This window comes from Curvibacter delicatus NBRC 14919 (assembly GCF_001592265.1).
GTDB classification, from domain to species: domain Bacteria; phylum Pseudomonadota; class Gammaproteobacteria; order Burkholderiales; family Burkholderiaceae_C; genus Hylemonella; species Hylemonella delicata.
Genome location: NZ_BCWP01000006.1, coordinates 1 through 57,671, shown reverse-complemented (window position 1 = coordinate 57,671; position 57,671 = coordinate 1). Strand labels below are relative to the sequence as shown.

Annotated in this window: 46 protein-coding genes (1 of these 46 running past the window's edge); 40 read left to right on the top strand and 6 right to left on the bottom strand. The window is 62.2% G+C overall.

The window, feature by feature from the left end; genetic code table 11:
* The 3 genes in view from folD to CDE01S_RS04610 are tightly spaced (at most 3 nt apart) and all read right to left on the bottom strand, a layout consistent with a single transcriptional unit that may run on beyond the window.
* Positions 1-601, bottom strand: partial view of a bifunctional methylenetetrahydrofolate dehydrogenase/methenyltetrahydrofolate cyclohydrolase FolD gene (gene folD / locus CDE01S_RS04620; protein ID WP_066704440.1) — the 5' portion only. The gene continues 263 nt to the left of window position 1, outside the view; 601 of the gene's 864 nt are visible here — the first part of the coding sequence; its start codon is at positions 599-601; its stop codon lies beyond the left edge, outside the window.
* Positions 598-1,305, bottom strand: a complete 708-nt coding sequence (locus CDE01S_RS04615) for a response regulator transcription factor (protein WP_245636107.1) — start codon at positions 1,303-1,305, stop codon at positions 598-600. The genes folD and CDE01S_RS04615 overlap by 4 nt, the downstream gene beginning before the upstream one ends.
* 3 nt (positions 1,306-1,308) lie before the next feature.
* Entirely contained in the window at positions 1,309-3,849 is a 2,541-nt protein-coding gene (locus tag CDE01S_RS04610; protein WP_066704439.1) for a PAS domain-containing sensor histidine kinase, read from the bottom strand.
* Between the two features lie 175 nt (positions 3,850-4,024).
* Between CDE01S_RS04610 and aceE the strand changes: the two genes are divergently transcribed.
* The 8 genes from aceE to CDE01S_RS04570 all read left to right on the top strand — a co-directional run bounded on the left by aceE (position 4,025) and on the right by CDE01S_RS04570 (position 20,050).
* Entirely contained in the window at positions 4,025-6,742 is a 2,718-nt protein-coding gene (aceE, locus tag CDE01S_RS04605; protein WP_066704438.1) for a pyruvate dehydrogenase (acetyl-transferring), homodimeric type, read from the top strand.
* A gap of 86 nt (positions 6,743-6,828) precedes the next feature.
* The gene (aceF, locus tag CDE01S_RS04600) at positions 6,829-8,169 is read left to right on the top strand and encodes a dihydrolipoyllysine-residue acetyltransferase (protein ID WP_066704436.1); all 1,341 of its coding nucleotides are present in this window, start codon (positions 6,829-6,831) and stop codon (positions 8,167-8,169) included.
* A gap of 17 nt (positions 8,170-8,186) precedes the next feature.
* The gene (gene lpdA / locus CDE01S_RS04595) at positions 8,187-10,004 is read left to right on the top strand and encodes a dihydrolipoyl dehydrogenase (RefSeq protein ID WP_066704434.1); all 1,818 of its coding nucleotides are present in this window, start codon (positions 8,187-8,189) and stop codon (positions 10,002-10,004) included.
* Positions 10,005-10,158: 154 nt separating this feature from the next.
* A complete protein-coding gene (locus tag CDE01S_RS04590) occupies positions 10,159-10,533 on the top strand; it encodes an NHLP leader peptide family RiPP precursor (RefSeq protein ID WP_218016501.1) in 375 nt (124 codons plus the stop codon).
* A 154-nt stretch (positions 10,534-10,687) separates the two neighbouring features.
* Positions 10,688-11,056 (top strand): NHLP leader peptide family RiPP precursor, encoded by a 369-nt coding sequence (locus tag CDE01S_RS04585; RefSeq protein ID WP_218016500.1) that lies wholly within the window; start codon positions 10,688-10,690, stop codon positions 11,054-11,056.
* Between the two features lie 96 nt (positions 11,057-11,152).
* On the top strand, positions 11,153-12,187 hold the full coding sequence (locus CDE01S_RS04580) for a GNAT family N-acetyltransferase (protein WP_084382726.1): 1,035 nt from the start codon (positions 11,153-11,155) through the stop codon (positions 12,185-12,187).
* A gap of 256 nt (positions 12,188-12,443) precedes the next feature.
* Positions 12,444-14,186, top strand: a complete 1,743-nt coding sequence (locus CDE01S_RS04575) for a ShlB/FhaC/HecB family hemolysin secretion/activation protein (protein ID WP_066704426.1) — start codon at positions 12,444-12,446, stop codon at positions 14,184-14,186.
* A gap of 179 nt (positions 14,187-14,365) precedes the next feature.
* Complete coding sequence (locus CDE01S_RS04570; protein WP_169802238.1) at positions 14,366-20,050, top strand: two-partner secretion domain-containing protein; 5,685 nt, start codon at positions 14,366-14,368, stop codon at positions 20,048-20,050.
* A 224-nt stretch (positions 20,051-20,274) separates the two neighbouring features.
* On the opposite strand, the gene CDE01S_RS04565 is transcribed toward CDE01S_RS04570, so the two are convergent.
* A complete protein-coding gene (locus CDE01S_RS04565) occupies positions 20,275-20,820 on the bottom strand; it encodes a C40 family peptidase (RefSeq protein WP_066704421.1) in 546 nt (181 codons plus the stop codon).
* Positions 20,821-20,921: 101 nt separating this feature from the next.
* On the opposite strand from CDE01S_RS04565, the gene acuI reads away from it, so the two are divergent.
* The 10 genes from acuI (at position 20,922) to CDE01S_RS04515 (ending at position 33,727) form a co-directional block, all read left to right on the top strand.
* A complete protein-coding gene (acuI, locus tag CDE01S_RS04560; RefSeq protein WP_066704419.1) occupies positions 20,922-21,902 on the top strand; it encodes an acrylyl-CoA reductase (NADPH) in 981 nt (326 codons plus the stop codon).
* 48 nt (positions 21,903-21,950) lie between these two features.
* A complete protein-coding gene (locus tag CDE01S_RS04555; protein WP_066704417.1) occupies positions 21,951-22,565 on the top strand; it encodes an isochorismatase family protein in 615 nt (204 codons plus the stop codon).
* 231 nt (positions 22,566-22,796) lie between these two features.
* A complete protein-coding gene (locus tag CDE01S_RS04550) occupies positions 22,797-23,336 on the top strand; it encodes a DUF1697 domain-containing protein (RefSeq protein WP_084382725.1) in 540 nt (179 codons plus the stop codon).
* A gap of 90 nt (positions 23,337-23,426) precedes the next feature.
* Positions 23,427-24,011: a phosphatase PAP2 family protein gene (locus tag CDE01S_RS04545; RefSeq protein WP_066704415.1), complete on the top strand. Its 585-nt coding sequence runs from the start codon at positions 23,427-23,429 to the stop codon at positions 24,009-24,011.
* Positions 24,012-24,098: 87 nt separating this feature from the next.
* Positions 24,099-26,006 (top strand): propionate--CoA ligase, encoded by a 1,908-nt coding sequence (locus tag CDE01S_RS04540; RefSeq protein WP_066704413.1) that lies wholly within the window; start codon positions 24,099-24,101, stop codon positions 26,004-26,006.
* A gap of 175 nt (positions 26,007-26,181) precedes the next feature.
* The gene (locus CDE01S_RS04535) at positions 26,182-29,070 is read left to right on the top strand and encodes a 2-oxoglutarate dehydrogenase E1 component (protein ID WP_066704412.1); all 2,889 of its coding nucleotides are present in this window, start codon (positions 26,182-26,184) and stop codon (positions 29,068-29,070) included.
* Positions 29,071-29,149: 79 nt separating this feature from the next.
* Positions 29,150-30,397, top strand: coding sequence for a 2-oxoglutarate dehydrogenase complex dihydrolipoyllysine-residue succinyltransferase (odhB, locus tag CDE01S_RS04530; RefSeq protein ID WP_066704410.1), 1,248 nt, complete (start codon positions 29,150-29,152; stop codon positions 30,395-30,397).
* 150 nt (positions 30,398-30,547) lie between these two features.
* Positions 30,548-31,975: a dihydrolipoyl dehydrogenase gene (lpdA, locus tag CDE01S_RS04525; protein ID WP_066704404.1), complete on the top strand. Its 1,428-nt coding sequence runs from the start codon at positions 30,548-30,550 to the stop codon at positions 31,973-31,975.
* Positions 31,976-31,991: 16 nt separating this feature from the next.
* On the top strand, positions 31,992-33,092 hold the full coding sequence (gene zapE, locus CDE01S_RS04520) for a cell division protein ZapE (RefSeq protein ID WP_066704402.1): 1,101 nt from the start codon (positions 31,992-31,994) through the stop codon (positions 33,090-33,092).
* On the top strand, positions 33,089-33,727 hold the full coding sequence (locus CDE01S_RS04515) for a hypothetical protein (RefSeq protein ID WP_066704400.1): 639 nt from the start codon (positions 33,089-33,091) through the stop codon (positions 33,725-33,727). The genes zapE and CDE01S_RS04515 overlap by 4 nt, the downstream gene beginning before the upstream one ends.
* Before the next feature lie 7 nt (positions 33,728-33,734).
* On the opposite strand, the gene CDE01S_RS04510 is transcribed toward CDE01S_RS04515, so the two are convergent.
* Positions 33,735-34,493, bottom strand: a complete 759-nt coding sequence (locus CDE01S_RS04510) for a PP2C family protein-serine/threonine phosphatase (protein ID WP_066704398.1) — start codon at positions 34,491-34,493, stop codon at positions 33,735-33,737.
* A 114-nt stretch (positions 34,494-34,607) separates the two neighbouring features.
* Between CDE01S_RS04510 and CDE01S_RS04505 the strand changes: the two genes are divergently transcribed.
* Positions 34,608-34,811 (top strand): YdcH family protein, encoded by a 204-nt coding sequence (locus CDE01S_RS04505; protein ID WP_066704553.1) that lies wholly within the window; start codon positions 34,608-34,610, stop codon positions 34,809-34,811.
* A 3-nt stretch (positions 34,812-34,814) separates the two neighbouring features.
* Positions 34,815-36,827, top strand: a complete 2,013-nt coding sequence (gene yoaA / locus CDE01S_RS04500) for a DNA repair helicase YoaA (protein ID WP_066704397.1) — start codon at positions 34,815-34,817, stop codon at positions 36,825-36,827.
* Here the strand turns inward: yoaA and CDE01S_RS04495 are convergent.
* Entirely contained in the window at positions 36,790-37,596 is an 807-nt protein-coding gene (locus CDE01S_RS04495) for an outer membrane protein assembly factor BamD (RefSeq protein ID WP_066704396.1), read from the bottom strand. The two genes, yoaA and CDE01S_RS04495, sit on opposite strands and share 38 nt — an antisense overlap.
* Before the next feature lie 30 nt (positions 37,597-37,626).
* Here CDE01S_RS04495 and CDE01S_RS04490 point away from each other — a divergent pair, with 30 nt between their 5' ends.
* The 20 genes from CDE01S_RS04490 (at position 37,627) to CDE01S_RS04395 (ending at position 57,445) form a co-directional block, all read left to right on the top strand.
* Positions 37,627-38,634, top strand: a complete 1,008-nt coding sequence (locus CDE01S_RS04490; RefSeq protein ID WP_439648664.1) for an RluA family pseudouridine synthase — start codon at positions 37,627-37,629, stop codon at positions 38,632-38,634.
* A 130-nt stretch (positions 38,635-38,764) separates the two neighbouring features.
* Positions 38,765-39,421, top strand: a complete 657-nt coding sequence (gene scpB / locus CDE01S_RS04485; RefSeq protein ID WP_066704391.1) for an SMC-Scp complex subunit ScpB — start codon at positions 38,765-38,767, stop codon at positions 39,419-39,421.
* Positions 39,418-40,767: a pseudouridine synthase gene (locus tag CDE01S_RS04480; RefSeq protein WP_157077040.1), complete on the top strand. Its 1,350-nt coding sequence runs from the start codon at positions 39,418-39,420 to the stop codon at positions 40,765-40,767. The genes scpB and CDE01S_RS04480 overlap by 4 nt, the downstream gene beginning before the upstream one ends.
* Positions 40,768-40,908: 141 nt before the next feature.
* Positions 40,909-41,334, top strand: a complete 426-nt coding sequence (gene ndk / locus CDE01S_RS04475; RefSeq protein WP_066704390.1) for a nucleoside-diphosphate kinase — start codon at positions 40,909-40,911, stop codon at positions 41,332-41,334.
* Between the two features lie 7 nt (positions 41,335-41,341).
* Complete coding sequence (gene rlmN / locus CDE01S_RS04470) at positions 41,342-42,490, top strand: dual-specificity RNA methyltransferase RlmN (RefSeq protein WP_066704388.1); 1,149 nt, start codon at positions 41,342-41,344, stop codon at positions 42,488-42,490.
* A 3-nt stretch (positions 42,491-42,493) separates the two neighbouring features.
* Positions 42,494-43,327, top strand: a complete 834-nt coding sequence (pilW, locus tag CDE01S_RS04465) for a type IV pilus biogenesis/stability protein PilW (protein WP_066704387.1) — start codon at positions 42,494-42,496, stop codon at positions 43,325-43,327.
* On the top strand, positions 43,320-44,270 hold the full coding sequence (locus CDE01S_RS04460; protein ID WP_066704386.1) for a helix-turn-helix domain-containing protein: 951 nt from the start codon (positions 43,320-43,322) through the stop codon (positions 44,268-44,270). Before pilW ends, CDE01S_RS04460 begins: the two co-directional genes overlap by 8 nt.
* 1 nt (position 44,271) lies before the next feature.
* The gene (gene ispG / locus CDE01S_RS04455) at positions 44,272-45,546 is read left to right on the top strand and encodes a flavodoxin-dependent (E)-4-hydroxy-3-methylbut-2-enyl-diphosphate synthase (RefSeq protein ID WP_066704383.1); all 1,275 of its coding nucleotides are present in this window, start codon (positions 44,272-44,274) and stop codon (positions 45,544-45,546) included.
* Positions 45,547-45,569: 23 nt separating this feature from the next.
* Positions 45,570-46,868: a histidine--tRNA ligase gene (gene hisS / locus CDE01S_RS04450; RefSeq protein WP_066704551.1), complete on the top strand. Its 1,299-nt coding sequence runs from the start codon at positions 45,570-45,572 to the stop codon at positions 46,866-46,868.
* A gap of 14 nt (positions 46,869-46,882) precedes the next feature.
* Positions 46,883-47,551, top strand: a complete 669-nt coding sequence (locus tag CDE01S_RS04445) for a YfgM family protein (RefSeq protein WP_066704381.1) — start codon at positions 46,883-46,885, stop codon at positions 47,549-47,551.
* Positions 47,548-48,690, top strand: coding sequence for an outer membrane protein assembly factor BamB (gene bamB, locus CDE01S_RS04440; RefSeq protein ID WP_066704377.1), 1,143 nt, complete (start codon positions 47,548-47,550; stop codon positions 48,688-48,690). Before CDE01S_RS04445 ends, bamB begins: the two co-directional genes overlap by 4 nt.
* A gap of 15 nt (positions 48,691-48,705) precedes the next feature.
* Complete coding sequence (gene der, locus CDE01S_RS04435) at positions 48,706-50,049, top strand: ribosome biogenesis GTPase Der (protein ID WP_066704375.1); 1,344 nt, start codon at positions 48,706-48,708, stop codon at positions 50,047-50,049.
* A gap of 84 nt (positions 50,050-50,133) precedes the next feature.
* Complete coding sequence (gene hfq, locus CDE01S_RS04430; RefSeq protein ID WP_084382718.1) at positions 50,134-50,406, top strand: RNA chaperone Hfq; 273 nt, start codon at positions 50,134-50,136, stop codon at positions 50,404-50,406.
* A gap of 65 nt (positions 50,407-50,471) precedes the next feature.
* Positions 50,472-51,650, top strand: coding sequence for a GTPase HflX (gene hflX, locus CDE01S_RS04425; protein ID WP_066704369.1), 1,179 nt, complete (start codon positions 50,472-50,474; stop codon positions 51,648-51,650).
* Positions 51,651-51,690: 40 nt separating this feature from the next.
* Positions 51,691-53,067 (top strand): FtsH protease activity modulator HflK, encoded by a 1,377-nt coding sequence (gene hflK, locus CDE01S_RS04420; RefSeq protein ID WP_066704366.1) that lies wholly within the window; start codon positions 51,691-51,693, stop codon positions 53,065-53,067.
* 9 nt (positions 53,068-53,076) lie between these two features.
* Complete coding sequence (gene hflC / locus CDE01S_RS04415; RefSeq protein ID WP_066704361.1) at positions 53,077-53,976, top strand: protease modulator HflC; 900 nt, start codon at positions 53,077-53,079, stop codon at positions 53,974-53,976.
* Between the two features lie 3 nt (positions 53,977-53,979).
* On the top strand, positions 53,980-54,171 hold the full coding sequence (locus tag CDE01S_RS04410; protein ID WP_066704357.1) for a DUF2065 domain-containing protein: 192 nt from the start codon (positions 53,980-53,982) through the stop codon (positions 54,169-54,171).
* A 79-nt stretch (positions 54,172-54,250) separates the two neighbouring features.
* Positions 54,251-55,399: an ATP phosphoribosyltransferase regulatory subunit gene (locus CDE01S_RS04405; RefSeq protein WP_066704355.1), complete on the top strand. Its 1,149-nt coding sequence runs from the start codon at positions 54,251-54,253 to the stop codon at positions 55,397-55,399.
* Positions 55,400-55,471: 72 nt separating this feature from the next.
* Positions 55,472-56,848, top strand: a complete 1,377-nt coding sequence (locus CDE01S_RS04400) for an adenylosuccinate synthase (protein ID WP_066704354.1) — start codon at positions 55,472-55,474, stop codon at positions 56,846-56,848.
* A gap of 72 nt (positions 56,849-56,920) precedes the next feature.
* Positions 56,921-57,445, top strand: a complete 525-nt coding sequence (locus CDE01S_RS04395) for a phosphoribosyltransferase (RefSeq protein WP_066704352.1) — start codon at positions 56,921-56,923, stop codon at positions 57,443-57,445.
* The last annotated feature ends 226 nt before the right edge of the window (positions 57,446-57,671 follow it).

Below are 57,671 nucleotides of genomic sequence, written 5' to 3'. Positions count from 1 at the left end.
TGGCTTTCAGGTCCTTGGTGGCACTGTGGCAGACGGTGACGGTGGCGTTCTGGCCCAGCAGCATCAGCGCCATCGGCTTGCCCACGATATTGGAGCGGCCGATCACCACGGCATGTTTGCCCTTCAGGTCGTAATTGATCGATTCCAGCATCTTCATGCAGCCGTAGGGCGTGCAGGGCCAGAAACCGGGCTGGCCGACCATCAGCGCGCCGGCACTGGCAACGTGGAAACCGTCCACGTCCTTGGCCGGGGAGATGGCCTCGATCACCTTGTGCGCATCGATGTGCGCCGGCAGCGGCAGCTGCACCAGGATGCCATGGATGGCCGGGTCGTTGTTGAGTGCCTCGATGCGGGCCAGCAGCTGGGCTTCGGTCATGCTGGCTTCGTACTTTTCCAGCACCGAGTGCAGGCCGCTGTCTTCGCAGGCCTTGACCTTGTTGCGCACATAAACCTGCGAGGCCGGGTTGTCACCCACCAGAATGACGGCCAGCCCGGGCGTGATGCCACGCGCCTTGAGGGCGGCGGCGCGCTGCGCCACTTCGGCGCGCAGTTGTTTGGAGAGGGCGTTGCCGTCGATCAGGCGTCCGGTGGTCTGTGTCATGGTGTTTTCCAGTTTTGTAAGTAAAAACGCCCGCTAGGTCTTATGCAGCGGGCGTGAGGTGCTATTGAAAAAGTAGTGTCAGGTTTTGGGGCGGCCTGCCCGAGGGCGATCTTGAGCAGGTCGGCCACGGTGTTGGCACTGAGTTTTTCCATGATGTTGGCGCGGTGCGCCTCCACCGTCTTGATGCTGATACCCAGGTCGTCGGCAATCTGCTTGTTCAAGCGGCCGGCCACGATGCGTTCCAGCACCTGGCTTTCGCGCAGGGTGAGCTTGGAGAGCAGGGCGTCGCGGCTGGCGGCCTGCTGGTGCACGCTGAAGGACTCGCGGGCGGTTTCCAGCATGCGCTCGACCAGACTGACCAGCTGGTCTTCCTTGAAGGGTTTCTGGATGAAATCCATCGCACCTTTTTTCATGGTGTCCACCGCCATCGGGACGTCGCCGTGGCCGGTGATGAAGACGATGGGCAGCGGGGAGCGGCTCTCGATCAGGCGGTTCTGCAGTTCCAGCCCGGTCATGCCGCCCATACGGATGTCGACGATCAGGCAGGCGACTTCGCGCGGGTCGTAGCGGCTGAGGAAGGATTCGGCCGAGTCGAAGCAGCGCACCCGGTAGTCCTTGCCTTCGAGAAGCCACTGCAGCGAATCGCGCACGGCCTCGTCGTCATCCACCACATAAACCGTGCCCTTTTTCGGAATCAAACTCATGCTTTAACCTGAGACTTTCTCTGCTGGGGGTTGAAGTGCGGCCATGTCAGGCGCCGCGTCGGCCAGAGGGAGCCAGAAGGAGAACCGGCACCCTGTCACCTCGGAGCCATTGTAGATGTTCTCGGCCTTCATCCGGCCCTGATGCGACTCGACGATGGAGCGGCACAGCCCGAGGCCGATGCCCATGCCCTCGGCCTTGGTGGTGTAGAAGGCCTCGTACAGGCGCTCCATCACTTCGGGTTCGATGCCTTTGCCGGTGTCCGTCACGGAAAAATCCACCACCGGTTTGCCTTCGGCCTCCGAACGCGTCACGCGCAACTCGATGCGGCGCCGATCGGCGGGCCGGTGCGCCTGCGCCACCGATTCGGCGGCGTTCTTGAGCAGGTTGACCAGCACCTGCTCGATCAGGATCGGGTCCACCAGCAGCTTGGGCAGGCGTTCGGCCACGTGGTGCGTCAGGCGCACGTTGAAGCGGCGCAGGCCGATTTCCGTCAACTCCACGGCCTCGTCCACCATGGGGCCGATGTCGGAGAGCGTGCGGTTCGGTTCGCTGCGCTTCACGAAGGCGCGGATGCGCTGGATGATCTGGCCGGCGCGCTGCGCCTGCCGGGCGGTTTTCTCCAGCGCGCTCAGCAGGTCTTCTTCGGAAATCTGGTGCGCCTTGATGCGCGAGACCATGCCGTTGCAGTAGTTGTTGATGGCGGTCAGCGGCTGGTTGAGTTCGTGCGCCACGCTGGAGGCCATCTCGCCCATGGTGATCAGGCGGCTGGCGGTCTGCGCCCGTTCAGTCTGGGCGGCCGCCTGCTCTTCGGCCAGGCGGCGTGCCGTGATGTCAGTGGCAATCACCATCTGCGCCAGTCGGCCATCCACCCAGGTCAGGTAGCGCGTGCGCACCTCCAGCCACTTGCCGAGTTCTTCCACGTAAAGTTCGGCGCTCTCGGTTTCCACGTCCGGCAGGTTGCTGGTGGGCATGCCGACCAGGGTGTCCACGCTGTCGCGTGCGTCGCCGCCCGACAACTGGATGGGTTGGCTGGTGTGCCCGGCCAGGCGGACATGGCCGCTGCTCTGGTCATGGAACCAGAGCCGGTACATCTTGTTGGCAAACAGCAGTTCGTCGGTGCCCAGCGGCGCCACCGAGACCGAGGCGTCGAGGGCTTCCAGCACGGTGGTGAAACGCTCATACGACGCGTAAAGCTGTTCACGCACCCGGTTCGGCTCGGTGATGTCGGTCATCGAGGTCATCCAGCCGGTCTGCTGGCCGCGTGCGTCGATCAGGGGCGAGACGTGGATGCGTGCGTCGAACACCGTGCCATTCTTGCGTTTGACGCGGATCTGAAAGCCGGTGCTGCTGACACGGCCCTGCAGCTCGTCATCGAGCCGCGCCCGCAGCAGTTCCTGGTCTTCTTCCGGCCAGTAGGGGAAGGGGGCGGTCTGGCCCACCAGTTCGTCCTCGCGCCAGCCGGTCATCTGGCAGAAGGCGGCATTGACGTAGGTGATGCGCCCCTGCAGGTCGAGCGCGCGCATGCCGGTCGGCATGGAGTTCTCCATGGCGCGGCGGAAGTTGGTTTCCAGCAGCAGTGCCTGCTGCGCCTGCATGCGCCGGCGGGTGTGGCGCCAGTTGGCAATCAGCATCCAGGCCGTCATGGCGCTCAGCGTGCAGACCAGCCAGAACAGGCCGCTGCCGATCACGCCCAGCGAGGTGCGGTAGGCGCGCGCCTTCAGCACCAAGCCATTGCCCACCGGTGACACCGGCACCTCGTACTCGTTGGCCGGGTTGGCCCAGGGCAGCAGGCGGGTGGCCGGGTTGCGTTTGGGCAGGCTGGTACCCGCGAGCAGTTCGCCCTTGGCGTCATGCAGCGAGAAGGCATAACGCGCCGTGACCTCGGCCGGCACGCCGAAGCGGTACAGGCCGTCCACCGAATACTCGACCAGCATGACGCCGGCAAACTTGTTGCGCCACGACAGCGGGATGTGCAGCTCCAGCAGGGAGAGGCTGTCCGGGCTGGGGCTGCGCTGCGAGTAGACCGGTTGCTGCACCTCGCGCGCCAGGTTGTAGGTGTTTTCTGTTTCCCCGGTGGTCAGCGTCTCGCCGGCCAACCTGAAATGCGAGGCCGACAGATTGCTGTAGCTGGCCTTGATGCGGCGGCGTTCGTCGATCCAGCTCATGCTGTTGAGCTCGGGGTACTGGTTGATCAGCGATTCGGCCCGACCCTTGAACTCCTCGGCGTCCATTTCACGGTTACCCAGTTCGCGCGCCACGCGCATGAGCTGCTCCTGGCGCTCCAGGAGGCGCAGCCGCAGCTGCTGCTGGGCGTATTCAAGATCGTGGCGCAGCGCCTCCTGCTCACGGTCAATTTCTTCCATCCGCAAGTAGGCGAACACGACCACGATGACTGCCAGGAACAAAAGCACGGCGACCAGCGGCGCCAGCATGGCGTAACGGTCTTGGCGGTGGGGAGACTGGCGGCGCCACCACTGGCGGATCGGGCCGTTGGTGGGCAGGTTGCGCAGGAAGGGCAGCGCGGGGGGCAAACGCAGGGACATAGGGGCAAGTGTAGTGGCGCGGCTGTGAGTATTGTTTTGCCTGGATTCAATCTAATTCCACATTAAGAAATCAAAAAGCATGATTTGAAATGTGGCCAAAAATATGAGAAACTCCGCGCCACCAATCAAGACACCGTACTAAATTACGTTTAAACAAGGAAAGAAGGAGACACGCATGTCAGCCCTACCTGAAAACCTGTTGGGTGCCGCCAATGACGAGGACCGGCAGGAAACCCGCGAATGGATCGAAGCGCTGCAGGCAGTGATTGCCAGCGGCAGCACCACCGCCGAGGGGCGTGCCCGGGCCCACTTCCTGCTGGAACAGTTGCTGGAGCAGGCGCGGCAGGAAGGCATCGACATGCCGTTTTCGGCCACGACTGGCTATGTGAACACCATCGAGACGGACCAGGAGGTGCGTTGCCCCGGTAATCTTCAGATTGAAGGCCGTCTGCGTGCCTACATGCGCTGGAACGCCATGGCCATGGTGGTCAAGGCCAACCGCCACCACCCGCCCGAGGGCGGCGACCTGGGCGGCCATATCGGTTCGTTCGCTTCGCTGGCCAACATGTTCGCGGCCGGCTTCAACCATTTCTGGCATGCCGAGAGCGAGAACCACGGCGGCGACTGCATCTACATCCAGGGCCACGTGGCCCCCGGCATCTATGCGCGCGCTTTCCTGGAAGGCCGCATCACCGAAGAGCAGCTGCTGAACTTCCGCCAGGAAGTGGACGGCAAGGGCCTGTCCAGCTACCCGCACCCCAAACTCATGCCCGAGTTCTGGCAGTTCCCGACCGTCTCCATGGGCCTGGGCCCGCTGATGGCGATCTATCAGGCGCGTTTCCTCAAGTACCTGCACGCGCGCGGCATTGCCAACACCGAAAACCGCAAGGTCTGGGTGTTCTGCGGCGACGGCGAGATGGACGAGGTGGAAAGCCTGGGCGCGATCGGCCTGGCCGCACGTGAAAAACTCGACAACCTGATCTTCGTGATCAACTGCAACCTGCAGCGCCTGGACGGCCCGGTGCGCGGCAACGGCAAGATCATCCAGGAACTCGAAGGCGAGTTCCGCGGCGCGGGCTGGAACGTGATCAAGCTGATCTGGGGCAAGGGCTGGGACGACCTGCTGGCGCGCGACAAGGACGGCGCGCTGCGCAAGATCATGATGGAGTGCAACGACGGCGACTACCAGGCCTTCAAGGCCAATGATGGCGCCTACGTGCGCAAGCATTTCTTCGGTCGTGACCCGCGCACGCTGGAGATGGTCGCCCACATGAGCGACGACGAGATCTGGAACCTGCGCCGCGGCGGCCACGATTCAGAGAAGGTCTATGCTGCCTTCCATGCGGCCAATGAGCACAAGGGCGAACCCACGGTGCTGCTGGTCAAGACCGTCAAGGGCTTCGGCATGGGCAAGATCGGTGAAGGCAAGAACACCGTGCACCAGACCAAGAAGCTGTCGGACGAAGACGTCAAGGCCTTCCGTGACCGCTTCAACATCCCGATCCCGGACAGCCAGATTGCCGACCTGCCGTTCTACAAGCCGGCCGACGACACACCCGAGATGAAGTACCTGCACGAGCGCCGCAAGGCCCTCGGTGGCTACCTGCCGCATCGCCGCGTCAAGGCCGACGAGCAGTTCACCGTGCCCTCGCTCGACACCTTCAAGGCCATCCTGGAGGCGTCGCCCGAAGGCCGCGAGATTTCCACCACCCAGGCCTATGTGCGTTTCCTGACGCAGTTGCTGCGTGACCAGGCACTGGGCCCGCGTGTGGTGCCGATCCTGGTGGACGAGGCGCGCACCTTCGGCATGGAAGGCCTGTTCCGCCAGGTTGGCATCTACAACCCGGCAGGCCAGCAGTACACCCCGGTCGACAAGGACCAGGTGATGTACTACAAGGAAGACAAGGCCGGCCAGATCCTGCAGGAAGGCATCAACGAGGCGGGCGGCATGGCCAGCTGGATTGCCGCCGCGACCAGCTACAGCACGAGCAACCGGATCATGATCCCGTTCTACGTGTACTACTCGATGTTCGGCTTCCAGCGCATCGGCGACCTGGCCTGGGCAGCGGGCGACATGCAGGCACGCGGTTTCCTGCTGGGCGGCACCTCCGGGCGTACCACGCTCAACGGCGAGGGCCTGCAGCACGAAGACGGCCACAGCCACATCCTGGCCGGCACCATCCCCAACTGTGTCAGCTACGACCCGACCTTCGCGCACGAAGTGGCGGTGATCATGCAGCATGGCCTCAAGCGCATGGTGGAGAAGCAGGAGAACGTTTTCTACTACATCACCCTGCTGAACGAGAACTACGCCATGCCGGGCCTCAAACCCGGTACCGAAGAGCAGATCATCAAGGGCATGTACCTGCTGGAAGAAGGCGCCAAGAAGACACCGCGCGTCAACCTGCTGGGCTCGGGCACCATCCTGCGCGAGTCGATGGCCGCCAAGAAGCTGCTGGAAGAAGAGTGGGGCGTGGCCGCCAACGTCTGGAGCTGCCCGAGCTTCAACGAACTGGCACGCGACGGCCAGGACTGCGAGCGCTGGAACCTGCTGCACCCGACCGAGACCCCGCGAGTGCCTTTCGTGGCGCAGCAGCTGGACAAACACAGCGGCCCGGTGGTGGCGTCGACCGACTACATCAAGTCCTATGCCGAGCAGATCCGCTCCTTCCTGCCGAAGGGCCGCAACTACAAGGTGCTGGGCACCGACGGCTTCGGCCGCAGCGACTTCCGCAGCAAGCTGCGCCAGCACTTCGAGGTGAACCGCCACTACATCGTGGTGGCCGCCCTCAAGGCGCTGAGCGAGGATGGCAGCGTGCCGGCGGCCAAGGTGGCCGAGGCGATTGCCAAGTACGGCCTCAAGGCTGACAAAGTGAATCCGCTGTATGCATAAAGCGGGTTGATCTTGCGGCGCACGCCTATCGCCTGGCGATGTGACGTGGGCGCTGCAAGACCCGCTTCCCAACAGGAAGAACAAACATGGCAATCGTTGAAATCAAGGTCCCCGACATCGGCGACTTTTCCGAGGTGGCGGTGATCGAACTGCTGGTCAAGCCGGGCGATACCGTCAAGGCCGAGCAGTCGTTGATCACGGTCGAGAGCGACAAGGCGTCGATGGAGATTCCATCCAGCCACGCCGGCGTGGTCAAGGAACTCAAGGTCAAGCTGGGTGACAAGGTGAAAGAGGGTTCGGTGGTGCTGATGCTGGAGGCGGCCGGAGAGGCGGCTGCGCCCGCCGCGGCCCCCTCGGTCCCCCCGGCGCCGGCCGCATCGGCCCCGGCGCCTGTTGCTGCGGCACCCGCTGCTGCACCGGCGTTGGCGAGCGAACCCGTGGCACGCATTTCGTCCCCGGTCGCTGTGCCGGCACATGAGCCCACGGCACCGGCTGGCAAGCTGCCGCATGCCAGTCCGTCGGTGCGCAAGTTCGCGCGCGAGCTGGGCGTGCCGCTGGCGGAGGTCAAAGGCACCGGCCACAAGGGCCGCATCACCGATGAGGACGTGAAAAACTTCACCAAGGCGGTGATGAGCGGCGGCGCACGCACGCAGGCCATGGGCACGGCACCGGCGGGCGGCGGTACGGGGGCCGGGCTGGACCTGCTGCCCTGGCCCAAGGTCGACTTCGCCAAGTTCGGCGAGGTCGAGCGCAAGGAGCTGTCGCGCATCAAGAAGATCAGTGGCGCCAACCTGCACCGCAACTGGGTCATGATCCCGCATGTCACCCACAATGAGAATGCGGATGTGACGGAGCTGGAAGCGCTGCGCATCCAGCTCAACAAGGAAAACGAGAAGGCGGGCATCAAGTTCACGATGCTGGCCTTCGTGATCAAGGCCTGCGTGGCCGCACTGCAGAAGTTCCCCGAGTTCAACGCCTCGCTTGACGGCGATGCGCTGATCTACAAGAAGTACTTCCACATCGGCTTTGCGGCCGACACCCCCAACGGCTTGGTGGTACCCGTGCTGAAAGACGCCGACCGCAAGGGCATCGTGCAGATTTCGCAGGAACTGGCCGAGATGTCCAAGAAGGCGCGCGACGGCAAGCTGACCCCGGCCGAGATGACCGGCGGCTGCTTCTCGATCTCCTCGCTGGGCGGCATCGGCGGGCGCTATTTCACGCCCATCGTCAATGCGCCCGAGGTGGCCATCCTGGGCCTGACCAAGACCTTCATGGAGCCGGTGTGGGACGGCAAGGCCTTCGTGCCGCGCCTGACCTTGCCCATGTCGCTGTCCTACGACCACCGCGTGATCGACGGTGCCACTGCCGCACGTTTCGCGGCCTACCTGAGCCAGGTACTCGGCGATTTCCGCCGCGTGCTGCTCTGAGCCGAGGAGAACGCTGAATGACACTGGTAGAAGTCAAGGTTCCCGATATCGGCGATTTCGCCGAGGTGGCGGTGATCGAGGTGCTGGTCAAGGCCGGCGACACCATCAAGCCCGAGCAGTCGCTCATCACGGTCGAGTCCGACAAGGCCTCGATGGAGATCCCGTCCAGCCACGGTGGCGTGGTGAAGGAGCTCAAGGTCAAGCTTGGCGACAAGGTCAAGGAAGGTTCGGTCGTGTTGCTGCTGGAGGCAGCCGATCTCGCCACACCGGCGGCGCCGAAATCTGAAGAAAAACCGGCCACGGCGCCCGCTGTTCCTGCGCAAGCAGCTCCTAAAACAGTAGCAACTGACGCGCCGGCAGCGGCCAGCTTTGCCGGCACGGCCAACCTGGATTGCGACGTGCTGGTGCTGGGTGGCGGCCCCGGCGGCTACTCGGCCGCCTTCCGTGCTGCCGACCTCGGCCTGAAGGTGGTGCTGGTCGAGCGCTACGCCACGCTGGGTGGCGTCTGCCTGAACGTGGGCTGCATTCCGTCCAAGGCGCTGCTGCACGTCGCCGCGGTGATGGACGAGGTGAGTCATCTCGGTGACCTCGGCGTCGACTTCGGGAAGCCGGTGGTCAACATCGACAAGCTGCGCGGCCACAAAGAGAAGGTGATCGGCAAGCTCACCGGTGGCTTGGCCGCCATGGCCAAGATGCGCAAGGTGACGGTGGTGCGCGGCTACGGCGCCTTCGTCGGTGCCAACTACGTCGAAGTGGAGGAAACCACCGGCACGGCGCAGGACAAGACCGGCAAGAAGCAGGTCATTGCGTTCAAGAAGGCCATCATTGCCGCGGGCTCTTCGGCCGTGCGCCTGCCGTTCATGCCGGACGACCCGCGTGTGGTGGACAGTACCGGCGCGCTGGCGCTGAAGGAAGTCCCGAAGCGCATGCTGATCCTGGGCGGCGGCATCATCGGCCTGGAGATGGGTACGGTCTACAGCACGCTGGGCGCACGCCTGGATGTGGTGGAGATGATGGACGGCCTGATGCAAGGCGCCGACCGCGACCTGGTCAAGGTCTGGCAGAAGATGAACGCCCCCCGCTTTGACAACATCATGCTCAAGACCAAGACCGTGGGTGCCAAGGCCACGCCGGCGGGCATCGAGGTCACGTTCGAGGGCGAAGGCGCACCGGCACCCCAGACCTACGACCTGGTGCTGCAGGCTGTCGGTCGTTCTCCCAACGGCAAGAAAATCGCCGCCGACAAGGCCGGTGTGGCCGTGACGGAGCGTGGTTTCATCAACGTCGACATCCAGATGCGCACCAATGTGCCGCACATCTTCGCCATCGGCGACATCGTGGGCCAGCCCATGCTGGCGCACAAGGCGGTGCACGAGGCGCATGTGGCGGCCGAGGTGATTGCCGGCGAGCTGCAGGGCAACCCGGAACTGGCGAGCGTGGCTTTCAATGCCCGCGTGATTCCGAGCGTGGCCTATACCGACCCCGAAGTGGCCTGGGTCGGCCTGACCGAAGAGCAGGCCAAGGCGCAGGGTGTGAAGGTCAAGAAGGGCCTGTTCCCGTGGTCGGCCTCCGGCCGCGCCATTGCGAATGGCCGCGACGAGGGTTTTACCAAGCTGCTGTTCGACGAGGAAACCCACCGCATCGTTGGCGGCGGCATCGTCGGCACCCACGCGGGTGACATGATCGGCGAGATCGCCTTGGCCATCGAGATGGGCGCCGACGCGGTGGACATCGGCAAGACCATCCACCCGCATCCCACGCTGGGTGAGAGCATCGGCATGGCGGCGGAAGTGGCACACGGCAGTTGCACGGACGTGCCGCCGGCCAAGAAGTAAGCGAAGCCTCCAACCCAGGCGCTACTGAATCAGTAGCTGACCGCGCAGATTCCGTCGGGTCTGCGCGGTTTTTTTATCTCAGATCTTTCTGGCAGTAACGCAGGGCAAGCGGCCTCGCAGACTGCATCGCATTCGGATCGAACTTCTCAGCAGCGTGAAAAACAAGAACTTTTTCCTTGCACTGGTTACCCATGCGGTGAGCATCAATCGGAAAGGGAACCATATGAGCCACGAAGTACAAGACAAGAAAATCAGCAAGATCATCGCCAAGTGCTGGGCCGACCCGAGCTTCAAGCAGAAACTCCTGGCCGATACCCGCACCACGCTGCAGGCTGAAGGCCTTGAGATTCCCGCCGACGTGACGGTGAACGTGCTGGAGAACAGCGCCACGGTGGTGAACTATGTGCTGCCGTCGCACCCTGCAGGTCAGTCGTCGGGCGAGCTGTCTGACGCGGACTTGATGAACGTGGCCGGAGGATTCTTTCCAGGTATGTTCAGGAATTTCGGGCCTCCTGGTTCCAAAAAGTAGGCGGCACTTCAAATCCAGGTGCTACTGAATCAGTAGCTGACCGCGCAGATCTCGTGATGTCCGCGCGGCTTTTTTCTATCCGATCTGTCCAGCAGTGGCGCAGGGCATGTTGCCTCGCAGACTGCTTCGCATTCCGCGCAAACTTCTCAGCAGCGTGAAAAGCAAGAACTTTTCCCTTGTGTTGGTTACCCATGCGGTGAGTATCAATCGGAAAGGGAACCATATGAGCCACGAACTACAAGACAAGAAAATCAGCGAGATCATCGCCAAGTGCTGGGTCAACCCAGGCTTCAAGCAAAAGCTCCTGAGCGACACCCACGCCACGCTACAGGCCGAAGGCGTTCAGATTCCCGCCGGCGTGACGGTGAATGTGCTGGAGAACTCCGCCACGGTGCTGAACTATGTGCTGCCGTCGCACCCTGCAGGTCAGTCGTCGGACGAGCTGTCTGATTCGGACTTGATGAACGTGGCCGGAGGCTTTCCGATTTGGGGGTTCAGGATGGAGCCTAAAAAGCCTCGGTGATCATCGCAGGAGGGGCAACCATTGGATGGCAATGGGGCCATACCTTCCGTTCTTCCCCCGCTTGCGTGTTTGACTGCCCGTGCTGGGGATTGCTTGATGTCACTGGAACGTGGACTGATGACAGGATTTCTTGTAGACAGACCTTCCCCCGAGGCATGGCCAGCAGCGGGTGTGCCGTGGCGCATTGCGCCGCTACGTGAACACGAAGTTCCCGCGGTGTCGCACCTGACCTTTCCCGCTTGCCGCACCTTGCTTGCCGGGTGCCAAAGCCGTGGTGAGTCAGACCAGAACCATGCGGTGCGGGCCCTGGTGGCATGGTCTGGCACGGAACCGGTGGGGTTGGTGCTGGCGCAGATACGGGATGACGACAGGGCTGAAAAGCCAAGCAGCACATCAGCCCAGCTGTTTTCGGTGTCGGTTCTGCCTGCTTGGCGGCAACGTGGGCTGGCAAGGGCTTTGGTGCAGGCCATGGAAAAGGTGTTGCGCCAGGCGGGCTGCACTTCTGTGGAGGTGGACTACACGACGCGGCTGCCGGCCTTGGTGCCTTTCGAGCGTTTGCTGCTGTCATGCCGGTGGGCGCCGCCAGAGGCGACCTTGCTGATGTCGCTGGGGAATTGCCATGACGTCATCAAAGCGCCGTGGATCGGCGCTGTGCGCGATGTGCCGCCGGGCTTCGAGTTGTTCGAGTGGGCGCAGCTCAGCGCCGATGAACGTGCCTGCTTGGACCATGCTGTGGCGGTGGGTGAGATTCCGAAGAACCTGTCGCCTTTCGCGGATGAGGAGGCGATCGAACCCGGCATCAGCGTGGGGGTGCGCCGTCACGGCGAGGTGGTCGCCTGGATGACGGTCACCCGCTCTCCCTTCATGCCGGATGCATTGTGTTACCGCAGCACCTACGTCCGTCCGCAATGGCGCGCTGCCCGGGCCTTGGGCCCTCTCGTCTTATCCGAAGCCCTCCGGCGCCACGTCGCCAGCCCGGTTCGGGAGGCCCGGCCGGTGGGGGCCTTCGGCATGTCGTTCAAGGAGTCCGTCAAGATGCTCAACTTTTATCGCAAAAGGCTGGCGCCTTATTGCTTCAGCAGTTACGAAAGCCGCTGTGCAGTGAGGCGGCTGGATGAACCGCTCTCTTGAGAGCGTGGCTGACTGTGAGCCGAACAAACACTGAACCGCGCTATTTGTAACAAAGGGGTGCGCATGGCGTGCGTCATCCTCATTGGGGAAACGCTTCTCTGATAAGGGTTAAATCCCGGGTTGTCACACATCAACACATCTCGTTACAATGAAAGCAGGTTCATCGTAGGGAGGGGGCAGCCTGGACAGCAAGGCTGCATCAAAAAACAAAAAGCACCCCCATTGCTTGAGCTGTCTTCGCAGGAGGAATGGGGGGATGGAGCGCATAAAAAAAGGCGCTACCGGCGAGCAGGGGACTGCTGCCGGTGGTTCGGCGTGCTCGCGCATCGCGCGCTGGGCATGCGTGCTGGGGTTGGCTGCTGTGTCTGTCGTGGCACACGCACAAGCCGATCCACCGCCAGCGAGCGTTGATCCGGCTCGTCTGCGGGAACGCTTTGACGTGCCGGTATCCCCGCCTCGTGAGACACAACTGCCGGAAATCAAGGCCGGCGTGCGCGAGGAAATCCCCGAAGCGGTCAAAGCCATCCGCGTGACTTTGCGCGAGATCCGCGTCGACGGGGCCACCGTCTTCACGCCGGCGCAGTTGCGAGAACAGACAGACACCTACCTCGGCCGCGAGATCACCGGCAGCGACATTTTCGGTCTGGCGCAGGCGCTGACCGCCTACTACCGCAATGCGGGTTATTTCCTCTCGCTGGTGATTGTCCCGCCGCAGACGCTCACCGATGGCCGGCTGACGCTGCGCGTGATCGAAGGTTATGTGCACGAGGTGTTCCTCGAAGGGGACGAGCGGGTGCGCAAGGAACTCGCCGCGATCGGGGAAGAGATCAAGTCGATCCGGCCCCTGCGCGCCGAGGTGCTGGAAAGGTACCTGCTGATTGCCAACGAGTTCCCTGGTGTGCAGTTGCGCAGCGTGTTGACGCCGTCCGATGTGCCGGGCGCGGCAGACCTGACCTTGATTGCCAAGATCAAGAACGTCGAAGGTTTTGCCTCGGTCGACAACTACGGCACCCGCTACATCGGGCCCAACCAAGCCATGCTGGGCCTGTCGGTCAACCAGCTGCTGGGCGTCAACGACCAGTGGCGCTACATCGGTGTGGGCACCGGCGACACCGAGATGGCCTACCACCAGCTGGCTTACAGCCAGACGCTGAACCACGAAGGTCTGAAGGTGGGGGTGACGGTGTCACAGGCGCGCACCCAACCGGGCGACAGCCTCAAGGCCAACGATATCCAGGGGCGCTCGGAAGGCGTGTCCCTCTCGCTGGGGTACCCGCTGCTGCGCACGCGCAACCAGAGCGTATTGAGCCGCCTGACGTATGACGTTACCGACATCGATGGCAGCAGCGGGGGGACACGCACCACCGAGGACCGCATCCGGGCCATCCGTGCCGGCCTGAGCTGGTTGCTGTTGGACCGCTGGGACGGCCAGAACACGCTGGAGCTAGATGTCAGCCAGGGCGTGGGCGGCACCACCAAGGCCGACCCCTTGAAAAGTCGTGCCGGAGCGGACAGCATGTTCAGCAAGCTGACTTTCGACTACACGCGCGTCCAGCCCCTGAGCGCCCGCTGGGCCTTGACGTTGGGTGTGCTGGGCCAGTGGACCGGGGATACGCCTTTGCTGTCCTCCGAGCAGATGGCCCTGGGCGGGCGCAAGATCGGCCGCGCCTATGAGTCGGCTGAACTGGTGGGCGATCGTGGCTTGGCCGTGCGTTTGGAGCCGCGTTACCAGGCGAACTCGACATTGTCATGGCTGCCGGCCTATCAACTGCTGGGTTTCTACGAAATCGGCGAGGTCACCCAAGTGGTGGTGCAGTCGGCTGGGACGCCGGCCACACAAAGCCTGGCGTCCGCCGGCGTTGGCGCGCGGCTGTTCATGGCTGGCAACGTGACGGCGCAGGTGGAGGCTGTCTGGCCTTTGACCAAGCCGCTGGCCAGCAGCTCGCCGGACAGTGGCAAGACGATGCGCCTGTTGGCATCGCTGATGGTTCGTTTCTAAGTTGGTCAGGACATGAGTGAGGGAAGGAGAGCGAGATGACAAGTCAACAACGCAGGTTCTCGAAACACCACCGCCGGCCGCGCGCCGAGACGGCCCGTCCGGCCCTCAAGACCTTGCCCTTGGCCGTGGCCTTGTGCTTCAGTGCGCCGCTCTGGGCCGACACCATCAACCCCGGGACTGTGGCGGGGCTGCCCACCGGTGGCACGGTGGCGGCAGGTACGGTGAGTTCTCAACTCACGAGCAGCCAACTGACGCTGACGCAGTCAACGCAGCGCGCGGTGCTCGACTGGCAATCGTTCAACATCGATGCAGGCAAGACCGTCCAGTTCATTCAGCCTGATGTGAGTTCAGCGGTGCTCAACCGCGTGGCCGCCAGTGCCAACATGTCACAGATCTACGGCAGCATGACGGCCAACGGCACCGTGGTGCTGATGAATCCCAACGGGGTCTATTTCCATCAGGGAGCGAACATCAATGTCGGGTCGTTGATCGTGACCACCGGTCGCATCGACCAGTCGCAGTTCATGGCCGAAGGACCGATCACCATTGACGCTGCGATCAGCGGCAGTATCACCAACGAAGGCAGCATCACGGCGGAAAATGCCGGTCTGGTGGCCTTGGTGGCACCATCCGTGGTCAACAAGGGGGCGATCATCGCCACAGGCGGGCGCATTGCACTTTCCGGTGCTGACCGGGCCACGGTGTCGCTCAACAGCGGGTTGTACGAGTTTGCGGTGCCCGCCGGGGCGCAGGGCACCAATGCCACGATCAGCAATATGGCAGGGGCGCGCCTGGAGGGTAAGACCATTCTGCTGAGCACGGGTGACGCGGCCAATCTGGTGTCTGGTGTCATCAACCTGCAAGGTGTGCAGCAAGCGAGCAGTGCCATCGTGGTCGATGGCGATACGGTCGTACTCAAGTCCGACCTTGATGCGCCCAGTATCGCAGGCAATTCCAACACCATCCAGGTGCATGACACGGCATCGATCCTGGATGCGTTGCAGATCGCCAAGACCGGCACGGCGGGTGCCGGCGCGACGGTGGAGTTGCAGGCCGGCACCTTCAACCAACAGGTCAAATTGAACAAGGCCAATATGACCTTGCGTGGGGTTGACAACGCCAAGATCGTCGTGCCGAACAGTGCAACGAAGGGCGTCGAGGTGTTGGCCAACAATGTGACCGTTCAAGGGCTGGAAATTGAAGGGCCGCTGACTGCGCCGTATTCGTCACTGACAACTGATCAGTGGAACGCGACGCCCGCCAGCGTGGGCATTTTCGTCGACCAGAACGTTACCGGCTTCAACATCACAGGCAACAATATCCATGACGTCCGTACCGGGATACGCGTCTTTGGCACGGGCAACGTTGGATCGATCACCAACAACGAGATCGAGAACACCAAGGGCGGCATTCTGTTCCAGTACACCAATGGAACCGGTGTCACGATGACCGGCAACCGAGAGGGCAGCATAGGCAACGAATGGGGGATCGGCCTCAACATCAATAGCGCGAATTCCAATACCGGCGATGCCCCCACCGAGTGGCAGGCGTCACTGCTCGCATTGGCCAATGCGAACAACCAGATGGCGGTTGAAGACCGCAAGTACGCAACCTCGAATCGCACGCGTGTGATCGTGGATGACGACAGCACCGTCACAGCTGTCGACGACTTCAACCTGGGGAATGGGCTGGGCAATGCACGTCAGCCGCTCAAGACCATTCAGTCCGGCATCAATGCCGTGGTGAAGGGCGGAACGGTGCAAGTCAGGGCTGGGACCTATACCGTGGCCTCCACGCTTAATGTCAACAAGAGCGTTACGCTGGATGGTGCAGGTGAGGCGCAGACCCTCATTGACGCGCGAGGTGTCACGGGCAATTACGGCATGTATGTCACGGCCGATGACGTGACGTTGAGTGGTTTTTCGCTCTACGGGCCATCCAACGACGTTGGAACAGCTTATGGCATCAAGGTCTCTCCTGGCGGTTCGGCTGACGCGCGGCTGCGCAATTTCACCATTCGCAACGTGACCAGCCGCGGCGCTGGCCGGGCCGAGTTGGACTTGAATGGTGTCGACGGTGCCTTGATCGACAACGTGACGCTTAACGGCGCCAGGGTCAGCGATGGTGTGGAAACCAAAGGTGCAGGTCTGCAGTTGACCGACAGCGCCAATGTAAGGGTTCGCAACACCACGAGCTTGAACAACATCTGGGGTGGTCTGGCCATCTACCAGGCGAATACCTACTACAACCAGCAGGTGAACAACATCACCGTCGAGGGGAACAATCACTTCAATGAATTGAACCCGGTGTACCTGCAGGATCAGTCGGCATCCAAAGATTTCGGTGCGCTGAGCATTGCCGGCTTTGACTATGCGGTGCGCAATGCAACCGCCAATACGGACAGCAGTCAGTACACTTGGCTGCAGGCCACGAAGCAGAAGGCGTACGATTTCGCTGTCAATTCGTCCTCCGCGAATCCGAGTTACAGCGCTAGTGCCGGCTACATCCAGGGCTGGAATGGCTCGACAACAACGCAGAACTTCGAGGTCGGCGTTGGCAACCTTGCCGGTGGTGGAACCCGGGCCATGTCGATTAACACGGCAGTCAACCAAGCGGACAGTGGGGCCCAAGTCAATGTGGCGGCCGGGACGTATGCGGAGAGCGTCAACATCACCAAGGCGCTGACGCTGGATGGCGCCGGCGCCGGGCAGTCCATCCTCGATCCAACCAGCGGCAATGCCGTCACGGTCAGCGGCAATATTGGCGCAAATTCGACGGTAGTCATCGATGGTTTCACCTTCCGTGATGCACCGACTGCCGGCGTGAGTGTCGAGAGCAATACCGTGCTGGGGCAGCTCACGGTCCAGAACAGTGAGTTCCGTGGCAACGGCGTGTTTGGTTTCACGGCCAATGGCTCGGCAACGGCTGGCATTCCGGGGTTGGCGAATGTGTCGTTGCTCAACAGTACCTTCGAAGGCAATGGTGCGCCTTCAGCCAATGCAACGTCACTCGGCCAGGGTGACATCCACTTCAACTACTACAACGGCAATGCGACGCTGAAAGATCTGACGATCACCGGCAACACCGAACATACGGGTATCCATTTCCGCGGCTATCACAATGCCAGTACCAATGCCGTGTATGACGCCGGTACCTGGGTGTTCGACAACATCACGCTGGCGGGCAGTTTCCTTCGTCCCAGCGGCAGCGCTGGCACTTGGAATCCGGGTGGTCCAGGGCATGCGATTCACCTTTTTGAGTATGGCTCGATGGCCAACGTCTCCTTCAACAATGTTCGCTTGAACCAGACCGTCGGCCATGGCATGTTCCTGGAGGGACTGAGTTCGACGCTCAACATTGGCAACACTACTTTCGGCGTGCCAGACCGGACAGTCACCGGTACGGGCACCAGCCCGACGTACTCGATGAACATCGTTTCGGGTGCTAACAGCCAGAACAACGTCAAGACCAACGTTGATGCCACTCACGCCATTTTCACCGGTGCGAGCAACGGATTCGACATCGAGGATCGCGTGGGGCACGCACTGGACGTTAGCGGGCTCGGCTTGGTGACATGGAATACTGGCAACGTCTATGTGACGCAAAGTAGTGGCAGTATCCAACGTGGAGTCGACGCCGCCGCCATTGGTAGCACCATCAACGTCGGCACGGGAAGCTATACCGAGCAGGTAAGCATGAACAAGGCCAACCAGACCCTCAAGGGTGTGGACGGTGCCAAGCTGGAGGTGCCCGATCTGAGCGTGGTGAACGGGGTGGACGCCATCACGATCAAAGCCAACAACGTGACGGTGGAGGGCATGGAAATCGCCGGGCCGATCAATGCACCGTACTACGACTATTACGCTACGAGCAAGCCCAATGTCAGCCGCGGCATTGTGGTGAAAAGCGGAGCGACTGGTTTTACTCTTCGCAACAACAACATTCATGACGTGCGCACCGGCATCCTGATCGACGGCAATAACGGTACCGGCAATACAGTTTCAGGCAACCGGATCGAGAACACCAAGAGCGGCATCTCGGTGCAGTACACCGGCGGTGCGGGTATCGCCATCGAAAACAACCGTGAGGGTGATGTTGGCAACGAGTGGGGGCTGAACCTCAATCTGAACAAGTATTCCAGCTCGACTGAGCACCTGAAGGAGGATGCACCCACCTTGGCATGGCAGCAGCATTTGCTGGATTTGAGCGCAGCCAACAGAAGCTGGAAAGTGCAGGACCAAGCCTACAAGTCAGCCAATCGCACGCACGTGACCGTGGCAAAGACGCCAGTCGAGGATAGGAACCAAGGCAGCGTGCTGACCCCGATCAACACCATTCAGGGTGGCGTCAACGCAGTGGTGCGGGGCGGCAAGGTGGACGTGAAGTCCGATACCTACGCCGAATCGGTGACGGTGGACCGCTTGATGAACCTGAGCTTCAACGACGTGACGCTACGTAGCCTGTCGCTCACCTCGGGCGCTGCCGGCTCCGGCATTGGCGGCAAGCTGACGGCCTCCGGTGCCGGCGGGCTGGTGTTCGATGGCGGCATCAAGCTGTTGGCCGACACCACGCTGGCGACCGAGGGTCGCGACATAACACTTCGTGGCGCGGTCCAGAACAACGCGACGACCGCCTTTGGCCTGACGCTGGCCACCAATGCCGGCAACGGCAGCAACCGCGGCGACGTGACGTTGCGCAGCGGCGGCGCCGACGGCAATGCGCTGGGGCAGCTCAACGTGACGGCCAGGAACTTCACCTTGGACAACACCCTCTGGGTGCGCGGTTATGCGATTGATGCAAGGGGTGATGTGGCCTTGAGCAACAGCACGCTCAAAGCCACGGCGGCCGGCGTGACCAGTTCACTGACGGCCAGTGGCAATGTGACCGGCTCCACGACGAGCGCGGGTGCCGTGGTGCTCAACAGTGACGGCAATGTGGCCGCCAATGTCACAGCTGGTGGCACTGCCACGGTGAGCGGCCGCAACGTCAGCGGGACCATCAGCGGCTCGTCGGTGACAGCCACTGCCCAGCAGATGCTGGATGCGGCCGTGACGGCCGGCGGCGGCGCCACCTTGAATGGGCGTGAGATCCGCGGCAGCGTGACGGCGGGAACCTTGACGGCCCGCGCTGACACCACGATGAACCTGGCCCTCAATGTGATCAGCGCCAACCTGAACGCCGGCGGTCGTGCCGACCTTAGTGGCCGCGCCGGCAACGTCGTGGTGGAGGCCAAGCAAAGTTATTTCAGTGGCAGTTTCCCGGCGGTTGAGAGCAAGGGGACGGGCACAACCTTCATCAATGGCGTGCCGCAACGTGACGAGGACACGGTGCCGGCGTCGGTGGTGATCGTCCGGCCGCCGATCATTGTGCTGCCCCCGCCGCCGCCGACGTTCGTGGTGACCACGCAGGCACCGGCTCCGGTGATGCCGACGAGCAGCGTTGGGCTGTCGTCACAGCCAGCGACGGCGGCAGGCGGGTCTGGTAGCGCAGGCGGCACTAGCGGCGGAACGTCTCCCGCAGCAACCGGCGGCAGCGGCAGTTCTGGTGGCTCCGGTAATGGCACCGGTGCATCGTCCTCGGGTGGTGGCAACGGGTCGACGGCATCCGGTAGCAGCTCGGGTGAGTCCGGTGGCGGCTCGTCGGGGTCCGGGTCGGGCTCGTCGACTTCCAACGGAAGTAACGGCTCCAGTTCGGGCGGCGCGAGCGGCGGTGGTTCTGGAGGTGGCTCCGGCGGGGCTGCCGTGGCAGCGGGTGGTGCACCGCGGCCGTTGACCGTGACCCGCAACGCGCCGGGCAAGGCGGCCGGTGAATCGCTGGACCGCGGGCAAGGCGTGGAGGTGGACCTCTCGCCCGGTCGTTCATGACCGCACGGCCCTGCTTCGGCGGCTGCCGTGGCAGGGCGCCTGCCAGACTATCGCGAGCGCCTGATAGTTTGAGGTGAAATTGGTCTCCAGCCCTTCAGGGAAAAGCGCTGGCAGCTATGGAAAAGTGAGCGACTGAGGGCGGTACGCCTCGCGGAGCATCAGGCCAGCGTGCTGGGCCAGCAGCTTCAGGGGCGGGCAGTTGCGTCGCCAGTCAGACCGGAGGGTTACTCGGTCTGGGCGAGGGCCGATTGGTCCGGTACGCGGCGGGCGCCGTCGAAGCGGCGGCTCCAGTAGGAAATGCGCATGTCTTCTACCCGCACTTCGGCACCTGGTTTGGGCGAGTGGATGAACTTGTTGTCGCCGACATAGATGCCGACATGGCTGAAAGCGCGGCGCATGGTGTTGAAAAACACCAGATCACCAGGTTGCAGCTCGGAACGATCAATTTTCTGCGTGGCGGCGGCCTGTTGCTCGGCACGGCGCGGCAGCATCAGGCCCAGGGTTTGTTCGTACATGGTGCGTACGAAGCCGCTGCAATCGAACCCGGTTTCATAGTTGTTGCCACCGCGGCGGTAAGGAACACCCAAGGCGCCCATGGCCGTCACGACCAGTTCAGACGCCTTGCTCCCGACGTTCTGGCCCATCTGTCCGATTTTGCCCAGCAGGCCTTTTTCTGCCAGGAAATGGTCCATGTCGTCACCCTGGCCGGCCGGATTGGCATGCGCGCTGAAGGCCAGCAAAAGGGTGAAGAGGAGGACGGTGATCCGCATGGCGGGTAGCATAGCGGCTTGGCATACGGAATGTCAAGTTAAAGTTTTTTCCTGAAAAACTTTCTAACATATTGATTCATATTGAATTTGAGAGGTTTCCCATGTTCAAGGCACTCCTGCTGGACAACACCCACGGTTTCGAGGCTGCGCTGCAGCAGGTGGATGAGTCCCGGCTGCCGGCTGGTGACGTCACGGTGTCGGTGCAGTACTCCACGCTCAATTTCAAGGATGGCCTGGCCATTTGTAACAAGGGGCCGGTGGTGCGCAGCTGGCCCATGGTGGCCGGCATCGACGGCGCCGGCACCGTCCTGGAGTCGAGCCACCCGGCCTGGAAGGCGGGTGACGCCTTCGTGCACAACGGCTGGGGCATGGGCGAAACCCACTGGGGCTGCCTGGCCGAGAAGGCGCGTCTGAAGGGTGACTGGCTGGTCAAGCTGCCGCCTGCTTTCACGCCACGCCAGGCCATGGCCATCGGCACCGCTGGCTACACCGCCATGCTGTGCGTGCTGGCGTTGGAGGACCATGGCGTCCAACCGGGCAGTGGCGAAGTGCTGGTGACGGGCGCGACCGGTGGCGTCGGCAGCGTGGCCATCGCCTTGCTGGGCAAGCTCGGTTACCAGGTGGTGGCCGCCACCGGTAAGGCGGCGGAGGCGGATTACCTCCAGGCCCTGGGTGCCAGCGCCATCATCGACCGGGCCGAGCTGGCCAGTGCCGGCAAGCCCTTGCAAAAGGAGCGTTGGGCGGCGGTGGTGGATGCCGTGGGCTCGCACACCCTGGTCAATGCCCTGGCGCAGACGCGCTACGGCGGCGTGGTGGCGGCTTGTGGCCTGGCCCAGGGCATGGACCTGCCGGGCTCGGTGGCGCCCTTCATATTGCGCGGCGTGACGCTGGCCGGCATCGACTCGGTGATGGCTCCGCTGGCCAAACGCCAGCGCGCCTGGGACCGCCTGGCGCGCGACCTTGACTTGGCCCTGCTGGAGCGCATGATCGAGGAGGTGCCGCTGGACGGCGCCATCACCAAGGCGCAGCAACTGATGGCCGGCCAGGTGCGCGGCCGGGTGGTGGTGCGCGTAGCGGCCTGAGCGCACGCCAAGAATTGAACACTTGATGGATCCAACGAGAAGACCGACATGCTGCTTGAACTAGACGACTCCCAACTGGTGCTGGTGGATTACCAGACCCGCCTGATGCCCGTCATCCACGAGGGCGCTGCCGTGCTGGCGAACGCCCAGCGCCTGGCGAAGATGGCCCGGCTGCTGAAGGTGCCGCTGTGGGCGACGGAGGAAAACCCGTCGGCGCTTGGCCCCAACGTGCCGGAACTGCAGACCTTGATCGAGCAGGCTGGCGGCAAGACATTCCCGAAGATGCAGTTCAGTGCAGTGGAGGAGGGCTTGGGCGAGCTGCTACGCCCGCCAGTTCGTGCGCCGCAGGGCAATGCGCGCAGCCTGCCCAAGCACCTGCAGAAACCGGCCGCGGGACCCGCTGCACGCAACACGGTGGTGATTGCCGGTTGCGAAGCCCACGTCTGCCTGCTGCAGACCTCACTCGACCTGCTGGAAGACGAGTTCGACGTCTGGGTGGTGACGGATGCCTGCGGCTCGCGCACTGAGCGTAACCGCGACGCCGCCTTCGACCGCCTGGCCGGCGCCGGCGCCGAACTGGTGACCACCGAGATGGTGGCCTTCGAGTGGCTGCGCGGCGCGGAGCACCCGGCATTCAAGGATGTGCTGGCGCTGGTGAAATAGGTGTGGATGTCTGGGTTTAGGGTGAAACAGGCCTGTGACCCAAATGGATTCTGCGCTACCAGCTATCAAAAACATAGCGTTCTGGGGTAGGGTTCACTTTCGCCAACCTCGGGGCCGACGCCCGACAAGGGCCGGCCCCAAGCAAGGCAGGGCCATGCAGCCGGCATTGCGCAGATCAATCGGCCAGGTGCTGCGGCGCCTGGGTGTTTCCTGGCAGGCTAGGGAGTCAACATGGGGGCGTACATTGCACTGCTCCGGGGCATCAACGTGGGGCGCGCGAAGCGCATTGCCATGGCAGATCTGCGCGACCTGCTGGCGGGACTCGGCTATGCTGACGTTCGCACCTTGCTCAATAGCGGCAATGTGGTGTTCAACGCGGCACGGGCTGACCGGCGTACGATCACCGCCCGGATCGAGGACGGCATCAAGCGCCGTTTCGGGTTTTCGGTCAAGGTGGTCGTGCTCGAAGCCGCTGAACTGGATGAGATTGTCCAGGGCGCCCCTTTGCTTGCCGTGGCCAGCGATCCCTCCAGACATATGGTCGGCTTTCCATCTGACGCTTCCGTCCTCACCAGAGCCGCGTCGTTGCTCGAGCAACCCTGGTCGCCTGATGCGCTGGCTGTTGGAGGCAAGGCTGTTTACCTCTGGTGCGTCGAGGGTGTGGTCAAGTCCAGGCTGATGCAAGCCTTTACCCGAAGCGCGGGCGATGATGTGACCGTGAGGAATTGGGCCACGGTGCTGAAGCTGCGGGCCATGGTGGGGGCGGCCTGACATGACGGCCTGTCTTCCGTCCGGTGGCGTTTCATTGGTTGGCTGGCGCACTCGTACCGTTCTAGTGCGTCTGTGTCAGGGGAGTGCGTGATGGACCTGCAAGCCTGGGACACGGCGCTGCTGCTCTGGATCAACAGGACGTGGGCCCACCCGCTGCTGGACCAGCTCATGCCCTGGGTCACCTACTTGGGCAGTGCCTATGCCGTGGTGGTGGCGATCTTGCTTGTGGGGTGGCGCTTGCGGCGACGCAGGGCGACGTGGCGGGCTGTGGTTGTGGCCTGGCTGTGCCTGGCGCTGGTCTACGGGGTCGTGGCCGGCGCCTACAACGGTTTCAAATACGAGGTACAGCGCCTGCGTCCTTTTGTGGCGCTGGGTGCAGAGCTGCGTGTGGCGGCCGAACAGGTGCAGACCATCCGGCCTGACAGCTCATTTCCCTCGGGGCATGCCGCCAACGCTTTCATGCTGGCCACACTGCTGACGGCCTTGCTGCGGCCGCGGCGCTGGCTGCTCTGGTTTGGCCTGGCCACGCTGGTGGCATTAAGCCGGGTCTACCTTGGGCTGCATTACCCAGGCGATGTGCTGGCCGGTGCCGTGCTGGGAGCCGGGCTGAGCGGGGTGCTGCTGCGCTTGCACTGGCTGGCCCGGCGCCTCAGAATGGCCGACACAGGTGTCTGAGGCGGGGCTTGCGTCAGTTTTCTGCAAGCCCGTTATCCATAATTATGAATTCAGTTACTTATTTCAAGAGCCCGAAGGAGATCCAGCATGACCCGCTACGCCGAGTTTCAGCGCCGTTCCATTGACCAGCGCGACGCTTTCTGGGCCGAGCAGGCGCAGCTGATCGAGTGGCAGACCCCGCCGCAGCAGATTTGCGACTACAGCAACCCGCCGTTTGCGCGCTGGTTTGTCGGCGGTACCACCAACCTGTGCCACAACGCCGTCGACCGGCACCTGAAAGACCGGGCCGACCAGCCGGCGCTGATTTTCGTCAGCACCGAGACCAACGAAGAGCGTGTCTACACCTTCCGCGAATTGCATACCGAGGTGCAGCGCATGGCCGCCAGCCTGCAGGCGCTGGGCGTGCAAAAGGGCGATCGTGTGCTGATCTACATGCCCATGATTGCCGAGGCCGCCTTTGCCATGCTGGCCTGCACGCGCATCGGCGCCATCCACTCGGTGGTGTTCGGTGGTTTCGCTTCCGGTTCGCTGGCTTCACGCATCGAGGATGCCGAGCCCAAGGTGGTGGTCAGCGCCGATGCCGGCTCGCGCAGCGGCAAGGTGGTGCCCTACAAGCCGCTGCTGGACGAGGCGATCGACCTGTCCAAGCACAAGCCGCAAGCCGTGCTGCTGGTGGATCGCCGGCTGGCTGCTATGAATTTGGTAGCTGGCCGCGACCATCTGTGGGGGGCTCTGCGCGAAAAACACCTGCAAACCCCGGTGCCGTGCGAGTGGGTTGATGCGACCCACACCAGCTACACGCTGTACACCTCCGGCACCACCGGCAAGCCCAAGGGCGTGCAGCGCGATACCGGCGGCTACGCGGTGGCGTTGGCCGCCAGCATGAAGCACATCTACCAGGGCAATGCCGGCGAGACCTATTTCTCCACCAGCGACATTGGCTGGGTGGTCGGGCACAGCTACATCATTTACGGCCCGCTGATCGCCGGCATGGCCACCATCATGTACGAAGGGCTGCCGACCCGGCCGGATGCCGGCATCTGGTGGCAGCTGGTCGAGAAGTACAAGGTCACCCGCATGTTCTCGGCGCCGACGGCCGTGCGGGTGCTGAAAAAACAGGATCCGTCCTTCCTGAAGAAATACGACCTGTCCAGCCTCAAGGCCCTTTACCTGGCCGGCGAGCCGCTGGACGAACCCACGGCGCAGTGGATCAGCGAGGGCCTGGGTGTGCCGATCATCGACAACTACTGGCAGACCGAAACCGGCTGGCCCATCCTGACCATTGCCAACGGCGTGGAGAAGGCGCCCAGCAAGTTCGGCAGCCCGGGTGTGGCCATGTACGGCTACAACGTCAAGCTGATCGACGAGAACACTGGCGAGGAGCTGACGGGGGCGAACCAGAAGGGCGTGGTGGCCATCGAAGGCCCGCTGCCCCCCGGCTGCATGCAGACGGTGTGGCGCGACGACGAACGTTTCGTCAATACCTACTGGAAGAGCATCCCCGGCCGCCTGATCTACAGTACCTTCGATTGGGGTATCCGCGACCAGGATGGTTACTACTTCATCCTCGGCCGCACCGACGACGTGATCAACGTGGCCGGCCACCGCCTGGGCACGCGGGAAATCGAGGAAAGTATCGCCAGCCACCCCAATGTGGCCGAGGTGGCCGTGGTTGGCGTGGCCGACCAGCTCAAGGGCCAGGTGGCCATGGCTTTTGCCGTGGCCAAGGACGCCAGCGCCCTGACGGACGATGCCGCGCGCCTCAAGCTCGAGGGCGAGGTCATGAAGCTGGTGGACAGCCAGCTCGGCGCCGTGGCACGGCCATCGCGCGTGTTCTTCGTCAACCTGCTGCCCAAGACGCGCAGTGGCAAGCTGCGGCGGCGGGCGCTGCAGGCGGTGGCCGAGGGGCGTGACCCGGGCGACCTGACGACCATGGACGACCCGGCCGCCCTGCAGCAGATCCGCAGCCAGCTTTCCGCGTCGGCCAAAACATAAGCCATTGCCTGGGAAAGCATAAGTTTTCCCCGGCGATGCCAATTCAGTGGCACAATCGCATCCGTACTAGGCCCTTCCCAGCCACAGTCGCATCCGCCAACCGGTTAAGCCGTGTCGCGGAAGGTTTTCTCAACCAGCTAAAAGTTTCCTACAGGGGAACGGAGGTCAGCGAAATATGAGTGAATCCACTTCTCAGGGTTCCAACCCGGCGTCTGTCTATCAGACCTATCAGGACAACACCTACCTGTTTGGCGGGAATGCTCCGTATGTCGAAGAGATGTACGAGAACTACCTGGCCAATCCTGGCAGCGTGCCCGACAACTGGCGTGACTATTTCGACGCGCTGCAGCACGTGCCTGCCGTCGACGGCAGTAACGCCAAAGACATTCCCCACCTGCCCGTCATCAATGCCTTTGCCGAGCGCGCCAAGCAGGGCGGCACCAAGGTGGTGGTGGCCAGCGCCGATGCCGAACTGGGCCGCAAGCGCACCGCTGCGCAGCAACTGATTGCCGCCTACCGCAACGTGGGCCAGCGCTGGGCCGACCTGGACCCCCTCAAACGCACCGAGCGCCCGGCCATTCCCGAGCTGGAGCCGTCGTTCTACGGTTTCAGCGATGCCGACCAGGAAACGGTGTTCGACACCAGCAACACCTTCTTCGGCAAGACCAGCATGCCGTTGCGCGAGCTGCTCAATGCGCTGCGCGAAACCTACTGCGGTACCCTCGGTGCCGAGTTCATGCACACCACCGATCAGGCGCAAAAGCGCTGGTGGCAGCAAAAGCTGGAAAGCATTCGCAGCAAGCCCAATTTCGGCGCCGAGCGCAAGAAACAGATTCTTGACCGCCTGACCGCCGCCGAAGGCCTGGAGCGCTACCTGCATACCAAGTACGTCGGCCAGAAGCGTTTCTCGCTTGAAGGTGGCGAGAGCTTCATTGCCGCCATGGACGAGCTGATCCAGTCGGCCGGCGCCAAGGGCGTGCAGGAAATCGTGATCGGCATGGCCCACCGCGGCCGCCTGAACGTGCTGGTGAACTCGCTGGGCAAGATGCCGGGCGACCTGTTTGCCGAGTTCGACCATACTGCCCCGGAAGACCTGCCGGCCGGTGACGTGAAGTACCACCAGGGCTTCAGCTCCGACGTCGCTACCCCCGGCGGCCCGGTGCACCTGAGCCTGGCCTTCAACCCCTCGCACCTGGAAATCGTGAACCCGGTGGTGGAGGGCTCGGTGCGTGCACGCATGGACCGTCGTGGCGACCCCAAAGGCAGCCAGGTGCTGCCGGTGCTGGTGCACGGCGACGCCGCTTTCGGCGGCCAAGGCGTCAACCAGGAAACCCTGGCCTTGGCCCAGACCCGTGGTTACTCCACGGGCGGCACGGTGCACATCATCATCAACAACCAGATCGGCTTTACCACGTCCGATCCGCGCGACATGCGCTCGACCGTGTACTGCACCGACATCGTCAAGATGGTCGAAGCACCGGTGCTGCACGTCAACGGTGACGACCCCGAAGCCGTGGTGCTGGCCACGCAGCTGGCGCTGGAGTTCCGCATGGAATTCCGCCAGGACGTCGTGGTGGACATCACCTGCTTCCGCAAGTTGGGCCACAACGAGCAGGACACGCCGGCGCTGACGCAGCCGCTGATGTACAAGAAGATTGCGGCCCACCCCGGTACGCGCAAGCTCTATGCCGACAAGCTGGCTGCCCAGGGGCTGGGCGAGACGTTGGGCGACGACATGGTCAAGGCCTACCGCGCCGCCATGGACGCCGGCAAGCACACGGTGGACCCGGTGCTAACCAACTTCAAGAGCAAGTACGCTGTCGACTGGTCGCCGTTCCTCGACAAGAAGTGGACCGATGTCGGCGACACGGCCATTCCGCTGACCGAGTGGAAACGCCTGTCCGAAAAGTTGACCACCCTGCCGGCAGGCATCACGCCGCACCAGCTGGTGAAGAAGGTATACGACGACCGTGCGGCCATGGGCCGGGGCGACATTCCGGTGGACTGGGGCATGGGCGAGCACATGGCGTTTGCCTCCTTGGTGGCCAGCGGCTACCCGGTGCGCCTGTCGGGTGAGGACTGCGGCCGCGGTACCTTCACCCACCGTCATGCCGTGATCCACGACCAGAACCGCGAGAAGTGGGACACCGGCACCTACGTGCCCCTGCAGAACGTGGCCGAAAATCAGGCGCCGTTCGTCGTGATCGACTCCATCCTGTCCGAAGAGGCCGTGCTGGGCTTCGAGTACGGCTACGCCTCCAACGACCCCAACACCCTGGTGATCTGGGAAGCCCAGTTCGGCGACTTCGCCAACGGCGCCCAGGTGGTGATCGACCAGTTCATCGCGTCCGGTGAAGTGAAGTGGGGTCGTGTCAACGGCATCACGCTGATGCTGCCGCACGGCTACGAAGGCCAGGGCCCGGAGCACAGCTCGGCGCGTCTGGAGCGTTTCATGCAGTTGGCAGCGGACACGAACATGCAAGTGGTGCAGCCGACCACGGCCAGCCAGATCTTCCACGTGCTGCGCCGCCAGATGGTCCGCAACCTGCGCAAGCCGCTGATCATCATGACGCCCAAGTCGCTGCTGCGCAACAAGGATGCGACCTCGCCGCTGTCCGAATTCACCAAGGGCTCGTTCCAGACCGTCATTCCCGAGCAGAAGGACATCAAGGCCGACAAGGTCAAACGTGTCATTGCCTGCTCCGGCAAGGTCTATTACGACCTGGTCAAGAAGCGCGAAGACAAGGGTGCCGACGACGTGGCGATCATCCGCGTCGAGCAGCTCTATCCCTTCCCGCACAAGGCGTTTGCAGCTGAGCTCAAGAAGTACCCGAATGCCAGCGAAATCGTGTGGTGCCAGGATGAACCGCAGAACCAGGGTGCCTGGTTCTTCATCCAGCACAACATCCACGAGAACATGAGCGAAGGTCAGAAGCTGGGTTACTCCGGCCGTGCCGCCTCGGCTTCGCCGGCAGTGGGCTACTCGCACCTGCACCAGGAGCAGCAGAAGGCGCTGGTGGATGGCGCCTTTGGCAAGCTCAAGGGTTTTGTTCTGAGCAAATAAGGTCGCTAGTTTCTTAATCAGTTTGGGGTGGGCTTGACGGCCTGCCCCGTGAACCTAAAAAGATACGGAAAGAATTCAAATGGCTATCGTAGAAGTCAAAGTGCCGCAACTGTCCGAATCCGTGGCGGAAGCCACGATGTTGCAGTGGAAGAAAAAAGCCGGTGAGGCCGTCGCCGCCGACGAGATCCTGATCGAGATCGAAACCGACAAGGTGGTGCTGGAAGTGCCGGCTCCCGCTGCCGGCGTGTTGGCTGAAATCCTGGTGGGTGACGGCGGTACGGTGGTGGCGGAGCAACTAATTGCGCGCATCGACACCGAAGCCAAGGCCGGTGCCGCTGCACCGGCAGCCGCACCCGCGGCACCTGCTGCTGCCGCTCCTGTTGCTGCTGCGGCCCAGGCCTCCGCCTCCAAGGCTGGCGTGGCCATGCCGGCGGCGGCCAAGCTGATGGCTGACAACCAGCTCGCTGCGGGCTCCGTGTCCGGCACCGGCAAGGACGGTCGTGTCACCAAGGGTGACGTGCTGGCCGCCGTGGCGGGTGGCGCCAAACCGGCTCCGGCTGCCATTCCTACCGGCGTGCCGACCAAGGCCCTTCCGCAGGTGGCCGCACCTTCCGTCGATCTGGGCCAACGCCCCGAGCAGCGCGTGCCGATGAGCCGCCTGCGTGCCCGCGTGGCCGAGCGTCTGCTGCAGTCGCAAGCCACCAACGCCATCCTGACCACCTTCAACGAGGTCAACATGGCGCCGGTGATGGAAATGCGCAAGCGCTTCCAGGACAAGTTCGAGAAGGAGCACGGCGTCAAGATCGGTTTCATGAGCTTCTTCGTCAAGGCCGCCGTGCATGCCCTGAAGAAGTACCCGGTGCTCAACGCTTCGGTGGACGGCAACGACATCGTCTACCACGGCTATTTCGACATCGGTATCGCGGTGGGTTCGCCCCGCGGCCTGGTGGTGCCGATCCTGCGCAATGCCGATCAGATGAGCTTTGCCGACATCGAGAAGAAGATTGCCGAGTACGGCGCCAAGGCGCGTGACGGCAAGCTGGGCATCGAAGAGATGACCGGCGGTACCTTCTCGATCTCCAATGGTGGTGTGTTCGGCTCCATGCTGTCCACCCCCATCATCAACCCGCCGCAGTCGGCCATCCTGGGCGTGCACGCCACCAAGGACCGCGCGGTGGTGGAGAACGGCCAGATCGTGATCCGTCCGATGAACTACCTGGCGATGAGCTACGACCACCGCATCATCGACGGCCGTGAAGCCGTGCTGGGTCTGGTGGCGATGAAGGAAGCGCTCGAAGACCCCGCCCGCCTCCTGTTTGATATCTGATGCACATCCCCAGGCTGCGCGCACTGCGTGTCGCTTCGCCACCCCCCTTGCAGGGGGCAACACCAGCGGCCCGGCAAAACCGGTTCCGCGGTGTTTCGCGATGAAGACACTTCATGCGTAGTGCGGTCTGCAATTGAAGCGAGAAATACTATGAGCAAACAATTTGACGTGGTCGTCATCGGCGGTGGCCCTGGCGGCTACATTGCTGCCATCCGCGCTGCCCAGCTGGGCATGAACGTGGCCTGTATCGACGAGTGGAAAAACGAAAAGGGTGGCCCGGCACCGGGCGGTACCTGCACCAACGTCGGCTGCATTCCAAGCAAGGCACTGCTGCAGTCATCCGAGCACTTCGAGCACGCCAACAAGCATTTTGCCGAGCACGGCATCGATGTGAAGGGCGTCTCCATGGACGTGGCCCGCATGGTGGCCCGCAAGGACGCCGTGGTGAAGCAGAACAACGACGGCATTCTCTACCTGTTCAAGAAGAACAAGGTGTCGTTCTTCCATGGCCGGGGCTCTTTTGTGAAAGCGGCCGAGGGTGGCTACGAGCTCAAGGTCAGCGGTGCTGCTGAAGAGACGCTGGTGGCCAAGCAGGTCATCGTGGCCACGGGTTCCAATGCCCGTGCGCTGCCGGGGACGCCGTTTGACGAGGAAAACATCCTCTCCAACGACGGTGCGCTGCGCATTGGCGCCGTGCCGAAGAAACTGGGCCTGATTGGCTCCGGCGTGATCGGTCTGGAGATGGGTTCGGTCTGGCGTCGTCTGGGTGCCGAAGTGACCATCCTCGAAGGTCTGCCGACTTTCCTCGGTGCCGTGGACGAGCAGATCGCCAAGGAAGCCAAGAAGGCTTTCGACAGGCAGGGTCTGAAGATCGAACTCGGCGTGAAGGTCGGTGAGATCAAATCCGGCAAGAAGGGCGTGAGCATTGCCTACACCAACGCCAAGGGCGAAGCCCAGACGCTGGATGTCGACAAATTGATCGTGTCGATTGGCCGTGTTCCCAATACCATCGGCCTGAATGCCGAAGCCGTGGGTCTGAAGCTCGACGAGCGCGGCGCCATCGTCGTTGATGACGACTGCAAGACCAGTCTGCCGGGCGTCTGGGCCGTGGGTGACGTGGTGCGTGGTCCCATGCTGGCACACAAGGCTGAGGAAGAGGGCGTGGCTGTTGCAGAGCGCATCGCCGGCCAACATGGTCATGTGAACTTCAACACCATTCCCTGGGTGATCTACACCAGCCCTGAGATTGCCTGGGTCGGTCGTACCGAGCAGCAGCTCAAGGCCGATGGCGTGGCCTACAAGGCGGGCACCTTCCCCTTCCTGGCCAATGGCCGTGCCCGTGCGCTGGGTGACACGACCGGCATGGTGAAGTTCCTGGCCGATGCCAAGACCGACGAGATTCTGGGCGTGCACATTGTGGGGCCCATGGCCAGCGAGCTGATCTCTGAGGCAGTGGTGGCCATGGAGTTCAAGGCCAGTGCCGAGGACATTGCGCGCATCTGCCATGCCCACCCCAGCCTGAGCGAAGCGACCAAGGAAGCTGCGCTGGCGGTGGACAAGCGTACGCTGAACTTCTGAGCGCAGGTTCACTGGATTGACGTCCGTACTCAAGGCTTACCAGGCTGAGCTGAAAACGCGGGGTTACAGCAGTGACCCCGCGCAGTTGCATGCGGTTGAGGCGCTGGAGCGTTGCGCGACCGAATGGGCTGGCTACAAGGAAAAGCGTTCCAACGCACTGAAGAAGCTCATCAACCGCCCTGACATCCCGAAAGGGGTTTACATGCACGGCGGGGTAGGTCGCGGCAAGAGCTTCCTGATGGATTGCTTCTTCAATGCCGTGCCCCTCAGGCGCAAGACCCGGTTGCATTTTCATGAGTTCATGCGTGAGGTGCATCGCGAACTGGCCGAACTGCAAGGGACGGTCAATCCGCTCAATGCGCTGGCAGAACGGATTGCGAAGAAGTACAAGCTCATCTGCTTCGATGAGTTTCACGTGGCCGATATCACCGATGCCATGATCCTGCACCGCTTGCTGGCGGCACTGTTTGACAACGGCGTCGGACTGGTGGCGACTTCCAACTTCCGTCCGGATGAGCTTTACCCGAACGGCTTGCACCGTGAGCGCATCTTGCCGGCCATTGCCCTGCTCAACCAGCAGCTGGAAGTGGTGAATGTGGACAACGGCACCGATTACCGTCGGCGTACCCTGGAGCACGTCAAGCTGTACCACACGCCGCTGGGCGCCGAGGCCGATGCAGCCATGACCGATGCCTTCAACCGGCTGGCAGAAACGCAGGATGAAGACCCGGTACTGCATATCGAAGCGCGGGAAATCCGGGCTCGTCGCAAGGCGGGTGGCGTGGTCTGGTTCGATTTCCGGACTTTGTGCGGCGGCCCCCGATCGCAAAACGATTACCTGGAAATTGCCACCCAGTTCCATACCGTGTTCTTGAGTGACGTGCCGCACATGCCGGTTCGCATGGCCTCCGAGGCACGCCGCTTTACCTGGCTGGTGGATGTGCTGTACGACCGGCGCGTTAAACTGATCATGTCGGCGGCAGTGTCGCCGGAAGCGTTGTACACCGACGGACCTCTGGTTCACGAATTTCCACGCACGGTGTCGCGACTCAACGAAATGCAATCGCAAGAGTTTCTTTCCTTGGAACGACGCGTGGTCGATACACGACTCACATGAAAAACTGGCTTGCCTTCCTGCTGGTTGGTTTTGCGACCTGTGCGCTGCAGGCGCAGCCGTCGTCGGACCAGACAACGTCTGTCACCACGGACCCCTTCCAGGCGGAGCTGGACCGCATTCAGACTGAGCGCGGGCATCAGGAGGCGCGTTATGCCCAAGAGGAAGCGGCTTGTTACCGGCGTTTTGCGGTCAATGATTGCCTGCGTGATGTCCGGGTCCGGCGCCGCGTGACGATGGAGGATCTGCGACGCCAGGAAATCGCGGTCAATGATGTGCAACGCCGCCAAAAAGGTGTTGAAGAGATTCAGCGCTTGGAAGAGAAGTCCTCGCTTCAGAGTCAGCAGGAGGCGGCCGAGCGGCGTGAAGCAGCCATTCAGGATCACAAGGAGCGCTTGGAGCGCGCAGAGCAGAAGAGGCTCGACAAGCAGCAAGCGGAGCAAGACCGGCTGTCGCCCGCGCCGCGAACGGAGCGTGACAAAAGCAGCGACCGACCTACCGCAGAAAGTCGCTCGGCGGACAGGCAGGAATACGAAGAGAAGCAGCGTCAGGCGCAGGAGAACAGGGCGCGGCGTGACAAAGCTTTGGCTGACAAGGTCGGTCAACCCCCGGTCAAGTCCTTGCCTACACCGCCTTGAGCACCGTTCAGTCCAGGGGTTCGAGCTTGACGATGACCAGGGAGAGGTTGTCGCCGCTGCCGCGGGCACGCGAGCGCGCTTTCTCGATCAGGAACTCGCTGGCTTCCCGGGCGGATAGTTTGGACAAGGCCGCTCCAAGCTCTGTACTGTTGAAGTAGTGCCAGATGCCATCGCTGCAGGCCATCAGGGTATCGCCAGGTGCCAGCTGGGGGATGAAGTGCATGTCCATCGGGGGATCGTTTTCGGTGCCCAGACAGCCCATCAGGATGTTGGATTGGGGGTGGACGTTGGCTTCTTCTTCCGTGATGCTGCCATTTTCAACCAAGGTCTGGACGTACGAATGATCCAGCGTACGCTTGATCAGGCGGTCCTCATGGTAATGGTAGACACGTGAGTCGCCGGCATGGATCCAATGGCAATCTCCGCCCGGGTTGATCAGAAAGGCGGCCAATGTGCTGTGGGGTTCCTGCTCGGATGAAATGGCGCTGAGTTTGATCACCAAGTTGGCTTCCTGCACCAATTGCTTGAGCAGCGTTGGCGCATCGTCGGTTTCCGGAGCGTAGCGGTCGAACAGCTGTTTCGCTGTCATCATGACCTGATCTGAGGCGGTACGCCCCCCGCTGCGTCCACCCATGCCGTCGGCCACGACGGCCAAGACGCAGCCGTGAACGCGAGGGTGCTTCAAAAGCGCCACCTGATCCTGCTGGTATTCACGGTCGCCCTTGTGAATGCCGGTTGATGCGGTAAGTCGGTAACCTTTGCTCATGTTCAGCAGCCTGAAGGACAAAGTCCTCGATAAGTCGGTATGAAAGACGTATTATCGAAGCAAGCGGGAAGATGAGGATATTTGCTTCCCCGGTTTGTCTTTTTGCTGCGACTCTTGGACTCCAATCTTCATTCCCCAGAACGTCATCTGATCGAGTTGCGCATCGAGCACGCAGATCTGGACGCCACGATCGACCGCCTCAGTCAGGTCTTGCCGCTCGACGAGCTGTTGATCCGACGACTCAAGAAAAGGCGTTTGATCCTGCGCGACGAAATCAGTCGCCTTGAACGTAGCCTCACGCCCAACGAGCCAGCCTGACGCATGAGTTTGCAGAATTCGGTACTGGAGGCGTTTGCACCCGGCAGCGTGTTGGCGTGTGCCGTGGAGGAGTTTCGGCTACGTCCGGGGCAAACTGAAATGGCGCTTGCGGTGGCTCGAACCATCGAGCGGGGCGGTGCGTTGGTCGTCGAGGCGGGGACCGGTGTCGGAAAAACCTTCTCCTATCTGGTGCCAGCCTTGCTGAGTGGTGAGCGGATCTTGCTGTCCACCGCGACCAAGACCTTGCAAGACCAGCTGTATGCGCGAGATCTGCCGCGCCTGATCACCGCTTTGGGGCTTCCAGTGCGGACCGCCTTGCTCAAGGGGCGCAGCAGTTATCTGTGTCTGCACCGCATGGCGCTGGCACGTCAGGGCGTTTCCGCGCCTGAGCCCATGGTCACCCGGGCGCTGGCTCGGATCGAGATCTGGGCGCAGCAGACCCGGACAGGGGATCTGGCCGAACTGCCAGGACTGGACGAGCGCTCACCCGTCATTCCGCTGGTGACGTCCACGCGGGAGAACTGTCTGGGAAGCCAGTGTCCGAATTTTCGTGAATGTCACGTCAATCTGGCGCGCCGAGAAGCGCTGGCTGCGGATGTCGTGGTCATCAACCATCATCTGTTTTTTGCCGACCTGGCCGTGCGGGAGTCCGGCATGGCCGAATTGCTGCCGACGGTCCGGACGGTCATTTTTGACGAGGCGCATCAGCTCAATGAAACCGGCGTCCAGTTCCTGGGCCGGCAACTCTCCACCGGGCAGTTGCTGGACTTTGCCCGCGATATGCTGGCTTGCGGGCTGCAGCAGGCCCGGGGGCTGGTTGACTGGTCGCAACGTGTGTCGGTCTTGGAGCGTGCTGCGCGAGACTTGCGCTTGTGCGTCGGCCGTGCCTATCCAGGGACCAAGCTGGGGTGGACAGGGGCGGCACCAGGAGAGATTGAGCCGCAGGCCTGGTGTGATGCCTTGTCGGCCCTGCATGACGCTTGCCTTGAGGCGACGTCCGCTCTGTCGACGGTCAGCGAAATCTCGCCGGATTTCGTGCGTTTGCAGGAGCGGGCTGAAGCGTTGGCGGCGTTGACTGATTTTTTCACGCGCGATTGTGAAGCCGGCTCGGTACGTTGGCTGGATGTCGGCAGCCAGTTGCGCCTGGTGGAATCACCCTTGGATATTGCGGCGGCAGTGCAGAGCCGGCTGCTGTCGCCGCCAGAGACAACGGAAGCCGGGAAGTCCTGGATCTTTACTTCGGCCACCTTGGGTGATGATGCTGCGCTGAGCTGGTTCACCGAACCCTGTGGTCTGACGCAGGCAGAGATTCTGCAGGTGGACAGTCCGTTCGACTATCCGCAACAGGCAGCGTTGTATGTCCCGGCGAATCTGCCCAGGCCGGCGGATCCGGCCCACAGCGAGCAGGTGGCCGCCTTGGTCGCCCGCATGGCGCCTCTGCTGGGTGGACGTACGCTGGTTCTGACGACAACCCTGCGGGCCTTGCGTGCCATCAGTGAAGCCTTGCAGGCGCATTTGCCGTCGGAGGCCGGCCTGCAGGTCCTGGCCCAAGGGCAACTGCCCAAGCGCGAGTTGATGACACGCTTTCGACAAGGCGCTGAAACCGGGCAATCAGGCTGCATTCTGGTGGCTTCAGCCTCGTTCTGGGAAGGGGTCGATATTCCCGGCGACGCACTGCAACTGGTGGTGATCGACAAGCTGCCCTTTCCGCCGCCCAATGATCCGCTGGTGCAGGCCCGTGCCAGACGCCTGGAGGAGGCACGGCGCAGCCCCTTCAATGACTATTTCGTGCCGGAAGCCGCCGTGGCACTCAAGCAGGGAGCCGGGCGCCTCATCCGGCGTGAGACGGATCGGGGGCTGCTGATTCTGTGTGACACCCGGTTGCTGAGCATGGGCTACGGCCGGCGTCTGTTGGCAGCCTTGCCGCCGATGCGCAGGCTCAAGACCGAGGAGGAGGCGCAGGAGTTTCTGCTGTCTTTTACCAGAGCTTCCACCACGGATCTGAGCTCGACTTGAAGCCTTGGCTCAGGTATTCGCTCTGAGGGAAGTTTTTCTCAAGCACCCGTTTGCTGTCGTCACGCAGTTGTGGCATGTCGAGGGCTTCATAGGACTTCACCAGAATGAACAGGGCCTCCTCCAGCGCTGGGGCGCCTTGGTAGTCGGTGAGGGCCAGCTGGGCGCGGTTGATGGCGGCCAGATAGGCGCCACGCGAGTAGTAGTAACGTGCGACGTGCACTTCGTACAGGGCCAGCGAGTTGACGATGTAACTCATGCGCAGTCGCGCATCGGGGGTGTAGCGGGATTCGGGGAATCGTGTAACCAGTTCCTTGAAGGATTCGAAAGACTCCTTGGCCGCTTTCTGGTCGCGCTCGGACAAGTCCTGGCGTGTGATCGAGGAGAACAAGCCCAGGTCATCGTTGAAGTTGATGATGCCCTTGAGGTAGAGCGCATAGTCCAGGGCCGGGCTGGCAGGATGCAGCTTGATGAAACGATCCAGGGTGGCAAGCGCCTGGGCTGGCTCCTGGTACTTGTAGTGGGCGTAAGCCTTGTCGAGTTGCGCCTGTTGCGCCAGCGGGGTGCCAGCAGCACGGCCTTCGAGTTTCTCGAGCAAAGGGATCGCCTTGTCGTAAGCTCCTGCGCTGAGTTCGTCCTTGGCCTCGGTGTAGATCTTGTTCGGGCTCATGCTGGCCGTCTTGTCGACAGGCTTGGAGGCGCATCCGGCGATCAGTACGGCTCCGGCGGCCAGGAACAGGGTACTGACAACCGATAATTTGGTACGAAGCATTAAGGCCACACTCTCTTGAAAGAATCTAGTTTGATTATATCGAGCCCCCCCGTTGACGAGGAGCTTGATGACAACGCAGACAGCCCGGTCGACGCGGAACTGCGGGAGTGGGTCGTTGGCGAGGCCCAACACGGCATGCGCCTGGATCGCACACTGGCGGAGTTGATTCCGGAGTTTTCCCGAAGCTACCTGCAGCAGCTGATCGAGGCTGGGGCTGTCAAGCAGAACGGGGCCTCCCTGTGCAAGCCGGCGCTCAAGGTCCGGGCGGGCGAACACGGCTTCATCGAGTTGCGGCCCACCCCCCAGAGCCAGGCTTTCAAGCCTGAGGCCATGCCGCTACAGATTGTGTTCGAGGATTCGCATCTGCTGGTGATCAACAAGCCGGCCGGCTTGGTGGTTCATCCGGCGCCGGGCAACTGGTCCGGTACCTTGCTCAATGGTCTGCTTGCCCACGATGCGCAGGCAGTGCAATTGCCACGGGCAGGCATCGTCCACCGGCTGGACAAAGATACCAGTGGGTTGATGGTCGTGGCTCGGACGCGGGCAACAATGGACGCACTGGTGCGACTGATTGCCCAGCGTGAGGTGAGCCGCCAGTATGTGGCCTTGGCGCATCAAGCTTGGCATGGCCCGTTTCGTCGCGAGGTGGATGCGCCGATTGGGCGTGACCCGCGCAATCGCTTGCGCATGTCGGTGGTTGACCTGGCGCGCCATGCGGGCAAGCAAGCAAAGACCAGCATCGAACTGCTTGCCAATTGCGAGCAAGGTTGCTTGGTGCGATGCACTCTGCACACCGGGCGGACGCACCAGATCCGGGTTCACATGGCATCGATCGGCCACCCGTTGGTGGCTGACGAGCTTTACGGTGGCGCTATGGCCGCGGGTATGCAGCGCCAGGCTTTGCATGCCTTGCGCCTGTCGTTCATTCACCCGGTGACGGGGCAAAACATGGTGTTTCGCGCGCCGTTGCCGGATGATCTGCAAAACGCCTTGCAGGCCTGGGGGCTGGGCTACAATGCCAGTCAGGAAGACCCTTGAAGGTTTACCTCAGGCCCCGGCCATTGCCGGGACGCCTTCGGCCACAGGATGCACCAGTCCGCGGGTCGCACCTCGCTAACCACCCTGATATTCGCATCCTCAAGATGCTTTTTTCTGGACTCGCAAGACCATGAATACGGCGGATGCCAAGCGTGTGCTCGAAACTGCCCTGATTTGCTCGCAGCAACCTTTGCAGGTGCGGGACATGCGTACCCTGTTCAATGATGAGCTGGGGGTGGACACGATCAAACAATTGCTGCTTGATCTTCAACAGGAGTGGACCTTGCGTGGCGTCGAGCTGGTATGCGTGGCCACCGGTTGGCGCTTTCAGAGCCGGCCTGAAATGCGGGAATACCTGGATCGCCTGCATCCGGAAAAACCACCGCGTTATTCGCGCGCGACACTTGAAACGCTGGCCATCATTGCCTACCGCCAACCCGTGACGCGAGGTGACATGGAAGACATTCGGGGTGTGACCATCAATTCGCTTCTCCTCAAGCAGTTGGAAGATCGGGGCTGGATCGAGGTGATCGGTCACCGCGAGGCGGCCGGCCGGCCGGCGCTGTATGCAACGACCAAGCATTTCCTTGATGATCTTGGGCTGGAGTCGCTGGACCAGCTCCCCCTGATGGAAACACCGGCGCAGCAAGCCGGCATGCTCGACATGCTGGGTGCGGCTCAAGAGTCTTTGCCAATCGGGGCGTCGGATGTCGTGGCTGAGTCCGAGCAGTCAGAGTCTGCTGGTCCCTCGGATGAACTCTTTGTATTGAGCGGAAATCAACCATGAGCGATCAAAATCCTTCAGCGCCCTTGCCGGCACCGGTCGGCGAGTCTGATGAAACTGAAGTCCAAAGAGCCGACAATCCGTCTGAGGCAGCGGGCGGCATGATGAGCGATGCTGTTGAGAATTCTGCCGCTGCACCGGGACCGGGTGTGGCCAAAAAGGTTGCCAAAAGCGACCGGATCGGCGAGGCCGTCTACCGTTTTGAAGATGTGGTGTCCGGTCAGCTTGATGCTGATGAGGAATCGCCTGAGGTGACATTGCCACTCAAGCGGGTGCTGGCGCCTCAGGTGGAAACGCCCAAACTTCATAAAGTGCTGGCGCAGGCTGGCATGGGGTCGCGGCTGGAGATGGAGCAGCTCATCATGGAGGGGCGCATCTCGGTGAACAACGAGCCGGCGCACATTGGGCAGCGCATCCAGTTTGGCGACCACATCAAGGTCAATGGCAAACCAGTGCGGTTTCGCATCGAGCCGCCACCGGCGCGCGTTATTGCTTATCACAAGCCGGTCGGTGAGGTGGTGACGCATGATGATCCACAAAACCGTCCTACGGTCTTTCGACGTTTGCCCAAGCTTGCTCAAGGCAAGTGGCAGTCAGTCGGTCGTCTGGACCTCAATACCGAGGGTTTGCTGTTGTTTACCAGCTCCGGGGAGTTGGCGAACAAGCTGATGCATCCTCGTTTTGGCCTGGAACGTGAGTACGCTGTACGTGTTCTCGGTGCGCTGAGTAAGGAAGAAAAGCAGCGACTGCTTGACGGGGTTCAGCTGGACGATGGCATGGCCCAGTTCGGGTCGATCGAGGACGGTGGTGGTGAGGGGTCGAATTGCTGGTATCGCGTGACCATTTCCGAAGGGCGCAACCGTGAGGTGCGTCGCATGCTGGAGGCCGTGGGGCATGCGGTCAGTCGCCTGATTCGCATCCGCTACGGTGCCATGATGCTGCCGCGTGGCCTCAAACGTGGTGCCTGGATGGAGCTCGATGAGGGGGACATCAAGGCGTTGATGCGTGCCGCGGATCGACGTGGCGAGGCGGGTGGCAAGGCTGCTGGTGTTGCCGACGGTGAGCGCGCTGATCGGCCTCAGCTGGCGGGCAAACCGGGTGGCGGTGGTCGTAACAAGCGTCGCGGTAACAGTGGCAACGGGCCGCGCGGTCAGGGTGCTGGTGCGGGCAACCCGGCGGCGCGCAAATCCCAGGGGCGCAAAGAGCGTGGTGATCGTCAGGGGGGAGATGCCCAACCAGATCCGATGAAGACCTCATTTGGCTACATCGGTGCCGACAGCTTCACGCGCCAGCGACAGGGGCAGCGCCGCGATGGTGGTGGTCAGCGTCGTGGCGGGCGCGGCCGCTGATTGTCTGCATCTGTGACGGCTGATAGGCCGCCTGCATGGGGGAGTATTTGCCTTGGTCACAGGCACGACTTCCTTACAGGTTAAAATATAGAGCTTTGCCCAATGGGTAGAAACTGAACACCAATAACTCAGGAAAATCACATGTCTATCGAACGTACCCTTTCCATCATCAAGCCCGATGCCGTTGCCAAGAACGTGATTGGTCAGATCTACGCACGCTTTGAGGCCGCCGGCCTGAAGGTTGTCGCCGCCAAGATGGTTCATCTGTCCCGCCGTGAAGCAGAAGCGTTCTACGCTGTGCACAAAGAGCGCCCCTTCTTCAAGGACCTGGTTGATTTCATGATTTCCGGCCCGGTGATGATCCAGGCGTTGGAAGGCGAGGGCGCCATTCTGAAGAACCGTGACCTGATGGGCGCTACCGATCCCAAAAAGGCCGCTCCCGGCACGATCCGTGCCGATTTTGCCGACAGCATCGACGCCAACGCTGTGCATGGCTCTGACGCTGCCGAAACGGCTGCTGTGGAAGTGGCTTTCTTCTTCCCCGGCATGAACGTCTATTCGCGATAAACATGAAATGACGGCCAATCTGCTCGATTTTGACCTCGAGGGTTTGGCCCTTTTCTGCGAGCGGCTGGGGGAAAAGCGCTTTCGCGCCACCCAGCTGTTCCGCTGGATTCATCAAAAAGGGGCGGCCAGTTTCGGAGAAATGACCGATCTGGCGAAGTCCCTGCGGGAGAAGCTTGCGACGACGGCCCATATCAAGGGGCTGGATGTCATCTCCCGGCAAATTTCCGCTGACGGCACCATCAAGTGGCTGTTTGATGTCGGCGACGGCAATGCCGTCGAAGCCGTTTTCATTCCCGAAGAAGATCGTGGCACGTTGTGCGTCTCGTCCCAGGCCGGCTGTGCCGTGGGTTGTCGTTTCTGCTCTACCGGCCACCAAGGCTTCAGCCGCAACCTGACAACAGGCGAGATCATTGCTCAGCTCTGGTTTGCCGAGCATTTCCTGCGCCACCATCTCGGGCGGCAGGACCGCATCATCACCAATGTGGTGATGATGGGCATGGGTGAGCCGCTGCAGAACTACAACGAACTGATTCCGGCCTTGCGCATCATGCTGGATGACCACGGTTATGGCCTGTCGCGTCGTCGCGTGACGGTATCGACCTCGGGTGTGGTACCGATGATGGACCGTCTGGCGCAGGATTGCCCGGTGGCCTTGGCCGTGTCCTTGCATGCGCCCAACGACGCCTTGCGTGACAACCTGGTCCCGTTGAATCGAAAGTACCCGATCGCCGAGCTGATGGCAGCATGCAATCGCTATCTGCTTCACGCGCCGCGCGATTTCATCACCTTTGAATACTGCATGCTCGATGGGGTGAACGACCAGCCAGAACATGCTCAGCAATTGATTGCGTTGGTACGCCAGTATGCGACCGGAGGCGTCTGGTGCAAATTCAATCTGATTCCCTTCAACCCATTCCCGCAGTCAGGATTGGTGCGTTCGCCGCAAAGCCAGGTGCTCGCCTTTGCCAAAATCCTCTCAGATGCTGGTATCGTGACGACCGTGCGCAAAACACGTGGCGACGACATCGATGCGGCCTGCGGGCAGTTGGCGGGCGATGTCAAGGACCGTACGCGGGTCGGTGAGCGAATCACCCAGCAGCGTACGGTGATGCTCACACCCGTGATGTCGCGAGACCGGAAACCGGAGGGGATGTAAGGCATGAAAATGAGCGAGGCAGGATCGCGGCGGATGGCCGTGTACTTTTGGAGTGCCTGTCTGGCATTGGTGGCCATCATGGGCTTGTCTGGCTGTGTCACCACCGGGGCAGGGCCGGCGAATGGTAGTCATACGGATATCGTGACGGATTCGGATGAGCCTGAAGTTCGCAAGCGAGCTCGCATACGACTGGAACTGGCCATTGGTTATTTCGAGCAGGGGCAGACCACCGTTGCCCTGGACGAAATCAAGCAGGCCTTGGTCGTGGATCCGGCGTATGCCGAAGCCTACAACCTGCGTGGCCTGATCTACATGCGCTTGAATGACCTCCGGCTTGCGGAAGAGAGTTTCCGTCGGGCCATGGCACTCAATCCTCGCGATGCCAATGTGACGCACAACTATGGCTGGTTGCTGTGTCAGCAGGCCCGCTACACCGAATCCTTCCAGGCGTTCACGCAAGCGATTGCCAATCCGACTTACGGTGGGCGCGCCAAGACCTGGATGGCTCAGGGGCTGTGTCAGGTTCGGGCGGGGCAGCGGGCCGAGGCTGAGTACAGCCTGACCAAGTCCTACGAACTGGATGCCGCGAATCCCGTCACGGGCTACAACTTGGCGTCACTGCTGTTCCAGCGGGGTGAGTTGGATCGTGCCCAGTTCTACATCCGTCGCTTGAACAACAGCGAGCTGGCCAATGCAGAATCGTTATGGCTGGGGATCAAGATCGAGCAGCGTTTGAACAATCGTGAGGCCAGGGAGCAACTGGCAACACAACTCAAGAAGCGCTATCCACAGTCGCGCGAAGTCGAGGCCTATGAGCGAGGGGCATTCAATGAGTGAGGAGCAAGAACAGGTGCCAGCGACCGAAACATCCACCGGCGATGACCTTGAGTCGCGACAGGCGACAGCGGGCGACCTGCTGCGTCAAGCGCGCGAGGCAGCCGGACTGCATGTGGCTGCACTGGCGGTGTCCATGAAAGTGCCGGTCAAGAAGCTGGAGGCCCTGGAGGCCGACCGGCTTGACCTGTTGCCCGATGCAGTATTTGTCCGGGCCTTGGCATCCAGCGTCTGCCGAACACTGAAAATCGATCCGGCGCCTGTGTTGGCGCTGCTGCCACAAACGACCGCCCCCCAGCTTCGGCCGGATGAGTGGGGCATCAATGCACCTTTTCGTGCGCCTGGGGATGCCGCCGCGACATCCTTGCGTGATCAAATCTCTCGCCCCGGTGTGTTGGCCGCCCTGGCGATCCTGGCGGCTGCGCTGGTATTGATCTTCTTCCCCTCCATGGAGCGAAAGGAAACCGCCACGTCCGAAGTGGTGCTGGCTACACCGACGCCAGCCAATGAGGTGACACCTCCACCTGCACCGACTGAAAAAGCTGTGGACAGTCCTTCAGCCACGCCTGCTGCACCTGTCCCGGTTGAACCGCCGGTGGCCTATCCCGCGCAGCCGGCCCCCGCCGCTGTGCCGCCTGTTGCGGTAACGCCGGCACAGCCAGCTCCCGTCAATGCGGCCGCAGCAGCACCTCAGGTAGTGGTTCCCGGTGGTGGTGTGCTGGGCCTCAAGGCACGCGGGTCGTCGTGGGTTGAAGTCACAGATGCGCAGGGCGTGATCCAGTTGCGCCGCACGTTGGCGACGGGCGAAACAGTGAATGTTTCGGGGGCGCTTCCTTTGTCGGTGGTAATCGGGCGTGCCGATGTCACCGAAGTCCAAGTGCGTGGTAAACCATTCAGTCTGGATGCCATCGTGCGCGAGAATGTGGCTCGTTTCGAGGTGAAGTAAGGTGCAGCCCTGTCTTCCGATTGATCAGGCTGCGCCGAAGTCGCGCCGTACACGTCAGGTCGCCGTGCGTTGGGGGGCGCGTGTGGTCACCGTTGGTGGCGATGCTCCGGTGCGCGTTCAATCCATGACGAACACCGATACGGTGGATGTCATCGGGACAGCGATCCAGGTCAAGGAGCTGGCCTTGGCGGGCTCGGAAATGGTGCGCCTGACGGTTAATACGCCGGAAGCCGCTCAGGCCGTGCCCCATATCCGCGAGCAACTCGACCGCATGGGCATCGATGTGCCCTTGGTGGGGGACTTCCATTACAACGGTCATACCTTGCTGACTGCGTACCCTGCCTGTGCCGAGATGCTGTCCAAGTACCGCATCAATCCTGGCAATGTGGGCAAGGGAGACAAGCGTGACCGCCAATTCGGTCAGATGATCGAAGTGGCTATGCGCTGGAACAAGCCGGTACGCATCGGCGTCAATTGGGGAAGCCTGGATCAGGAGTTGCTGGCCAGTTTGATGGATGAGAACAGCCGCCGCCCTGAACCCTGGGATGCCAAGGCGGTGATGTATGAAGCCCTCATCACCTCAGCCATTGATTCGGCACGTTTTGCACAGAGCATGGGGATGTCGGCCGAGCAGATCATCTTGTCCTGCAAGGTGAGCGGCGTCCAGGATCTGATTTCCGTCTATCGTGAACTATCCAAGCGTTGTGACTATGCCTTGCATCTGGGGCTGACCGAGGCCGGCATGGGTACCAAGGGGACGGTAGCGTCTGCCACGGCGCTTTCCATCCTGTTGCAGGAAGGCATTGGCGACACCATTCGCGTTTCGCTGACACCACAGCCGGGGGAGTCGCGTACGCAAGAAGTGGTGATCGCCTCTGAGATATTGCAGGCCTTGGGCCTGCGTACGTTCGTGCCGAGTGTCACGGCGTGTCCCGGTTGTGGCCGGACGACCAGCACCACTTTTCAGGAGCTGGCCAAGCAGATCGATGATTTTCTGCGTGCGCAGATGCCGGTTTGGCGCAAGCATTACCCGGGTGTTGAAGCGCTCAAGGTCGCGGTGATGGGGTGCATTGTCAATGGGCCGGGCGAGAGCAAGCATGCCGATATCGGCATCAGCCTGCCCGGTACGGGTGAGGCGCCGGCTGCGCCGGTCTTCATCGATGGCGAAAAGCGCATGACTTTGCGCGGTGATGCCATTGCCCACGATTTCCAGCAAGTGGTCGAAACCTATATCGAGAACCGTTTCGGTGCCCGCAAGGTATCCGAAGCCGCCTGAACAGATTCATGACAGAAAAGAAGATGGCCGCCAAGGCCGAGAAGCTGACTGCCGTCAAAGGCATGAATGACATCCTGCCCCCGGATTCCGCCCGTTGGGAGTGGCTGGAGGCTCAGGTCCGCGCACTGATGGCGCGTTATGCCTATAGCAACATCCGTACGCCCATCGTCGAGCCTACGCCGCTGTTCATCCGTGGTCTGGGGGAAGTGACCGATATTGTCGAGAAGGAGATGTACTCCTTTGAAGATCGACTGAATGGCGAGCACCTGACGTTGCGTCCCGAATGTACCGCTGGCGTGGTGCGCGCGGTGGTCGAGCATTCCATGCTGTATGACGGTGGCAAGCGCCTGTATTACATGGGCCCGATGTTCCGGCATGAGCGGCCACAACGCGGGCGCTACCGCCAGTTCCATCAGGTGGGGGCCGAGGCCTTGGGTTTTGCCGGCGCCGAGATTGACGCCGAGCTGATCCTGCTGGCCGATGCGCTCTGGAAAACACTGGGCCTGAGTGATGTGCGCCTGGAGCTCAACAGCCTGGGACAGCCGGAAGAACGCAAACAGCATCGCGCAGCCTTGATTGCCTATTTCGAGCAGCATGTCGACCAGCTCGATGAAGAAGCCCGGCGCCGCCTGCACCTGAATCCGCTGCGCATTCTGGATACCAAAAATCCGGCGATGCAGGCTTTGGTGGAGGCAGCACCGAAGCTGCTCGATTTCCTGGGTGAAGCCTCGTTGGCTCACTTCAATCAGGTGCGTGCGATGCTCGATGCCAACGGCGTGGCCTACAGCATCAATCCGCGGCTGGTGCGCGGCATGGACTACTACAACCTGACGGTGTTCGAGTTCATCACGACGCGGCTGGGCTCGCAAGGCACGATCTGCGGCGGCGGGCGTTATGACTATTTGATTGAGCAGATTGGCGGCAAGCCAGCACCGGCTGTCGGCTGGGCTTTGGGCGTGGAGCGTGTGCTCGAATTGCTGAAGGAGCAGGGCACGGCCAACCCTGCGCCAGCTCTGGATGCCTATGCCATCATTCCTGACGTCACGGCGTTGCCGGCGGCCATGGCCTGCCTCCAAGCCTTGCGTGCCATGGGGGTACATGTGCAAATGCATGCCGGAACGGGCGAAGGCATGGGCAGCATGAAGTCACAGTTCAAGCGGGCCGATGCCAGCGGTGCCTGCTACGCCTTGATTTTCGGCGCTGATGAGCTGGCGCAAAACCAGGTTACCGTCAAAGCCCTGCGCGACGGCAGTGGCGCACAGTCGACGTATTCGTTGGCGAACGTCGCCGATTGGGCGTCCCACCTACAATCGCGGTCTTAAAAGCAATACTTCACATGGCACATCTCGATCTCGAAGAACAAGAACAGCTTGATCAGCTCAAGCATTTCTGGCGCCAATATGGAAACCCGATCACCTGGGTTCTCATCGCGGTGCTGGCAGCCGTTGCTGGCTGGAATCTGTACCAGTATTGGCAGCGCAGCCAGGCAAGTCAGGCTGCGGCCATGTACGATGAGGTGGAGCGCATTGCGGTCACGGGTGACGTGGCCAAACTGGAGCGAGCCCTGGGTGACATGAAGGAAAAATTTGCCTCCACCACCTATGCACAGCAGGCTGGGCTGCTGGCGGCCAAGGTTTACGTCGATGCAGGCAAGCTGGATGCGGCAAAGGGGGCGTTGCTGTGGGTGGCTGACAAGTCTTCGGATGAGGGCTACCAGGCGATTGCCCGTCTGCGCTTGGCAGGTGTTCTGATCGAAAGCAAGGCTTATGACGAAGCCCTCAAGCAGTTGGCAGGTAACTTCCCGGCCGACTTCGCTTTCTTGGCTGACGATCGGCGTGGTGACGTCTATCTGGCACAGGGAAAGAAGACCGAGGCTGTGGCCGAGTACCTCAAGGCCTATAAAGGCTTGGATGCAAGCAGCGAATACCGCCGCCTGATCGATGTCAAGTTGGCGGCACTCGGCGCCAGTGTTCAGGCCGAGCGTGCCGCAGGGGGCGCCAAGTGAGTCAAACCTTGCACGGGTTTTCCGGAGTGGTGCGCCATCTGCTGGCGACTTTCCTTGCGGTTTCTTTGGTGGCATGCTCCAGCGGGCCGCAAAAACCGAAACCGGCCGAGCTGTCGCCCGGTGTCGATTTGCTCGGCGTTCGCCAGGCTTGGGTTACCAAGATCGCAGAGGTGAGTTTGCCGCTGGATGTGCGTGTTGTGGACCAGCGTGTGGCGGTTGCCGCATCGAATGGCACGGTTGCGGTGCTGGATGCCAGCACCGGCGCTGACATCTGGCGCTTCTCGCTTGGAAGCCCATTGAGCGCAGGGATTGGCTACGATGGTCAGCGTGCTGCCGTCGTTACCCTCGGTAACGAGGTCGTTGTCCTGGAAGCAGGACGCGAAACGTGGCGTCAGCGTCTCAACGCTGTCAGCCTGACGGCCCCCCTGGTGGCGGGCGGCCGTGTTTTTGTGCTCGGGGCGGACCGCACGGTCAGCGCATTCGATGGCCAATCCGGTCGCCGCCTGTGGCAGCAGCAGCGCTCGGGAGAGGCCTTGGTGCTGCGTCAGGCCGGCGTGTTGATGGCCGTGGGCGATACATTGGTCGTTGGCTTGTCGGGCAAGCTGGTGGGATTGAACCCGCTCAACGGCAGCGTACGCTGGGAGGCCGCCATTGCTTCACCGCGCGGTGTGAACGATATCGAGCGCCTGGTGGACCTGGTGGCAGGCGTCAGTCGAGAAGGCACTGTGATTTGTGCACGTGCTTTCCAGGCGGCGGTGGGTTGCGCGGATGCGGCACGTGGCACCGTTTTGTGGACCAAGCCGGCAACCGGTGCCACAGGGGTGCGGGGCGATCGGGACTTCATTTTTGGCGCGGAGGCCGACGGTACGGTGGTGGCTTGGCGTCGTGCCGATGGCGAACGCGCCTGGACACAGGAATTGTTGCGTTACCGCAATCTGGGCACGCCCTTGGCTGCGGGTCGCTCCGTGGTGGTGGGGGATGGGACCGGTTTGTTGCATTTCCTCTCGCGCGAAGATGGCTCGCCCATGGCCCGCGTCAGCACGGATGGAACGGCAATTGTTGCCGCCCCGGTGCTGGCCGGCAATACGCTGGTGGTCGTGACGCGCGGTGGCGGCGTCTTTGGCTTCCGGCCTGAATAAACAAGGCTTTTCTGCATGAAACCGGTCCTGGCCCTCGTGGGGCGCCCAAACGTCGGTAAATCGACGCTTTTCAACCGGCTGACCAAGTCCCGTGATGCCATCGTGGCCGACTTTGCTGGCCTGACGCGCGATCGCCATTACGGCAACGGCAAATTGGGCAAGCACGAGTTCATCGTCATCGATACCGGAGGCTTCGAGCCGGACGCCGGTGCCGGCATCTACAAGGAGATGGCCAAGCAGACGCGCCAAGCCGTGGCCGAGGCCGATGTGGTGATCTTTGTGGTCGATGCCCGTCAGGGGCTGTCGGCGCAGGATCACGATATTGCCGGTTACCTGCGCCGTCTGGGCAAGCCTTGCATCCTGGTGGCCAACAAGGCCGAGGGCATGAAGGAAGGGGTGCAGCTCGCCGAGTTTTTCGAACTCGGTTTGGGCGAGGTCTATCCGGTTTCGGCGGCCCATGGCCAAGGCATCCGTTCCCTGGTGGAACTGGCTCTTGAGCCCCTGAATCTGCCGGATCCGGACGAGGACGACGAGGCGCGTGATCCTGGACTGATCAAGCTGGCGGTGGCTGGCCGGCCCAATGTTGGCAAATCGACCCTCATCAACACCTGGCTTGGCGAGGAGCGCCTGGTGGCGTTCGACATGCCGGGGACCACGCGCGATGCCATCAGCGTGCCGTTTGAGCGTAACGGTCAGCGGTTCGAGTTGATCGACACGGCCGGGCTGCGCCGCAAGGGCAAGGTGTTTGAGGCCATCGAGAAGTTTTCCGTGGTCAAGACCCTGCAAGCCATCGAATCGGCCAATGTGGTGTTGTTGCTGCTGGATGCGACGCAGGGCGTCACCGATCAGGATGCCCACATTGCCGGCTACATCCTCGAAAGTGGTCGTGCCGTGGTGTTGGCCGTCAACAAGTGGGATGCGGTGGACGACTACCAGCGCGAGCTGTTGCAGCGATCCATCGAAACCCGGCTTTCCTTTCTCAAGTTCGCGGACCTGCATCACATTTCTGCCAAGAAGCGGCAGGGACTGGGGCCGTTGTGGGCCTCCATCATCCAGGCACACAAGTCGGCCAACTGCAAGATGCCTACGCCGGTCTTGACGCGCCTGCTGCAGGAGGCGGTGCAGTATCAGACCCCCAAGAAGACGGGTATCTACAGGCCCAAGTTGCGGTATGCCCATCAGGGCGGCATGAACCCGCCATTGGTTGTGATTCACGGCAACTCGCTGGAGCATGTGACCGATGCCTACAAACGCTTCCTGGAAGGGCGGATTCGCAAAGAGTTCAATCTGGTCGGCACGCCCTTGCGCATCGAGATGAAAACTTCGCACAATCCCTACGCGGACAAGGACGCCGGCTAGTTTTCGCCTTCCCATGGGGGTTTTGCCTCGCCAGTCAACCACAAACCAGCCTACTGTGGTAAGGTGGCAACTTCTACAGAACTTTTGAACACGGAGAATATCGTGAGCAACAACAAAGGTCAGCTTTTGCAAGACCCCTTTCTGAACACACTGCGGCGCGAGCATGTGCCGGTGTCCATCTACCTTGTCAACGGGATCAAGCTGCAAGGCCAGATCGAGTCGTTCGACCAGTACGTCGTGCTGCTGCGCAATACCGTCACGCAGATGGTCTACAAGCATGCGATTTCCACCATCGTGCCGGGGCGTGCCGTCAATTTCTCCACCGGCGAAGCCGAGCCGTCTGCCGGTACCCCTTGAGGCCATGTGGGGCACGGCCGCCTGAGAAACGTTTTTTCTGAGCCTGTATCCAGGCTGCGTTCCATTTGACTGATTTGCCCGACAAGACCCCAGCACCGACCATTCTGGTGGGGGTGGACTTTGGTCTGCCTCATTTTGACGCCGAACTCGAAGAGTTGGGCCTGCTGGCTGAAACTGCAGGCCTGAAACCGGTTGCACGCATCACTTGCAAGCGTCGGGCGCCCGATGCTGCCTTGTTCGTGGGCAGCGGCAAGGCCGACGAGATCAAGCTGCTGGCGCAGCAACTCGGTGCTACCGAGGTGCTGTTCGACCAGAGCCTGAGCCCGGCACAGCAGCGCAACCTGGAGCGGCATCTGGAGCTGCCGGTCAACGACCGCACCTTGCTCATTCTGGAGATCTTCGCCCAGCGTGCGCGCAGCCATGAGGGCAAGCTGCAGGTCGAACTGGCGCGGCTGCAATACCTTAGCACGCGCCTGGTGCGGCGCTGGTCCCACCTGGAGCGTCAGACCGGTGGAGCCGGTGTGCGCGGTGGCCCGGGCGAGAAGCAGATCGAGCTGGATCGCCGCATGATCAATGAGGCCATCAAACGCACCAAGGAGCGGCTGGTCAAGGTCAAGCGGCAACGCCAGACCCAACGTCGCCAGCGCGAGCGGCGCGAGGCCTTCAACATTTCACTGGTGGGATATACCAACGCCGGCAAGTCCACGCTGTTCAATGCGCTTGTGAAGGCGCGTGCCTATGCGGCCGACCAACTGTTTGCGACCTTGGACACCACCACGCGACAGCTGTACCTGGGCGAGGCGGGGCGTTCGGTTTCCCTGTCCGATACGGTGGGGTTCATCCGTGACCTGCCGCACGGTCTGATCGATGCCTTCCAGGCGACGTTGCAGGAGGCGGTCGATGCCGATCTCCTGCTGCATGTGGTCGATGCCGCCAATCCGAACTATCCTGAGCAGATTGCGGAAGTGCAGCGTGTGCTGGCCGAAATCGGTGCTGCGGACATTCCCCAGGTGCTGGTCTTCAACAAGTTCGATGCACTCGATGAGGCGCGCCGCCCGCTGCAGCTCGAAGACACCTATGACCTGGATGGTGTGGCAACCCCCCGGATCTTCGTCAGTGCGCGCAAGGGGCTGGGCTTGCAGGGCTTGCGCCAGTTGCTGGCGCGCCGCGCCAGCGAGGCCGGACGGGAATTTCCGGAAGGGGTGGAGGCACTTTCCACCGAAAATCATCCAAGCGATTCCTGATTGGGCACAATCCAGCCAGAGACCTAGACGAGACGAAACGATGAAACTCCAATTAAGCGCCTTTCGCTGGGCGGAATGGTCGGGCCGCATCCGGGGCATGTTCAACCTGAACGATCCCCGCTGGGGCCGTGGCGACGACAAGCCTGCCGACGGCAGCAAACCTGAGCCGTCCCGGCCGGAGTCCGATGTGCCGCCGCCGGCCAATGGCCAAGGGCGAGGCCAGAATCAGCGGCCCAACCAGGGGCCGCCGGATCTGGACGAACTGTGGCGTGATTTCAACCGCAAGCTCGGCGGCCTCTTTGGCGGCGGTTCCGGGCGCGGCGGCCGTCCGGGCAACAACGGTGGCGGCTCCGGTGGCGGTTTCCAGCCCGACATGAAAAATGCCGGCTTGGGCATTGGGCTGATCGCCGGCATTGCCGTGCTGATCTGGCTGGGCACGGGTTTCTTCATCGTGCAGGAAGGCCAGCAGGCTGTGATCACCCAGTTCGGTCGTTACAAGTCCACAGTGGGGGCCGGTTTCAACTGGCGCTTGCCGTACCCGATTCAGCGTCATGAGCTGGTCTTCGTGACCCAGATCCGTTCCGTCGACGTGGGGCGCGACACCGTGATCAAGGCCACTGGCCTGCGCGAATCGGCCATGCTGACCGAAGACGAGAACATCGTCGAAATCAAGTTTGCCGTGCAATACCGTCTGAACGATGCACGTGCCTTCCTCTTCGAGAGCAAGAGTCCGAGCGAGGCGGTGGTGCAGGCTGCAGAAACGGCGGTGCGCGAGGTGGTCGGTAAGATGAAGATGGATTCGGCCTTGTCCGAAGAGCGCGATCAGATCGCGCCGCGTGTGCGCCAGCTGATGCAGACCATCCTGGACCGCTACAAGGTCGGTATTGAGGTGGTTGGCATCAACCTGCAACAGGGCGGTGTGCGTCCGCCCGAGCAGGTGCAGGCCGCCTTTGACGACGTGCTCAAGGCCGGTCAGGAGCGTGAGCGTGCCAAGAACGAGGCGCAGGCCTATGCCAATGACGTGGTGCCGCGCGCACTGGGTACCGCTTCGCGCCTGAAGGAAGAGGCCGAGGCCTACAAGGCACGCATCGTGGCGCAGGCGCAGGGTGATGCGCAGCGTTTCCGCGCCATCCTGACCGAGTACCAGAAGGCGCCGCAGGTCACGCGTGATCGCCTCTATCTGGAGAGCATGCAGCAGATTTACGGCAACGTGACCAAGGTGTTGGTCGATTCCAAGCAAGGGTCCAATCTGCTGTACCTGCCGCTGGACAAGATCATGCAGATGAGTGCGAGTGAAGCCGCTGCGCAGCCTGCTGCTGCACCGGCAGCGCCTGCAGTTCCGACGCTGCCCGCGACGTCACCACTCGATGCCCGCACCCGCGACGGTGGCCGTTCGCGTGACCGTGAAACCCGATAGGAGCCCAGAATGAACCGGGTTGGATTTGCTATTTCTTCGTTGCTGGTGCTGCTGGCGCTGGCGAGTTCCATGCTGTTCGTGGTCGATCAGCGGCAGTTCGGTGTGGTGTATGCCTTGGGTCAGATCAAGGAGGTCATCACCGAACCGGGGCTGAACATCAAGCTGCCGCCGCCGTTCCAGAACGTGACCTACATCGACAAGCGCTTGTTGACGCTCGACAGCACGGACACCGAGCCGATGTTGACGGCTGAAAAACAGCGTGTCGTGATCGACTGGTATGTGCGCTGGCGCATCACCGACCCGACCGAGTACATCCGCAACGTCGGCCTGAACGAGGCGGCCGGCGCCAGTCAGCTCAACCGCGTGGTGCGCAATGCTTTCCAGGAGGAAATCAACAAGCGCACGGTGAAGGAGCTGCTGTCGCTCAAGCGTGAGGCGCTGATGGCCGACGTCAAGGCTGAAGTGCTGGAGAAGGTTCGCGGCGCCAAGCCTTGGGGCGTGGATGTGGTGGATGTCCGCATCACACGGGCTGATTACGTCGATGCCATCACCGAGTCGGTGTACCGCCGCATGGAGGCCGAGCGCAAGCGGGTGGCTAACGAGCTGCGTTCGACGGGTGGTGCTGAAGGTGAAAAAATTCGTGCCGACGCCGACCGCCAGCGCGAGGTGACGATCGCCAATGCCTACCGTGATGCACAGAAGGTCAAGGGCGAGGGTGATGCCGAAGCGGCACGCATTTATGCCGAGGCCTTCGGGCGTGACCCGCAGTTTGCCCAGTTCTACCGCAGCCTGGAGGCCTACAAGGCCAGCTTCTCCAAAAAGAGCGACGTGATGGTGCTGGACCCGTCGTCCTCGGAGTTCTTCAAGGTCTTCCGTGGTTCGGCTGCGCCGGCGGCCGCGAAAAAATAAAGCGTGGACGGCGATTCCTTCTGGCTGGCCATGGCCCTGGTCCTGGTGATCGAGGGCCTGTTTCCCTTTCTTTCGCCTGGCGGCTGGCGTCGCATGTTTGCGCAGATCCTGCAGCTGAGTGACGGCCAGATCCGGTTTTTCGGTCTCTGCAGCATTCTGGCCGGCCTAATGTGGCTGTGGTGGCAGACGCTCTGAGCCGTGCCTGAAACCAGCCTGATTTTGTTCGGGCGCCAAGCCCGGTAAAATCACGTTTTTAACAGCATCCCCAAATTCCATGTCTGCCTGGGTCCTGCCGGATCACATTGCCGATGTCCTGCCTTCCGAGGCGCGCCACATCGAAGAACTACGCCGCGATTTGCTGGACATGGCGCGCTGCTATGGCTACGAGTTGGTCATGCCGCCGCTGCTGGAGCACCTGGAGTCCCTGCTGACGGGCACCGGGCAGGCGCTCAACCTGCAGACCTTCAAGCTGGTCGATCAGCTGTCCGGCCGCTCCATGGGCCTGCGCGCCGACACCACGCCGCAGGTCGCCCGCATCGATGCCCATTTGCTGAACCGCCGCGGCGTGGCCCGCCTGTGCTACTGCGGTCCGGTGCTGCACACGCGACCGGCCAGCCCGCATGCCACACGCGAGCCGTTGCAGTTCGGTGCCGAGATCTATGGCCATGCCGGGCTGGAAGCCGATCTGGAGGCCTTACAGCTTGCGCTGGACTGCCTCAAGGCGGCTCAGCTGTCCGCATTCACCGTCGACATGGCGGATGTCCGCATCGTCAACGCACTGCTGGCCGATGTGACGGTCGAGGCTGACGCGCTGGCCCAGCTGCACGCCGCGCTGGCGGCCAAGGATGTGACGGCATTGACCCAGCTCACGCAGGATTTCCCGCCGGTTTCGCGCCAGGGCCTGCTGGCGCTGCTGCAACTCTACGGTGACGTCTCTGTGCTGGATAAGGCCGAAAAGGTGCTCCCGCCCTTGCCGGCTGTGCGCGAGGCGCTATCAAATTTGAAGTGGCTGGCGCGCCAGCTGGAAGGCACCCAGCTCAGTTTCGATCTGGCCGACCTGCGCGGTTACGCCTACTACAGCGGCGTGCGTTTTGCCGTCTATGCTGAAGGTGCCAGCGACGCGCTGCTGCGTGGCGGCCGGTATGACGAAGTCGGTGCCGTGTTCGGTCGCAAACGGCCCGCGGTGGGCTTCAGCCTGGATCTGAAAACCCTGGTCGGGGCCGTGGCCACGCGCCCGCTGCGCGCGGCCATCCGTGCGCCCTGGGGCGAATCGCCGGCCCTGCGCCAGGCCATTGCGCGCCTGCGCGGGCAAGGCGAGACCGTGGTCTGCGTGTTGCCGGGCCATGAAAGCGAAATCGATGAATTCCAGTGCGACCGCGAGTTGATCGAGGTGGCCGGGCAGTGGGTGCTGAGCGCCATTTGAGTGATTGAGCACCGAAGCATGGCCTGGGGACAGGCCGCGCCGGGGCCGAAACCTTGTTTTGAGAAAACCGAAATGAATGCAACCAAAGGACGTAACGTCGTTGTCGTGGGCACCCAGTGGGGCGACGAAGGCAAGGGCAAGCTGGTCGACTGGCTGACCGAGAGCGCGCAAGGCGTGGTGCGTTTCCAGGGCGGCCACAATGCTGGCCACACGCTGGTGATCAACGGCGTCAAGACGGCACTGCACCTGATTCCCAGCGGCATCATGCGTCCGGGCGTGAAGTGCTACATCGGCAATGGCGTGGTGCTGTCGGCCGGCAAGCTGTTCGAAGAGATCGAAGGGCTGGAGAAGGCCGGTGTCGAGGTGCGCTCGCGCCTGCGCATCAGCGAGGCTTGCCCGCTGATTTTGCCGTTCCACGCGGCGCTCGATGTGGCGCGCGAAGCGGCACGCGAGGAGGGCGGCACCGAGAAGATCGGTACCACCGGCCGCGGCATCGGGCCGGCCTATGAAGACAAGATCGCCCGCCGGGCCCTGCGCGTGCAGGACCTCAAATACCCCGAGCGTTTTGCCGCCAAGCTCAAAGAACTGCTGGCGCTGCACAACCATGTGCTGACCACCTTCCTCGGCTCAAAGAGCTTTGCCTTCCCCGATGCGCTCAAGCCCTACATCCAGGACGGCGCGGTGCAGTTCGACGCGGTCTATGCCGAAGCCATGCGCCATGCCGAACTGCTCAAGCCGATGATGGCCGATGTCTCGCGCGAACTCAACGAAGCGAATCGCGATGGCGCCAACCTGCTGTTCGAAGGCGCGCAGGGCACGCTGCTGGATGTCGACCACGGCACCTACCCGTACGTGACGTCCAGCAACTGTGTGGCCGGCAATGCGGCGGCCGGCTCCGGCGTCGGCCCGGGCATGCTGCACTACATCCTGGGCATCACCAAGGCCTACTGCACGCGCGTCGGCGGTGGCCCGTTCCCGACCGAGCTCGACTGGGAAACCCCGGGTACGCCGGGTTACCACATGAGCACTGTGGGCGCCGAGAAGGGCGTGACCACCGGCCGTTCGCGCCGCTGCGGCTGGTTCGACGCTGCATTGCTCAAGCGCTCGGCCCAGGTCAACGGCCTGACCGGCCTGTGCCTGACCAAACTCGACGTGCTCGACGGCCTGAAGGAACTGCAGCTGTGCACCGGCTACGAACTCGACGGCGAGACCATCGACATCCTGCCTATGGGCGCCGACGAGATTGCGCGCTGCAAGCCGATCTACGAGACCATGCCCGGCTGGAGCGAGAGCACGGTCGGTGTGACGCAGTACGACAAGCTGCCGATCAATGCCCGCCTGTACCTGCAGCGTATCGAGCACGCCACCGGCGTGCCGATCCACATCATCTCGACCAGCCCGGACCGTGACCACACGATCATGATGCGGCACCCCTACATTGCCGATTAGTCATTTTTGATGAAAAGTGGCTTTTCCCCTTGTGGGTATTGCGCGAACAGCTACAAATAAAGGAGCAACCGGATGTTGACGGAAGATGGCAAGCACTTGTACGTGAGCTACGACGAGTACCACAACCTGATCGAGAAGCTGGCCATCAAGGTCCACCAGTCCGGCTGGGCGTTCGACACCATCCTGTGTCTGGCGCGCGGTGGCATGCGTCCGGGCGACATCCTGTCGCGCATTTTCGAAAAGCCGTTGGCCATCGTCTCCACCAGTTCCTACCGCGCCAACGCCGGCACGACCCAGGGCAACCTGGACATTGCCAAGTACATCACCACCCCGCAGGGCGAGATCGCCGGGCGCGTGCTGCTGGTGGACGATCTGGCGGACTCGGGCCATACCCTGGATGCGGTCATGCTGATGCTGCGTGAGAAATATCCGGCCATCACCGAATTGCGCAGCGCCGTGATCTGGACCAAAGCCCATTCCAGCTTCAAGCCCGACTTCTCGGTCGACCATCTGCCGAGCAATCCCTGGATTCACCAGCCCTTCGAGAGCTACGACCGCATGCGTCCGGCGCAACTGCTGAATAAGTGGAAGGTATGAGATAGGCCCACCCCCAGGCTACGCGCACTTCGTGTCGCTCATCGCCGAGGGACCTCGGCCGGAGGCCAAGGCTCTTCGGCCTGTCCAAACCTGCGCAGGCAGGCTTGGAGCCGCAGTCCTCAGCCCCCTTGCAGGGAGCGCACCCAGCGGCCCGGCAAAGCCGGTTCCGTGGGGGCCCGCGAATAAGAAACTTCGTTCGCTTGGGATCGCGTTAAGGATTTGCTGA

Coding starts and splice junctions, on each gene's coding strand:
- pilW (WP_066704387.1), top strand. CDS start 42,494: ATGAAAATGAGCGAGGCAGGATCGCGGCGGATGGCCGTGTACTTTTGG.
- hflC (WP_066704361.1), top strand. CDS start 53,077: ATGAACCGGGTTGGATTTGCTATTTCTTCGTTGCTGGTGCTGCTGGCG.
- CDE01S_RS04555 (WP_066704417.1), top strand. CDS start 21,951: ATGCTGCTTGAACTAGACGACTCCCAACTGGTGCTGGTGGATTACCAG.
- ndk (WP_066704390.1), top strand. CDS start 40,909: ATGTCTATCGAACGTACCCTTTCCATCATCAAGCCCGATGCCGTTGCC.
- CDE01S_RS04540 (WP_066704413.1), top strand. CDS start 24,099: ATGACCCGCTACGCCGAGTTTCAGCGCCGTTCCATTGACCAGCGCGAC.
- rlmN (WP_066704388.1), top strand. CDS start 41,342: ATGACGGCCAATCTGCTCGATTTTGACCTCGAGGGTTTGGCCCTTTTC.
- CDE01S_RS04575 (WP_066704426.1), top strand. CDS start 12,444: ATGGAGCGCATAAAAAAAGGCGCTACCGGCGAGCAGGGGACTGCTGCC.
- CDE01S_RS04510 (WP_066704398.1), bottom strand. CDS start 34,493: ATGAGCAAAGGTTACCGACTTACCGCATCAACCGGCATTCACAAGGGC.
- scpB (WP_066704391.1), top strand. CDS start 38,765: ATGAATACGGCGGATGCCAAGCGTGTGCTCGAAACTGCCCTGATTTGC.
- hflK (WP_066704366.1), top strand. CDS start 51,691: ATGAAACTCCAATTAAGCGCCTTTCGCTGGGCGGAATGGTCGGGCCGC.
- CDE01S_RS04400 (WP_066704354.1), top strand. CDS start 55,472: ATGAATGCAACCAAAGGACGTAACGTCGTTGTCGTGGGCACCCAGTGG.
- aceF (WP_066704436.1), top strand. CDS start 6,829: ATGGCAATCGTTGAAATCAAGGTCCCCGACATCGGCGACTTTTCCGAG.
- aceE (WP_066704438.1), top strand. CDS start 4,025: ATGTCAGCCCTACCTGAAAACCTGTTGGGTGCCGCCAATGACGAGGAC.
- CDE01S_RS04405 (WP_066704355.1), top strand. CDS start 54,251: ATGTCTGCCTGGGTCCTGCCGGATCACATTGCCGATGTCCTGCCTTCC.
- lpdA (WP_066704404.1), top strand. CDS start 30,548: ATGAGCAAACAATTTGACGTGGTCGTCATCGGCGGTGGCCCTGGCGGC.
- CDE01S_RS04395 (WP_066704352.1), top strand. CDS start 56,921: ATGTTGACGGAAGATGGCAAGCACTTGTACGTGAGCTACGACGAGTAC.
- CDE01S_RS04545 (WP_066704415.1), top strand. CDS start 23,427: ATGGACCTGCAAGCCTGGGACACGGCGCTGCTGCTCTGGATCAACAGG.
- hisS (WP_066704551.1), top strand. CDS start 45,570: ATGGCCGCCAAGGCCGAGAAGCTGACTGCCGTCAAAGGCATGAATGAC.
- odhB (WP_066704410.1), top strand. CDS start 29,150: ATGGCTATCGTAGAAGTCAAAGTGCCGCAACTGTCCGAATCCGTGGCG.
- CDE01S_RS04550 (WP_084382725.1), top strand. CDS start 22,797: ATGGGGGCGTACATTGCACTGCTCCGGGGCATCAACGTGGGGCGCGCG.
- lpdA (WP_066704434.1), top strand. CDS start 8,187: ATGACACTGGTAGAAGTCAAGGTTCCCGATATCGGCGATTTCGCCGAG.
- CDE01S_RS04445 (WP_066704381.1), top strand. CDS start 46,883: ATGGCACATCTCGATCTCGAAGAACAAGAACAGCTTGATCAGCTCAAG.
- acuI (WP_066704419.1), top strand. CDS start 20,922: ATGTTCAAGGCACTCCTGCTGGACAACACCCACGGTTTCGAGGCTGCG.
- CDE01S_RS04610 (WP_066704439.1), bottom strand. CDS start 3,849: ATGTCCCTGCGTTTGCCCCCCGCGCTGCCCTTCCTGCGCAACCTGCCC.
- CDE01S_RS04480 (WP_157077040.1), top strand. CDS start 39,418: ATGAGCGATCAAAATCCTTCAGCGCCCTTGCCGGCACCGGTCGGCGAG.
- der (WP_066704375.1), top strand. CDS start 48,706: ATGAAACCGGTCCTGGCCCTCGTGGGGCGCCCAAACGTCGGTAAATCG.
- CDE01S_RS04460 (WP_066704386.1), top strand. CDS start 43,320: ATGAGTGAGGAGCAAGAACAGGTGCCAGCGACCGAAACATCCACCGGC.
- CDE01S_RS04565 (WP_066704421.1), bottom strand. CDS start 20,820: ATGCGGATCACCGTCCTCCTCTTCACCCTTTTGCTGGCCTTCAGCGCG.
- CDE01S_RS04515 (WP_066704400.1), top strand. CDS start 33,089: ATGAAAAACTGGCTTGCCTTCCTGCTGGTTGGTTTTGCGACCTGTGCG.
- CDE01S_RS04580 (WP_084382726.1), top strand. CDS start 11,153: ATGTCACTGGAACGTGGACTGATGACAGGATTTCTTGTAGACAGACCT.
- CDE01S_RS04615 (WP_245636107.1), bottom strand. CDS start 1,305: ATGAGTTTGATTCCGAAAAAGGGCACGGTTTATGTGGTGGATGACGAC.
- CDE01S_RS04495 (WP_066704396.1), bottom strand. CDS start 37,596: ATGCTTCGTACCAAATTATCGGTTGTCAGTACCCTGTTCCTGGCCGCC.
- yoaA (WP_066704397.1), top strand. CDS start 34,815: ATGAGTTTGCAGAATTCGGTACTGGAGGCGTTTGCACCCGGCAGCGTG.
- CDE01S_RS04535 (WP_066704412.1), top strand. CDS start 26,182: ATGAGTGAATCCACTTCTCAGGGTTCCAACCCGGCGTCTGTCTATCAG.